The organism is Paenibacillus sp. DS2015 (assembly GCF_050433705.1).
GTDB lineage: Bacteria > Bacillota > Bacilli > Paenibacillales > Paenibacillaceae > Paenibacillus_AQ.
In genome coordinates, this window is the sequence record NZ_JBNPWS010000030.1 from 1 (window position 1) to 57671 (window position 57671).

Consider the following 57671-nt stretch of genomic DNA (forward strand, 5'->3'; position numbering starts at 1 on the left):
CCACACGTACCCATCCCGAACACGACCGTTAAGCCCTCCAGCGCCGATGGTACTTGGACCGCAGGGTCCTGGGAGAGTAGGACGTCGCCAAGCAAAAACCACTGTTGATTTTATCGACAGTGGTTTTTATGTTTTGTAGACTAAACGGAGGTTTTATTTCTGAATCATGCTACGATTTAATTATTTCCTAAGCAACAATATTTGAAATGTATTGTGAAAGCGCATTCAGTTTTATCGTATTTATTATGAGGGTTGGGTTGCTCAGAAGGGATATACGAAAATATGAAATTATCTGTTTTTACAGTGTCTGTACCTGATATGACACCTACTGAATTTGCTAAAGCAGCTTCTTTAGTCGGTATAGAGGGTATAGAGTGGCGTTTTAAGGGTATACCTGAAGACGCGTTGCTTGAGGATCCATCTTTTTGGAGAAATAATCGTTGTTCTATAGATCCATCTAAGTGGGAGGCGGAGCTCCCAATCTTTACAGAGGCAGCTTTAAGCTGTGGTATGCAATCTATTGCGCTTGTCCCTTATCTTACCTGCGGTGATATGAAGTCGGCTGAACAGGCAATGCTGGTTGCTTCTCGTCTTGGGGCTTCTATGGTTAGGGTAGGCGTACCTACATATGATCGTAAGACCTCTTATAACGATCTATATGACTTGGCTACTAGATATCTTGCACAGATACAGGAGTTAGCTGAACAGTATAAGGTCAAGGCGTTAGTAGAGACACACCATAAGACAATTGCACCAAGTGCCAGTCTTGCATATAGGTTAGTTCAATCACTTAACCCTGACCGTGTGGGTGTGTTATATGACCCTGGTAATATGGTGTTCGAGGGATTCGAGAATTATCGTTTGGGTCTACAATTATTGGGTCCCTATTTAGGTCATGTTCATTTTAAGAATGCGATATGGTGTAGGAATCATCAGAGTGACACTGCAACATGGAAAGAGCAAACGTGGAAGGCTCAGTGGGCATCGATTGACAAGGGTATAGTGCCTTGGATTGAAGTGATGAGGGATTTGAAGGCTGTTGGCTATGATGGTTATGTAGGCATTGAGGACTTCAGTCAGACATATGATTCTATGGATATGTTAAAGAATAGTGCAGACCTATTTAGGCTAATACAATCAGAAATTTAGTCATAAGCAAGAAGGAAAATAATCTGGGTAACAGATGGATGAACACGATAAAACAGCAAATATAGAAGTATGTGATATGTGATATTGGAAACAGGTGTAACAATAAGAAGATAATAAGTTATCCACAATCCATAAGAGTGTTGATTAATCGTGAATATAAAGTCTAAAATGAACCTGTGGATATCTTTTATTGATAAGAGAGATACAATACAAGCCATAAGGCATAATTTAGGAGTACTATTAATTAGTGCGTTATGTATTTCAATTGATGTGAGAATATAAAACAAAGAATAAGAAAAGAATGGTAATGGGGATTTTTTTTATTCTGCCGGTTGGTAAAGATTTCATGTTTCTTATGCGTCGAAGAATCAAAGATCTAAGTTTGTTCTCAAATTGAGTTTGGATATACTTCTAAAACAAGGCATGATTTTATATAGAGCGGATCATCATGTTGGACAAGTACCTTATGTTTGAACTATCCTTCATTTTGGCTATGTATTGTCCTGAGTATATAAGTAGTAAATGAGTTCCTATTAGGGTCTTTACTTTGTGGACTTGAATAATAATGTTATTAGCGTATCTTTTTATCGCCCGATTACAAATATGGAATTCACTTGTTTCTAAGTCCTTTGTATGATTTGATTAAGTGATAAGGTCTATAGGTTAGAACGCTTTATTGACGGATATATGACCTGTCACATGCTTGGTGCCGTCTTGTATTAGGTCGAAATGGGAGAACGAGAATATCGTTCTAATAAAAAGGCCTATGTGTCATAGTTCTCACTAATCTTGAAGATCACTATATTAATGAGGTGGGGATATAGGAAATAGGATGAATGAATCCACCGGTGTACTTAATGAAACTATTTAGGCACCTATAATTAAGGGATGAAAGGAAAGAGGCTTCTTAAAAACTTAGCTGGTGACTGATTAATTAAGCGAAGCTTTATATTCGTGTGAGATTCAGACGTTCTGTACCGGAGGTTAGGTAAGTAGACTGGATTCAAGTGATTGTTTTATAGTAGTATATTTTTAAACTGGGGGTAGGTCTTACGATAGACGAAGATTGAGGTAAAACGATGATATAATCGCATCACTCATCTATAGAAATTATACGATAATTATGCAAGTAATAGAGAGTTACCGTTGAAGAATGTAACATTTTTGTTACCGATGGTCATAGGGGAGCAAGTATAATAATAAAGTATAAAAAGGGGACACCCATCTCCTAACGAAGACAGATGGTGCTAACAAGGCAGAATGAAAACTTTCGCAGGTGTTGCGAAATGGTTAAGGAGGACATACATGCGTGGAAAAACATGGCTACGTGCTCTCGTTCTGTTGTGTATGATAATGATGGTTCTTACCGGATGCAATAGTTCTGAAATTTCTTGGGATTCCTATGAGGGTGCAGCTAACGAAAAAACGTTCCCCGTACCTAACGTAGCAAGCAAGACAGATCGGCCTACTGGAAATTCGGAGTTGAATTACGTTCGTTACTCGCTGCCAGGACTAAAGGAAAAGGAAGGTATTCCTGATGTCTATTTGCAAACCATTAATGAATGGGGTTGGCAGGAGAATGAAGATGAGCAGAGCGATGCATCACGAGTTTTTATTAAGGACAATCGTGTGGTTCAAATAACGATTCATGATGATTTCTTTATGATTATGGTGCCTAAAAATGCTGATAAGTCCGTCATACGTAGTCTGGAAAATAAATAGTTCGGAACAAAAAGAAGATTCTCTTTCTATACTGGTACCCATACACTGGACACTTTTAAAAAAGGTGTTTAGTGTATGGGTACTTTTTTGTATACTGGAATGAATAGTGGGGGCGAGTGTATGAGTAAAAAATACTTTAATAAATATGAACAAGAACAGTTATCTAACAACCCGTACGTCTTACGTGCCAGTGAAAAATCAATTACGTATGCAGATGAATTCAAGAGGCTGTTCATCGAACAATACATGTTAAGGAGAACGCCAAGAGAGATCTTCGAATCAAGTGGGTTTCCTGTTGAGGTTCTCGGGATGAAGCGCATCGAACAGTGCGCAGATCGCTGGAAGAAAGGTTATGAGAAAGATGGAATTATTGGGCTTGCAGACTCACGTAAAGAAGCCGTGCTGCGCCCTTCAAAACAGAATTTATCCTCTGACGAGATCATTGCCAGACAAGAAGCGAAGATTAGGCTTCTGGAGGCTCAGCTTGAATACGTAAAAAAGTCAGACAGGAACGAAAGGAGGCTGTTAGCAAACAGAAAAAATCTAAACCAGAGTGAGTGTTTTAAATTGATTCAAGAGGCTGTTCAACAAGGCTTAGGACGAATGACACGCTACCTCTGCCAGCTACTAAACGGGGTATTACAACTACTTAAGCTCTGCTAACAAACGCCACAAGCATGCACAGGCGGATGAGCAAGCAGGCGCACTCATTAAGAAGGCATTCAAGCGAAGAGGTTACAAAAAGGGCGCCAGATCAATTAAGATGACGTTGGAAAACGAATATGATACGTGTTACAACCTGAAGCGTATTCGAAGGCTCATGAAAAAGTTTAACCTCGTATGTCCTCATCGGAAATCTAATCCGTATCGGCTTATGGCCAAAGCCACACAAGAACATCGTACGCTTCCTAATAAGCTGAAGAGGGACTTCAAGCAAGGCATCCCTGGTCTTGTCTTGCTCACCGACATTACCTATCTTCCGTATGGGAAATCACAGACGGCTTATTTATCGACCATTCTGGATGCCTCCACAGGTGAACTGCTAGCTCATAACCTCTCCGAGTCTCTCCAACTGCCTTTAGCTACAGAAACCATTCAAATACTAATGAGACAAAAGCGCTTGAAGCTCCATAAGGAGGCCTTCGTCCATTCCGATCAAGGGTGCCACTATACGAGTCCAGTCTACCAAGGATTATTGAAGCAAAAGGGCCTTGGACAGTCGATGTCACGGAGAGGAAACTGCTGGGACAATGCTCCGCAGGAGTCCTATTTTGGGCATATGAAGGATCATGTGAAGAGTCGAACTTGTATGACTTTTGCCGAAGTGAAACAAGAAATTAATCGTTATATCCGTTATTATAATCATCATCGATATCAATGGGGACTAAAAAAGATGACTCCTGTACAGTACAGGAATCATCTATTAAATCTAGCCTAACCCTCTTTTTTCAAGTGTCCTTGACAGTGGGTCCAGTTTATTCATTATTAGAAAGGGGATCTTCTTTTTATTCTGAAGCCTCGGGATATACCTTTATTGCTGGTAGTAGGAAATGTCTTTATCGTTAAATTTAATCATGCCATCTTTTCTCTTACGGGATAGTTTTGCATAGATATATAGTTTCGGTAGTATGTACCAGACATGCCAGAATAAAAAGGAAATGATAAAGGATACTGGAGACCAGAAGATAAGGATAATAGGAACAACTAAGCCAATCCATCCCGTATGGAAATAAACTTTACGAAATAAAGAATAGCTAATGTGTTGATTAGGCATGTAGCCAAGCCAAGGTAACTTGAGGGAAAACCCCCATCTTTTATGATAATGAAATCCTGCAATTAATAATACAGAACGAGATATGACATATTGAATCCATAGAACAATGGGTGCAGCTAAAATAAAATAAAAAATACTTGTCCAGTGAAGCAAAGTGACTTCCATAATCAATGCGATACAGGGAAGAAGCATGTAGCACATCAGTAATGTCTTGGATACGGGTACTTTTTTAATAAGTTTGTATTGATAAAAGGTGGCGCTCGCTTCGGTTTCTCCTATCATATAACACTACTCTCCTCCTTGAGGTTTCTTATAATAAATATATCGGTTAATGAGTAGTTTTTGTAAAGATATAAACGGTACAGACACTTCATAAGAGTGGGCTGAATACACATGTTAAGGTAATGGTCGCCCTGATCATGAGAATATGAAAGTTCTATGAAAAGGTTTAAAATAATAGAAACTGTAGCATACTGATAGGAAAAGAGACAAGGTGGGATGGTTGATATGGAAAATCAAACCGAACACGTCTGTATTATTTGCGGGCAAGATAAAGAAGAGGGAATACGTATTCTTTCTCAATTTATTTGCGAGGCTTGCGAATCGGAAATGGTGCATACGAATGCGGAGGAAGTCAGATATCGTTTTTTTATTCATCAAATGAAACAAATTAGTGAGCAGGTTAATGTATAGAAATAGGATAGCAAGAATAGGGAGCAGCCTCGAGCTGCTCTTTTTTTAGAATAATTAGAAAGTATAACGATATGTTGGGTGAACCGATTTTGTTCTATGGATGATGTATTAGCTTACCCTTTGCTTAATGGAGGGGAATGGGTTTGTGATGTAGGTTAAGAGATTATACAATAGAAGAAGGTAATGAATAAATGACCGTTAAGCATAGGCGGAATGTCTGAATTGCGCTAAAATAGCGTATATACCTATGTATGAAGGGAATCAGGCAATTCATGTCTATAAAATGTAGAAAAGCAGTGACTGTCCTAAATGAAGACATAGCTAGTCTTCGTGATATAAAGTGTGACGAACATCAAGTAGGATATGATATTCAAGAGAGTGAACTAGCTAGTAGTGTACCTCTATATGAGGCTTTAATAGAATATACGCAGAGAGATGATGATTCTTTTCATGTCCCTGGTCATAAAAATGGTCAAGCTTATACTTCTTATGGTGGGGCTGGATTATTGTCGGATGTGATGAAGATAGATGTTACAGAAATTACAGGTACGGATGATCTCCATCATCCAGAGGGTATTATTCGTGATGCGCAGTTGCTAGCGGCAAAATGTTTTGGTTCAGAGGAGAGCTATTTTCTCGTAGGTGGTAGTACGGTAGGGAACTTGGCGTTGATCTTAACCGTGTGTGGTCCAGCGGATGTGTTATTGGTCCAGCGGAATGTGCATAAATCCGTGCTTCATGGTCTGATGTTAGCGGGAGCACAAGCGGTGTTCTTGCAACCGGAAGTCGACCCAACGACTAGACTAGCGATTGCGCCCTCTAATGAGACGGTGGAACAAGCTTTACTCGCTTATCCAGAAGCTAAGGGTGTACTTGTTACGATGCCTAATTATTATGGTATGGGTAGCGACCTTGCGACGATGGCAGACATTTGTCATCGCTATCATGTTCCTTTACTTGTGGATGAGGCACATGGTGCTCATTATGGTCAGCATCCAGAGCTACCGCCAAGTGCACTGTCTTGCGGAGCCGATGGTGTCGTGCAGTCAACACACAAGATGCTAGCCGCGCTCACGATGGGCGCGATGCTGCATGTGCAGGGTGAACGGATCGACCGCGCTCTGCTTCGGCAGCGGCTCGCGATGGTCCAGAGCTCCAGCCCATCATACCCCGTGATGGCTTCGCTGGACCTAGCCCGCCGCCAGCTGCACGTGGGGGGCGCAGGCACCTTCACGGCGGGGCTCGCCGCCGTGGAGGCCTTCAAGCGCGGGCTCGCGGAGCTGCCGCGCTTCGGGCTGCTGCAGCCGCCGCAGCCCGGGGAGGCGTCCGCCGGCAACGCCGCGGCGGGCAGTGCAGCGCCGCCGCTAGCTTCGCTTGCGGCGTATGCGACGCAGGACCCCTTTAAGGTCGTCATATATGACGACTCCGGGGTCCTGAGCGGCTACGAGCTTCAACGCCGCTTAGAGTCGCGCGGCTGCATCCCTGAGATGAGCGACGCGTGGCATGTCGTCTTGCTCTTTAGTGTGGGATCCACAATGAAGGATGCTAGGCACCTTTTGGAGGTTGTACAGCATATATCTATAGAAATGGATGATGCCCACGGGCGATATGAACGGGGCATAGTTAATAACACTAATGCTGTCGAATTTTCCACGTGGAACATTTTTTTGGGAAATTACTCACTTCCTGTTCCTTTTGGACTCGCATCAACACCTACAGAAATGATTGAACCTGTATTATTAGAAGAGTGTGCAGGGAGAACTGCAGCAGAGATGATTACTCCGTATCCGCCAGGTATACCCATATTATATGCGGGTGAGGAAATCACAGCTAAGGTTAGTCAGCAATTAATGACAATTGCCAAAGCGGGGGCTAAATGCCAGGGAGCTGCTGATCCGAAACTGCACACCATCAATGTCTATAAAAGGGTTAGAAAGCAGGAAAAATAATGAACGAAAATCGTGTAAGAGGTAAATTTATTACTCTAGAGGGTGGCGAAGGATCGGGTAAGACAACCGTCATTAGTCGATTAAGTGCTTATTTAGACAGACGATCTCTGACTCATCTTCTTACAAGGGAACCTGGTGGGATTGAGATATCCGAGAAAATCCGTGATATTATTCTTGATCCCCATAATACAGCGATGGATGCAAGGACAGAGGCCTTACTCTATGCTGCTGCAAGGCGTCAGCATTTAGTCGAAAAGGTAGAACCGGCACTAAAGGCGGGTAATATTGTTCTGTGTGATCGTTTTGTAGATAGCAGCCTTGTGTATCAGGGATATGCTCGGGGACTTGGAATTGAGGAAGTGTGGAACATGAACCAGTTTGCAATTGACTCTCTTCTACCTGATGTAACATTCTACTTAGATATTGAGCCAGAGCTTGGCTTATCTCGCATTGCTGCTAGTATGGAGCGGGAAGTGAATCGCCTCGATTTAGAAGGGCTAGCGTTTCATCACAAGGTTCGCGAGGGTTATAGAAAGCTAGTGGAACTATATTCAGATCGAATGATTGTGATTGATGCATCGCAAACACCAGAACAGATAGAAAAAGACATTATTCAAGCGATGGAGAAGGGTATTTTAAAGGATTTATAATGATCTCTGTCAAATAGTGTAGTATAGAAGAGGCAATAGTCGTTATTGACCCTATTATAATGAGGAGGGAATGCAAGATGAAGCTAATCGTTGCGATTGTTCAGGATAAGGATAGCAACAGACTATCAGGAGAATTGGTGAAGGCTAATTTTCGTGCTACGAAACTTGCTAGTACAGGAGGGTTCTTGCGTGCAGGTAATACCACATTTATGATCGGGGTAGACGACAATCAGATAGAGTCTGTAATGAGTGTTATTAATAAGAGCTGCAAGGTACGTGAACAGTTGGTTACACCCGTAACACCTATGAGTGGGACAACAGATTCGTACTTGCCACTTCCAGTAGAAGTTCAAGTAGGTGGGGCAACGGTGTTCGTATTGCCTGTAGAGCGTTTTGAGCATTTTTAATCTATTTCTTTCATGGTTATAATGAAGGCAGGTGCTATTCTTTGAAAATAAATCCAGGTTATAGACCTATTAAAAGTGAGCTTCCTATTACGGAGAGCGGATCTAAACCCATTCCTCAACAGTCATTCTCTGATGTTATTCAACAAAAAGGACAGCAAGCTACACAGGAAGAATTAGGACGTCGCTTTAAAGAAATTCAAATGCAGGGTGATCGTCTGGCTCGATCCATGACGATTCGAGAATTGAAAGCCTATCGCTCGATGGTCAAACGATTTCTTGAAGATACTGTTCGCCAGGCTATTACGATGAAGGATACTCGTGGCTGGGACCGACGGGGTCGTGGCAAACGTTATAAATTAATTGATGAGATCGATTCTGCATTACTAGCCATGGCAGAGGAGCTTTTAGAGAGTGAAGAAGGTAAAATCGATTTGCTGCAGCGTATGGGTGAAATTCGTGGTATGCTGATTAACTTAAGCTTCTAACACCCAGCAGGCGAATTGCAGAGTTAATACTAGGAAGTGAGAATGTATGCCTTTTAACGATATTATAGGTCAGGATGCTGTGAAGCAACTGCTTCAGAATGGACTACGCAAGGATCATGTGAGCCACGCTTATTTATTTAGTGGTCCTGGAGGTAGTGGACAGCTGAAGACAGCAATAACCTTTGCACAGGCGATCTTCTGTACCGAATGTAAGGATGATGCCTGTGGGCATTGTCTAGAGTGTCGCAAAGTGGAACATGGTAATCATGCAGATCTACATCTAATTTCTCCCGACGGGGCTTCGATTAAAATTGAGCAGATCCGTGGATTACAGCGGGTCTTTTCCTATCGTTCGGAATCTAAAAATCCGAAAGTATATATTATCGATCAAGCGGACAAAATGACAAATCAAGCTGCAAACAGTTTGCTGAAGTTTCTGGAAGAACCTCCAATTCCTGCAGTCGCTATTCTGATTGCCGAGAATGGACAAGCTATGCTGCCGACGATTCAATCAAGGACGCAGAGGGTTCCTTTTAGCCCACTTAGCCCTGCGATGATGTTCCAAGTTTTGAGTGATGAAGGCTATCCTTCGCCACTAATTCGCTGTGCAGTTCATTTATCCTCAGGATTGGAAGGATGTAGGACACTCCTTGAACAGAATACGTTTGCAGAAATTAGAAATGTAGTGTTACAATTAGGTAAGGAGTGTATAGGCAAAGGCAGCTCGCCCTTTATCACTATGGGGACTAAGTTGTTTAAGGCTGGGCTCTCAGATCACTTGGATATTTTGTTTAACTTATTCCATTTGTGGTTCAAAGATATGCTTCATGTTCAATATGAAAGGCACGAAAGTATCGTTTTTATAGATCAGCTAGAGTTCTTGACGTCACATGCTTCAACACGAACGACGGCACAGTGGATCTCCTATATGGATCTAGCCGCCGAAAGTAAAAAGAAGCTACGTTATAATGTGAATGCTCAACTCTGTCTGGAACAGTTTCTAATTGGGCTGGGTGGATAATAATCCAGTAGCTCGAAGTTTACGGTATCACCATGATGTGATGCAAGGGGGTTAGTTTTTTGTACAGTGTAGTGGGTGTGCGCTTCAAAAAAGCTGGTAAAATATATTATTTTGATCCATTGGACTTTCCAATTTTGAAAGACAATAGCGTGATCGTTGAGACAGCGCGCGGGATTGAATATGGCAAAGTTGTGGTTGGGAAAAAAGAGGTGCAAGAATCGGATGTGGTATTACCACTGAAAAAGGTTATCCGAATCGCCAGTGAATCTGACGCTGTTATAGTGGAGGAGAATCAAACGGCGGCCAAGGATGCATTTGCTACCTGTTTAAATAAAATTCGAGACCACGAACTTAAAATGAAGCTCGTTGATGTAGAATTTACGTTTGACCGGAATAAAATTATATTTTATTTCACAGCTGAAGGAAGAGTGGATTTTCGAGAGCTTGTCAAAGACCTTGCGAGTATTTTTCGAACAAGGATTGAACTTAGACAGATCGGTGTACGGGATGAAGCCAAAATGTTGGGTGGTATTGGCCCATGTGGACGAATTCTATGCTGCTCCTCTTGGCTCGGAGATTTCGAACCAGTATCAATCAAGATGGCGAAGGATCAGCGCTTGTCGCTAAATCCAACTAAAATTTCCGGTTTGTGTGGAAGACTCATGTGTTGCCTCAAGTTTGAGCATGATAATTACGAAAGTGTAAGAGAAGAACTGCCGGCAGTCGGGAAATTCGTCGTTACTTCTTTAGGTGACGGTAAGGTAGTTGGTATTAATGCGGGTAGTCGTAGTGTTCATGTTCAAATATTTGAACTTGGCAAAGTTAAAGAACTTCCAATGGATGATGTTGTCATCAAGTAGACCATAGAAGGTTACTTTCGGGGTGGAAACTTGGAGAAGAAAAATGTATTTCTACGCATGCAGGAAATGGAAGCACAAATGGGACAAATGCACAGTAATTTGGGTGAACTGAAGCTGGTCATCAAGGAGCTATTGGAGGATAATAACCGACTAATTCTTGAGAATGAACAACTTCGCAAAATTCTAAAAAGAGAAGTACAGCCTGCTGAAAATGGAGTCGTTAGTTCTTCGCCGACGCATGCCTCAGTAGATCTTATTCTACCAGAGGACGTTGTAGGTGAAGGATATGATAACCTCGCTAGGTTGTATCATGAAGGCTTCCATATTTGTAATGTCTATTATGGACACTTACGAACAGAAGGCGATTGTCTATTTTGTCTTTCCTTTTTGAATAAATAACAAGCCGTAGGGAATTTGCCTACGGTTTTTTTAAATATTAGAAAGATTATACGGTACTAATGTTTCATTAATAAACAAATGTCGTCCTTGTGGGAAGGCAAAGTCGTTTTTACTTGCTTAATAAATATGAATTGTAAGGATTGAGTGTATGAATATAGAGAATATTAATTTACAAGAGTCGGAACGCGTGGATGATTTACTTACACACGATCTCCATATTATCCAAAGTGACGAAGTGTTCAGTTTCTCCATGGATGCTGTTCTGTTAGCACGATTTGCTAGTGTCCCACCTAAAGGTCGTATCCTTGATTTATGTACCGGAAATGGTGTTATTCCACTATTACTAACTTCAAGAACGAAGGCGTATATAGAGGGTATTGAGATTCAACCCAGGCTAGCTGATATGGCACGGAGAAGCGTGCAGCTTAATCATCTAGAAGAGTCAATTCTCATTAGAGAAGGGGATTTACGGGAACTACATACGGAGACAGGACATGGTGTATATGATGCGATTACTGTTAACCCTCCTTATATGCCGCTGAATGGGAGTGACATGAAACTGAATTCACACCATGCGCTAGCTCGTCATGAAATTAATTGTACATTAGATGAAGTATTACAAGCCTGCTCACGTCTTGTTCGTCCAGGTGGCAAAGTCAATATGGTACATAAGCCGCAACGCTTAGGTGAGTTAATGACTTTAATGCGAACCTATAGACTTGAGCCGAAGCGAATTCGCTTCGTTCATCCTCGTGCTCACCTAGAGGCGAATATGGTGCTTATTGAAGCTCTTCGTGATGGTAAACCGGAGGTAAGAATTCTACCACCGCTGATTGTATATAATGATCAGAATGAATACTGCCAAGAGATGTTAGATATCTATTACGGATCAAAAGAGGGAGAACTATGAGTCTAATTAGGCAAAGCAGCTTTCAGGAAAAAGAGGCGGTTGTAAGTGGATCGTTGTATCTTGTAGCGACACCCATTGGTAATTTAGAGGATATGACTTTTCGTGCTGTGCGGATATTAAAGGAGTGCGACATTATTGCAGCGGAAGATACAAGACAGACGCGTAAACTATTAACCCATTTTGATATCTCACCTTCTATGCTGTTCAGTTACCATGAGCATAATAAAGCTGCAAGTGGACCTGAACTCATTAGATATATAATAGAAGGAAAAAATTTAGCGCTGGTCAGCGATGCAGGACTACCGGCTATTTCGGACCCTGGATCAGACCTTGTTAAATTGGCGCTCGAAGCAGGAGTACGGGTCATTCCCATTCCAGGTGCCAACGCTGCGCTTACGGCTCTTATTGCATCAGGAATTTCAACTGAAAGATTTACTTTTGTTGGATTCCTACCTCGAGAGCGAAAGGATATTAAATCGTTGTTATCAACGCTTAAATCCTCTCAAGGGACATTGCTGTTCTATGAATCTCCACATCGTGTCATAAAGACGCTAGGATTCTTACTGGAGTCGCTAGGAAATCGACGAATTGTACTTGCTAGGGAATTAACGAAAAGATATGAAGAATGGGTACGTGGAAGCGTGGAAGAGTGTCTAACATGGTTAGAGAGCCATCCACCCATTGGAGAGTACGTGCTTGTTGTAGATGGTGCAAGCGAAGAAGAGGAGCAAAAGCTTAGAGATGCGTGGTGGCAGGAGTTATCTTTGGAAGATCACGTCGATCGTTACGAGAAGGAGGGTATGTCGCGAAAAGATGCCATGAAGAAAGTGGCTGCGGATCGTGGGGTAACGAAGCGGGATATCTATAATTCGTTACTATAAGGATATACGAATTCGTCGTCCTCATAGGACGACAATCGTTTCCTTTGCCCTTAAGACATAAGGTATGATGACGCGACAATGATAGGAATCAATCATATGTTTACAAAAAAATGTCCCCCTCGGGCTCTGAGTTAAGCCTGCGGAAGACATCAAGGAGATATTTAAAGGTTAGAATTAACAATTTAATTATTGCTAGTATACACTATTCTGTTTAGATTGTCACGGGTACTGGAATTTCTGAGATACATTCATTGCAAACGATTTTACCTTTGAAATATATAACATTTTCTGCATTGCCACAGAAGATGCAAGCTGGCTCGTATTTTTTCAACATAATGCGTTCGCCATCTACGTAAATTTCAAGAGCATCTTTCTCTCCAATACCTAGTGTACGACGCAATTCGATTGGGATAACAACCCGTCCAAGCTCGTCTACTTTTCTTACAATCCCAGTTGATTTCATCATACTAATCATTGCTCCTCTCGCGATTATTTATAATGTCATAATTCGACATACTTCTCGCTTTTATGATATTCATAATACCAACGATTCCCAAAACAGTCAACCTGTAAAATCGTTTTTTTTTAATTTTTTTTAAGAAGTACCGCTAGTCGACTGTTAGAAGCATATAAGATAGGGTTAAAGATAAGAATGCGAGATATGTCGATTTGGAAATTAGACATTCGCCAGCTTTAGACATGATTCGACAAAAGATGTCGAAAAACAGCCGATTTATGATCAAAAAAGGAGTTGATGAAGTATGTTAGGTCGTCTAAATGAGGAAAAAGTATTCAAAGACCCGGTCCATAATTATATCCATGTTGAAGATGCGACCATTTGGCGCTTGATTAATACATCAGAATTTCAACGGTTGCGTAGAATACGCCAATTAGGGACTTCCTATTTAACTTTCCATGGGGCAGAACATAGTCGATTCTCTCATTCACTTGGGGTCTATGAAATCACGCGTCAAATTATTTCATTATTTGAAAGGAACCATTATACGGATTGGCCGAAGGAAGAAAAGTTATTAACTCTTTGTGCTGCGCTTTTGCATGATTTAGGTCATGGACCCTTTTCTCATTCTATAGAAGAAGCCTTTCATATGAATCATGAGGACTGGACTTGCCGCATTATTATGGGGAATACTGAAGTACATGACATTCTGAGTGAGGTAGATCCTGAACTACCAGCAAAAGTAGCCTCGGTCATTGCCAAAACGTATGATAAGCCTATCGTCGTTAACCTGGTATCAAGTCCATTAGATGCCGATCGTATGGATTACTTGCTACGCGACGCGTATTATACGGGTGTAAATTATGGTACGATCGATGTTGATCGTATTATAAGAATGTTAAGGCCTTATCAGGATCGCATCGTTGTAAAAGAATCGGGTATGCATGCGGTGGAGGATTATTTGATGTCCCGCTATCAAATGTACTGGCAGGTATATTTTCATCCAGTAACGCGTAGTTCAGAAATTTTACTTCGCCAAATCTTTCGCCGGGCGAAAGAACTTTACAGAGATCGCTTCAAATTTAAATTTATGCTGAAGCCATTGCAAGGGCTGTTTGAGGATAATGTGACGGTCGAGTTATACCTTCAAATGGATGAAGCACTCCTTCAGACTGCATTTATGCAGTGGATTGGAGAGGAAGATAACATACTAAGTGAGCTTTGCAGTAGATTTATACATCGCAGGCTGTATAAATATGTAGAATTGGAAATGTTGGATGCCAATATGATTAGCGAAATTAGACAAGAGTTTCTAAAGGTAGGTCTAAATCCAGATTACGATCTCGAGAGTGACTTCCCTACGGACCTCCCTTATGATGTTTTCCATCCAGGGGATGAGGCCAGTCAGAAACAAATTTTGCTATTGGATCGACAGGATGGTCTGAGGGAAATTTCTGAAGTATCAGATATTGTGCGTTCCATTAGTGGAATACACCGAGGGAAGAACCACCTCTATTATCCCGAAGAAAAGCTCAAAGATGTATTAACGCTGTTCTCACCTGCTGTTGCCCGTATATTTAAGTTATAGATAGTCTATTTAATACCAACAAGAGATCGACATGAAAGGAGTTTTTAGGATGATGTTATTTGACACACATACGCATCTGGATGCATTACAATTCGACGAGGACCGCGAAGAGGTGATTGCGAATGCTCTAAAGGCAGGAGTAGGTAAAATGATTAACGTTGGCTTTAATCGAGAAACCATTCCTACAACCATGAAGTTGGCTGAGCAATATGATTTCATTTATGCGGCCGTGGGTTGGCACCCTCAAGATGCCATTACCATGAAGGAAGAAGACATGGCGTGGATCGCCTCTTTATGTAAGCATGATAAAGTGGTAGCCATTGGTGAAATAGGGCTTGATTATTATTGGGATACCTCGCCTAAGGATGTACAGCATCGCGTATTTCGTCAGCAGATTGGACTAGCTCGCGAGCTGAATATGCCCATTGTTATTCATAATCGTGATGCTCACGAAGATGTCGTTAGAATTTTGCGTGAGGAGAAGGCGAGTGAAGTTGGAGGGGTTATGCATTCTTATTCAGGTAGCTGGGAAACTGCCAAGTTATGTCTAGATATGGGATTTCATTTATCCTTTGGAGGACCGATCACATTCAAGAATGCGAAGCAGCCAAAAGAGGTTTTACAACAGGTGCCAATGGATCGATTATTGATTGAAACGGATGCTCCATATTTGACACCCCATCCATTTCGTGGAAAGAGAAATGAATCTGCTCATGTAAGACTAGTGGCAGAGGCAGCTGCGCTAATTAAAGGGATTGACATCGAAGAATTAGCCCAAATAACTACTCAAAATGCACTGGATCGTTTTGGCATTTTGTGAAAAAGAGAGTAAAACAGGTGAAAAGACGAGTATAAGCGAATGATTAAGGTTTTTTAACTATATTAAGCGAGAATATTACATTATTTTAACCATTTATTCAGATTTTTGTGGTTGATTACTCCTTTACAACATGCATAGAAACAGGATATCATCTTTTCAGTGGTATGAGCGGCTCTATATTAGAGCGGCAATATTTTCCTGAACCAGTCTCGCTGAGTCTCTTGTATAAGAGAACGGGGAAACCAATATGACAGGACACTTCACAAACTTGTGATGATGATGGCATATATGATTTCTTTACTAGGGTCTAGGGGTGAATTTGAAGGCATGCGCCATGAGCGTGTGACCTAAGATAGGGCGGCTCTCTTTCGTCCAAACCCGACAGCTAACCTCGTAAGCGTTATGAAGAGAGGCAACCTCGTGCATACATTCCAATTGTTCTAACAATTACGGAAGCCACGAAAGAGTTCCTCTAACTCTTTCTTTTGGCTTCTTTTGTTTTAGAATAAAGGCAATGATGTCATCATACTGTTGTTTAACAGGAGGTGACAACCATGTCGAGCAGACGGGTACATGATGCAGGACAATCTCACGTTACGCGTCCTGTAAAAATTTAAAAATAGTCACGTCAATTACAATCATGCATTATCTTAGACGGCGAGGCTATGAAGGAGGATCGGAAAGTGGGCGGTTTTCAACAAGAAGAAACCCATGATTCACCATCATCCAGCATGACTTACGCATTGCGATGGAAGCATGAGTATTTAACTAAGATCTCACTTGCAGCTATTATTTCAATCGCAATTACTCTTTTGGTTTTGCTGCTTGTTAGTTTTCAAGCACGCAAACAAGTGTATCTGGTGGTAGATGGTCAAGTTAAAGCAGTGGAAACAAGTCGGGTAATACTTCAGGAAATGCTGGATGAAGAGGCTATTATACTGAAGCCAGAAGATCAAGTTTCTATGCCGTTGAATGGTTCACTTGTAGACGGGGACAAAATAGTTATTCGCCGTGCAATCGAGATTCAAGTGACATCAGATGGTCAAACGAAGACTAGATTTACAACTAAGAACACAGTGAAAGGCGCTATGGAAGAATTAGGACTTTCACTAGAGAGCGATGATAAAGTATTTCCTTCTCTGACCACATCGGTCACGGATAATATGAATATTAAGATCGTTCGGATTAATAAACAAACTGTACAACGCACAGAGAAAGTACCTTTTCGGATTATCAAGACAGCAGATGCAACGGTCCTGAAGGGCAAAGTCAAAGTGGTACAGCAGGGACAGACCGGAACGGTCATTCAAAATATTGAAAAAATATACCAAGATGGTAAGCTGGTATCTATGCGTATGGTAGGCAAAGAAGTGCAGGCCGTGGCGCAGCATAAAGTAATCGCAGTAGGAACAAAGGTAGAAGCACCGAAGGTGGTTGTGGCTAAAGCTGAGGTTAAGCCTAAGAGCACTATTACCAAAGTAAGCTCCAACAATCAGGTGAGTAAGGCAGGTGTCGATTTCACTTACAAGAAAGTGCTGAATAATGTATCGATGACTGCCTATTCATCAGAGGAACCTGGGATAGGTACTCGCACTGCTTCGGGTACTCGTGTAACAGAAGGACGTACGATTGCTGTTGATCCTAATGTGATTCCATTAGGGTGGTGGGTTTACATTGAAGGCATGGGCTTCCGCCGAGCAGAAGATACGGGTGGTGCGATCAAGGGGAATAAGATCGATATGTACTTCGACTCTCTACAAAATGCACGCGACTTCGGTCGTAAATCGGGCAGAACAGTCTATGTAATAGGACCTGTAAAGCCAGAGCTTAACTAATGTTGCTCGGGTTTTACAACAGCTTTCTAATGTTATAATATTAAGATCATTGTTATGTCATGCTAAGAAGAGGTGTATTCCTCTTCTTTTTGTTGTTGTCTTGTCCAGGGAGGAATATTCGTATGATTAAAGAAATTATCGTTGTGGAAGGTCGCGATGATACCACAGCCATTAAAAGAGCGGTAGATGCAGATACTATTGAGACGGGTGGTTCAGCTATAAATGCCCGTATTCTACAACGGATTGCTCTAGCGCAAGAGCGTAGGGGTGTGATCGTGCTAACGGATCCTGATCACGCGGGGGAGCGTATTCGCAAAATTATTACGGCGAAGGTGCCTGGATGCAAACATGCATTCATCCCTGAAGCGGAGGCGACGCGAAAGGGCGATATTGGGGTTGAGAATGCTTCGCCTGCAGCTATTCAGCATGCATTAGCCCGAGTACATACCTCTTATGAGGGCGCAGAGAGCCTGATTGATATGGAAGATCTGGTACAAGCAGGTCTGCTTGTTCACCCGGAAGCAGCTGCACGTAGGATGGCTATGGGTAACATTCTTGGGATTGGGTATTGTAACGGCAAGCAATTTCTTAAGCGCTTAGCTATGTTTCAGATTACGCGCGATGAGTTTGTTCGCGCCCTCGCCCAAATAGAAGAGGGAGGCTAAATCATATGAATGAAATAGATGATATCGCTACACCAAGGCGAACGAAGGAGATCATTCGGCGCCATGGTTTTTCTTTTAAGAAAAGCTTGGGGCAGAATTTCCTAATTGATCAAAATATATTAACTAAAATTGTAAATGCGGCAGAATTGGATTCCACGAAAGGGGCGTTAGAGATTGGCCCTGGTATTGGAGCACTTACGGAGAAATTGGCACAGGTAGCTGGTGCCGTTACCGCAGTGGAAATCGATCGCCGTCTTATTCCCATATTGCAGGAAGTACTTGAACCCTATCCACATGTTCAGATTGAACATGCCGATGTGCTGGAAGTGGACTTACAGCAATTGTTTAAGGCTAATTTCAGTGAGGTGTCCAAGGTGAGCGTAGTTGCCAACTTACCTTATTATGTTACTACCCCGATTCTGATGAAGTTACTCGAGGAGAAGCTACCTCTAGAACATATCGTTGTCATGATCCAGAAGGAAGTAGCTGAGCGTATGGCTGCTTCTCCTGGGGGCAAGGAGTATGGAACTCTTAGCATTGCGGTTCAATATTACAGTGAGCCTGAGCTCGTCTGTATCGTTCCAAACACGGTGTTTATTCCTCAGCCTAATGTTGATTCAGCGGTTATTCGCCTTACAGTACGAGATCGACCTGCGGTTGATGTCAAGGATGAGAGACATTATTTCGATGTAGTGCACTCTTCCTTTGCACAGCGGCGCAAAACCATTTCTAATAACCTAAAGAGTCGTTTCGCGCCCGAAGGAGGACGTGAACGGATTGATGCTTTACTGGAGCAAGCTGGAATTACGCCATCCCGCCGTGGGGAGACGCTTAGTCTACAGGAGTTTGCTACACTCAGTAACACGTTACTTGAAGCGGGTATTCAATAGGCCACCGCAAACTTAGAAGAACCAATAAGGCCATTCGCCCATACCATGGGGTAGGGGTGATGTTCTGATGAATTTAGGTGACCTAGTCGTACGGCAATCGTATGGTGGAGATATTGCGTTCCGTATCGAAGATTTACGGCAGAACTTCGCTGTACTTAAGGGGACGGAATTTCGACTACTAGCGGATTCGCCTCTAGAGGATCTGGTGAGAGTTCCGTATCCACCCGCTAACGAGAAGACACAGAGGGCACAAGTGAAGGCTACAGAGTCATTGTCGCTTCTTCAGCTTGATCAGGAGAAGCAGACGGCACGTAACCAAGCTCAAATGATTGGAGAATGGGATAAATCCATAGAACCAACGTATTTTGAAGTTCCAGGTAAAGTCCTACATTTGGACGGTGATCCTAATTATCTCAAAAAAAGCCTGCATGTGTATGAACAACTTCGTGTCCCAGCAGAGGGCCACTATGTGAGGGAAGCGGGAATGGCTGAGGCTCTCTATAGGCTGTTACCTAAGGTGCAGCCTAACATTGTCGTTATTACTGGGCATGATGGTGTGTTGAGGCATCCGCAACCTAGAGACCTTTATAGCTTGAATAGCTACAAAAATTCCCAACATTTCGTAGCGGCCATTCAAGTTGCCCGTCAATATGAGCGACATTTAGATGCATTGACGATTGTTGCGGGAGCCTGCCAGTCTCATTTTGAAGCACTCCTGCAAGCAGGAGCTAATTTTGCAAGCTCACCTGGGCGAATCCTCATTCATGCGCTGGATCCGGTCTATGTGGCATCTAAGGCCTCTTTTACCTCCGTAAGGGAGACCATTAACATGAATGATATCCTCAACAATACAATTAGTGGCAGTCAAGGTGTGGGTGGTATTGAGTCCAGAGGATGTTATCGAATGGGTCAACCAGGCCTTCTTGATTTATCAACACTCAAGGTGATACCATCCATCTAGTTTGCTCTGGCTTCGTTAACATGAATTGTAATTCTTTAGGATATGATGTTTTATTGTCAGGAGTATGATAAAACCGTTAAATCAACCATGGATTTAACGGTTTTTTTGTTGGAATAGTCAGCATTTTCCTTATAAATTTAGGTCCCAAAAAAAATCGTTGACAACTTATTTTTACTGCTGATATAATTAATGTTTTATTTGACAACCTTTGAAAAGTTCGCTATAATGGACAAGGAAAGAGGTGGTCGTTAGAAATGGCTAATAATTCGCTGTTAGAAATTAAACACAGTCTAGATGCTCACGTAGGCCAGAAAATCATGCTACGTGCAAACGGCGGTCGAAGAAAGACTGTCGAGAGAACTGGTGTGTTGGAAGAAACGTACCCTTCTGTTTTTATTGTAAAGCTTGACCAGGAACAGCAGACTTTTAAACGAGTATCTTATAGTTATGCAGATATCCTTACCGCTTCGGTGGAAGTCACTATCTGTGGAAATAATTCTGAGATCGTTATTGAACATATCAAAGTATAATATAACTAAAATAAAGACAGAACGGTTCTCTCTATTGAGGGGGCTGTTTTTTTATTGCCTTAAATATGGTGAAAATAAGAAAGTATGAGATGCGGTGTAGGGCGTCATAATAAGAGGGATCATCCGTGCTATCATTCAGAGGAGGACTGCTTATGAGCCGCAAGAGACGTAGTGTTATGTCTGAGGAACTTAAGAATGAGCTTGCGAAGGACCTAGGATTCTACGATACTGTTCAGCAAGAGGGCTGGGGTGGGATTAGGGCTAAAGATGCAGGGAATATGGTGAAACGAGCCATTCAGCTTGCAGAGAAAGCGGCAGCACGCAATCCTGATTAAGTGAGATATTGATTCGGGGACCAGCCCAACAGGGTGGGTCTCCTTTTTTTTTTATTTCTCCAAGAATCGGGTATCATCCCTTTAAGGACGGCAATACCATTTATTCTTATATACAGATAAGAGCACTTTAGTCAGGTGAGGTGTTATATTCGGAATGACTTGACAGTGACAGTTTGGTATAATGTTTGAAGTTATCATGAGGGAAAAGTTGAGGGTGGGTGAAACGCCTTGAAGATTTATGAAAAAGCACCGGCCAAAATTAATTTAATGCTAGATGTTTTACATAAGCGTTCTGATGGTTATCACGAGGTAGAAATGGTGATGACGATGGTCGATTTGTCAGATCGGTTAGAGATGGTGGAATTGCCGAGAGACACCATTATTATATCGAGTCAGGCTGGATATATTCCGCTTGATGAGAAAAACTTGGCTTTTCAGGCAGCCAGACTTATTAAGGATCGCTATGATGTCAAAGATGGTGTACATATTCATCTCGACAAAAAGATACCTGTTGCGGCTGGTTTAGCCGGGGGGAGTAGCGATGCTGCTGCAACGCTAAGAGGTCTTAATCGACTCTGGGGCCTTGGGATACCGATGCATGAATTACAACTACTTGGTGCAGAGCTCGGCTCTGATGTGCCTTTCTGTGTCACTGGAGGGACTGCTCTAGCTACAGGCAGGGGGGAAAAGTTAACTCCAATACCTAATCCACCGCAGATGTGGGTGATTCTGGCCAAACCTCCTATCAATGTATCTACAGCAGAAGTATATACTCGGTTCAAGGCTAACCAGATAAAGAAACATCCGTCTGCTGCAGACATGATTACGGCTATTCAATCGGGAAGTTTCCAGGATGTATGCGCCCAGCTCGGCAATGTGCTAGAAGATGTTACGCTTAAGTTACATCCACAGGTGCAACAATTGAAAGAAGCTATGATGAATCTAGGGGCGGATGGCACGCTGATGTCTGGAAGTGGACCGACAGTATTCGGACTTGTCTCTAAGGAATCGAAGGTTCCTCGGATTTATAATGGCCTACGTGGTTTTTGCCGCGAGGTGTATGCGGTACGTTTATTGACTTAAAGGTTTCTGCTCTTGTATAAACACGTATAAAAATGATATATTTATTATATAACATTCGGATTTAGCGAGGGGTATTTCGTGAAAAAAATAAAGCGAAGCGCACGTTTGGTGGAAATGACCCAGTACTTGTTGTCTAGACCGCATACATTAATCCCGCTTACAACGTTTGCTGATCGCTATGGTGCAGCTAAATCTTCAATCAGTGAAGATCTTGCTATCATCAAAGAGGTATTCGAGGATGAAGGCATGGGCCAGCTTCAGACATTTGCTGGAGCGGTGGGTGGGGTAAGGTTTATTCCCCAAATTCCTAAAAAGCAGGCCCTAGCTTTTGCTATGGATTTGTGTAGTCAGTTAGAACAGAAGGATCGTATTTTACCCGGAGGATATTTATATATGTCCGATTTACTGGGTGAACCAGCACTTATGAATGAAGCTGGGAAAATTTTTGCAACGGCTTTTTCAGGGAAAGAGATTGACGTGGTGATGACGGTGGAAACTAAAGGGATTCCTTTGGCTTACGCTACAGGAGCACAGCTCAACCTGCCCGTTGTATTGGTACGTAGAGATCATCAGGTAACAGAAGGGTCTGCCGTAAGTATCAATTATGTCTCTGGTTCACACAAGAGCATTCATACCATGTCATTATCTCGCCGTGCTTTAAAGGAAAAATCCAAAGTATTAATTGTGGATGATTTCATGAAAGCGGGAGGTACCATTCAAGGCATGGTAGATCTGTTGGCGGAGTTTAATGCAGAAGTTGCAGGCGTAGGTGTATTAGTGGAATCAGGAGCTGTTGAAACTGAGGAACGTCTATTACATGATTATGTTTCCTTGGCTAAATTGACGGCAGTTGATTCTAAAAGTAAAGAAATATCCGTAAGCCCAGGGAATTATTTCGAAGATTAGCTCTCTCGCTAGAGAGCAATATTTGTCGATTAAATGGTATTTTATGGGCGGTTTACCTTGGAATAAACAAGAAGTCTGTCGAAACTTATTTTTCGAAAAAAAATTCCTGATTTTAGGATATTTTATTATTAGAAAAAAAAGGATTTTGGTTTGCTGTGTGGAATTATACACCAAGTCTCTGAATGGAAAAAGGTGGTGAACACACACATGCAAATTACGGATGTCAGACTCCGCCGCGTTAACTCTGAGGGGAGAATGAAAGCAATCGCATCCATTACCATTGATAACGAATTTGTTGTTCATGACATTCGGGTTATTGATGGAAACAACGGAATGTTTGTTGCAATGCCTAGTAAGCGTACTCCTGATGGAGAATTCCGCGACATCGCCCACCCAATCTCTTCTGGTACTCGGGAGAAGATTCAATCTGCTGTATTGGCAGAATACGAAAGTGCGGCTAATGAAGAAGAAGTCATCGAAGAAGGCGCTTAAGATGTACTATTGGGGTCCAAAGAAAGAGAGCCATAAACACGGGCTCTCTTTTCTTTTTTCGTAGAATAAGATATATTCAGTAGTGAGTTCTAGAGTGGGAGGTCAAGACCCTTGAAAAGAATGGCTATAGTTCTGGCCGCAGGTCAAGGCAAACGGATGAAATCCAAATTATATAAAGTACTTCATCCCGTCTGTGGGAAACCTATGGTGGGACATGTGCTTAACACTGTCAAACAAGTCAACAGCGAGCGAGTCGTCGTGGTCGTTGGACACGGGGCAGAAGCTGTACAATCTTATCTAGGAAGTTCCGCAGAATACGTGTTACAAGAACAGCAACTGGGAACAGGACATGCCGTTAAAGAGGTTAAATCTTTATTAGGTAATGAGACTGGATCGACCATTGTGATCTGTGGAGATACACCGCTAGTTACGCCAGAGACGCTTGAAGAGCTCGTGCAGCTGCATGAGAGTCATAAGGCGGCAGCAACGATACTAGTGGCCCAAATGGATAATCCTAAGGGCTATGGACGTGTTATTCGCGGTGAAGAGGGTAGAGTTCTTCGGATTGTCGAACAGAAAGACTGCTCGCCTGAAGAAGATGCTGTTCAAGAGATCAATACAGGCACTTATTGTTTTGATAATGCTAAATTGTTCGCGGCGCTAGAGAAAGTGGATAACAATAATGTTCAGCAAGAATACTATTTGACTGATGTTATTGGTATTTTGGTGCAACAATTAGAAACAGTTCTTGGTTATAATACGGATGATTTGGCTGAATCCATCGGTGTTAATGATCGTTTGGCGCTATCAGAGGCAGAACGATTTATGCGCGAACGAATCGCCAAAAGACATTTGTTAAATGGCGTAACACTTATTGATCCAGCATCTACTGTCATCGGCGCTGATGTTATCATTGGTTCAGATACCATCATTTACCCAGGAACAATACTTAAAGGAAATACCGTCATTGGTGAGGATTGTATCATAGGTCCTAATAGTGACATTGATTCTTCTACCCTTGCTAACGGTGTAACCGTTAAGCATTCTGTACTGGATCATGCTGAAGTAGGTTCAGGCACATCGGTGGGACCCTTTGCATATCTACGTCCGAAGACAAAGCTTGGAGATCACGTTAAGATCGGAGATTTCGTAGAAATTAAGAATGCTACGATTGATAATGGATCTAAGGTGTCTCATTTAAGTTATATCGGAGATGCTTTCGTAGGGAAAAATGTAAATGTTGGCTGTGGAGCGATAACGGTTAACTACGATGGGTATAATAAATTTGTCACTAAGATTGAAGACGATGCGTTCATCGGTAGTAATGTAAATCTTGTCGCTCCAGTGACCATTGGTAAAGGTGCTTTTATCGTAGCTGGTTCTACGATTACACAATCTGTTGCTGAGAATGATATGGCTATTGCCAGACAACGACAAGAGAACAAGCCGGGTTATGCGGACAAGTTCCGTGCTCAGGCGCGTGCTAAGAAGAACAAAGGCTAGTGTGCTCGCAGGTTATCAAAAATTAGTTTAATTCATAGATCAGGTGGTAATAAGTAGGTATGAATTCCAATGAATCGGCACGGAGGGTTCTTATTTTATGACTTATTGTGATTCCAAACTCAAGATATTTACATGTAACTCTAATCCGAAGCTGGCTAATCAAATAGCAGATTATATCGGTATCCCAATGGGTGATTCCCATACGACAAGCTTTAGTGATGGTGAAATTCAGGTTAAGTTGAACGAGAGTGTAAGAGGTTGTCACGTGTATATTGTGCAATCTACTTGTGGCCCCGTGAATGACAACTTGATGGAACTACTCGTTATGGTTGATGCATTGAAGCGCGCTTCAGCGAAGAGCATTAACGTTGTAATTCCATATTACGGGTATGCACGTCAAGACCGTAAAGCTCGTTCACGTGATCCTATTACCGCTAAGTTGGTAGCCAATCTAATTGAGAAGGCTGGAGCACATCGTGTTATTACGATGGACTTACATGCGATGCAGATTCAAGGGTTTTTTGATATTCCAGTGGATCATATGTTGGGCGTTCCCATTATTGCTCAATATTTTCGCTCGATGCAGATCGAGAATCCAGTTGTGGTCTCTCCAGACCATGGCGGTGTAGTTCGTGCAAGAAAATTGGCTGATTTCCTGAATGCTCCGCTTGCAATTATTGATAAGCGTCGTCCAGAGCCAAATGTGAGTGAAGTCATGAATATTATCGGTCATATCGAAGGGAAAACTGCGATTCTAATCGATGATATTATTGACACAGCCGGAACTATCGTTCTGGGTGCCAATGCGCTGATGGAAGGTGGAGCCAAGGAAGTCTTCGCTTGCTGTACACATGCAGTGTTATCCGGTCCAGCAATGGAGCGACTTGAAAACTCACCACTTAAAGAAGTCATCGTGACAGATACCATACCGATTTCGCATCCAAATCTAAGCAGTAAGATTAAAGTGTTATCGGTTGCTCCACTTATGGGCGAAGCAATTATTCGTGTCCATGAAGAGCTGTCTATTAGTAAACTATTCGAGATCGAGTAGGGTTATGAATAATACACAAGGGTTATGTTTCCTCAAGCGTTTGAGGAAATATAACCCTTAAAGTGCATTCTGTAAGCATCCTGCTCTTAGAATTAAGAATGCAAACACGAACAATATAAGCTTAATGTCATTGTTCAAATATAGTTCGATGGAGGATATATATACCCATGAAATGGATTGTAGGACTGGGGAACCCAGGTTCTTCTTATGACAAAACGCGCCATAACATAGGTTTTATGGCACTTGACACTTTAGCAGCACGACACAATATTTCATTTGGACCTAGTAAATGTAAGGCATTGATAGGTGAAGGCAATATAGGTGGGACGAAGGTGGTATTAATTAAGCCGATGACCTATATGAATTTATCAGGTGAATCGGTTCGCGCCTACATGGATTACTATAAAGCTCCGCTGGAAGATCTAGTTGTTGTATATGATGATCTAGATACACTTGTGGGTAAGATTCGTTTGCGTTATCAGGGTAGTGCTGGCGGACATAACGGGATTAAGTCCATTATTCAGCACACAGGCACACAAACATTTAACAGAATTCGGATGGGGATCTCTAGACCTGAGCCAGGATTTGCTATCGTCGATTATGTGCTTTCTTCTTTTGCGAAGAAAGAGAAGGCGTATGTGCAAGAAATGATAGATCAGAGTTGTAATGCGGTAGAGTTTAGTTTGGATCATAACTTTGAACAGACGATGGCGAAATTCAACGGATTGTAGTTATGGTATGGCAAAAAGGGCTGAAATAGGTCAACTTGGGCATACTGAGGGTATAAATCACTTTCAGGAGGCATAAGATGGCTATAAATTACATTTGTCGGCATTGTCATACCGTATTAGGAACAATTGAATCTGCTTCTGTTACTGAGATGCAGCTTGGTTTCCATTCCTTGACCCCCGCAGAACGTAGAGATATAATAGCGTATGATTTAAGCGGAGAAGTGACGGTTAGAGTGACTTGCGATTACTGTAATGAAGCATTAGAGAGTAATCCTGAGCTTAGCCTATTATCTAGCCCACTTCAATAAATTGAAGCGAAGCTGAAGACAAGGGTCTTCTGGGTAGATATCGTCATTCTAGAGTCTTGGCAGTTTGCTGAGGCTTCTTTTGAATTATAAAGGGCTAAGATATGTAAGTTAGTTGGGTATAATTCATAGTGATATTGTTCTTCTAAAATTTTACAAGTAAGTATAAGAGAGGTGCCACTTTTGCTACAAGCACTTATAGAAGCTTTTTCGAAGGATCCAGATTTGAAATCGATTGCGTCGGGAATTTCGGTTGGTATGAAGGAACAGCTTATCTCAGGACTGTCTGGTTCGGCTAGGCAGATCATGATGGCTGCTCTGTATGAAGAGGTTAAACGTCCGATGTTGATCGTGACACATAATATGTTCTCTGCACAGAAAATGGCGGAAGATTTACAGGAAGCGCTATCACCTGAGCAAGTGCTACTCTATTCTGCAAACGAGTTAGTAGCTGCTGAATCAGCGATATCAAGTCCTGAGACACTTGCACAGCGTATTGACGTGCTAACGAAATGTGCACAAGGATTTAGAGGTATTGTTGTGGCTCCTTTCTCGGGGGTGCGCAGATTACTACCTGCTCCTGAAGTAATGGCGAATGCACAAATTATTATCCAGTATGGTGGTACGTTACAGCTGGATTCTTTTCTCATGCGTATGGTCGAGATGGGATATGAACGTGTGGAACGGGTGGAAGGCAAGGGAGAGATGAGTATCCGTGGTGGAATTATTGATTTCTATCCTATGACCTCACTTCTTGCTTATCGTGTGGAATTGTTCGATGAAGAGGTTGATTCGATTCGTACATTCGACCCTATAGACCAACGTTCGATTGATAAAGTAAATAAAGTAGTCATTACACCTTGCAAGGAGGTTATTGCTGACCATCGTCGTCTGGAGCATGCTGCAGATGCGGTGGGAGTACTTCTTGAACAACAACTGGATAAAATGACAGATCGTCAGGCTAAGTTACGACTGAAGGAAGAAATGCAACGAGAAGTAGAATTGTTACGAGAACATGTATACTTCCCGGAGATTTACAAATACATTTCTTTACTTTATCCAGAACAGTGCCATTTGTTCGACTACCTTCCGGATGATACCATCCTAATTCTCGATGAACCTACTAGGTTGCTTGAAACAGGAAAACAGTTAGAACGAGATGAATCTGAGTGGAATATGCATCTGCTTCAGAATGGTAATATGCTTCCGCAAATGCCATTATCCGTTGATAACGATGACATTATGTATGAACGACGTTTTCAGACACTGCTTATTTCGATTTTTTTGCGTCAGGTTCCACACACTCAGCCTCAAAACATATTAAATATTGTAAGCAGGGGAATGCAAGATTTCCATGGTCAAATGAATGTGCTCAAATCCGAGATGGATCGTTGGCATAAATCAGGTACACGGGTGATCATGTTAGCCAGTGGCGAAGATCGCTTGGAGCGAATGCGTCGTGTTCTTCAAGATTATAGTATTGATGAGCCCATCATGTTACAGGGAAATTTGCAGACTGGATTTGAGTTGCCTTCTATCCAACTAGCTGTCATTACAGAGGGCGAGATGTTCTCTCAGAAACAGCGTAAAGTTCGTAAACTAAGCAAAAATATTGATAATGCCGAGCGTATCAAAAGCTATACAGAGCTTAAAGTTGGCGATTATGTCGTTCATCAGAATCACGGGATCGGAAAGTATATAGGTATCGGGACGTTGGACATCAACGGTATTCATAAAGATTATTTACATATTCTTTATGCCGGAGGAGACAAACTGTCTGTTCCTATTGAGCAGATAGATCTGATTCAGAAATATGTTGGTTCAGAAGACAAAGAGCCCAAAATTTATAAGCTGGGCGGAAATGACTGGATACGTGTTAAGAATAAAGTCCGTTCAACGGTACAAGACATTGCCGATGACCTTATTAAGTTATATGCCGAACGTCAATCGACGACAGGTTATGGATTTGAGAAGGATACTCCTGAACAGCAAGAATTCGAAGAGATGTTCCCTTATGACGAGACTCGCGATCAACTGAGAGCGATCGAAGAGATCAAGAAGGATATGGAACAGAATCGTCCGATGGATCGTTTATTATGTGGAGATGTGGGCTACGGTAAAACGGAAGTTGCCATTCGTGCAGCATTTAAGTCGGCTATGGAGGGGAAACAGGTAGCGGTCTTAGTTCCTACGACGATTTTGGCTCAGCAGCATTATGAGACATTCCGAGAACGCTTTTCTGGATACCCAATCAACATTCAGGTATTAAGTCGGTTTCGCTCCCGCAAGGAGCAGAATGAGTCGATCAAGGGCATCAAACAGGGGACTGTAGATGTCATTATCGGAACCCACCGTTTGTTATCTCAGGATCTAATCTTTAAAGACCTTGGATTACTAATTGTGGATGAGGAACAACGCTTCGGGGTTACTCACAAGGAGAAGCTGAAGAAGTTGAAGACCAATGTTGACGTACTCACACTAACGGCAACACCGATTCCGCGTACATTGCATATGTCGATGCTGGGTGTTCGTGATTTATCCGTCATTGAGACCCCACCCGAGAATCGTTTTCCTGTGCAGACTTATGTGGTAGAGCATAATTATAATCTTGTGCGTGAAGCTGTGGAGCGAGAGCTTGCACGAGGCGGGCAAGTGTATTATCTATACAATCGGGTTCAAGGAATTCAAGAGATGGCGAGTCAAATTTCTGAACTAGTCCCCAATGCCAGAGTGGGTGTAGGGCATGGACAAATGAATGAGTCTGAGCTAGAGAAGACTATTCTGGACTTCTTAGATGGTGAATATGACGTACTAGTGAGTACGAGTATAATCGAGACGGGTGTAGATATTCCCAACGTCAATACACTAATCGTGCATGACGCCGATAAGATGGGGCTTTCCCAGCTTTATCAGTTGCGTGGACGCGTGGGTCGTTCCAATCGGATTGCGTATGCCTATTTCACATATCAACGGGATAAGGTACTGACTGAAGTGGCTGAGAAACGTCTGCAGTCTATCAAAGAATTTACAGAGCTTGGTTCAGGTTTCAAAATAGCTATGCGCGACCTATCCATTCGGGGTGCTGGTAATTTGCTAGGAGCGGAGCAACATGGATTTATTGCATCTGTAGGGTTCGATCTGTATTCACAGATGCTAGCTGAAGAAATTCAAAAACGTAAAGTGACGGTGTTAGGTGAGGCAGAGAAGCCACAGACGGTATGGAATACGTTGATTGATACAGGCATTGATGCTTATTTACCTGCTGACTATATTTATGACAGTATTCAGAAAATTGAAATTTATAAAAAGGTAGCTGCGACTTCTTCTTTTGAAGATATTTCAGAGTTAGAGGATGAACTGATGGACCGCTTCGGAGAGCTTCCAGAAGCTGTCTTGAATTTACTCGCTGTTGCTAGGCAAAAAGTATACGGTAAAATGTATGGCATTGAATCCATTGTTAAGCGTGGAGATGACATTATATTGAAGTTCCACGAAGGACAGGAAAAGGTTGTCGACAACGCTAAACTTGCCCAGATTGGAAATTCGTTTGAAAGACGTGTACAATTTGAACAAGAAGCAACAATGACCATTCGTATCAAAGGTAAGGGACTTGTTGAAAAGCAGCTGCTCGATCTTCTGGAACAATTTCTTGAAGCCATCCGAGAGCCGTTCAAACCGAAGGGAGAACTTCAAGATGTTAGCAAATAAGAAATCATGGAAAGTAATGATCATCACACTAGTAGCAGTATTGACGATATCCGTTCTATCTGCGTGTGGTGACAAGAAAGACGTTGTGGCGACTTACAAAGGAGGAGAGATTACTCTAGAGCAATATAATTTAGAGAAAAGTATTCTCACATTCTTATCACCTCAAATGGCACAACTCACTGAAATGGATGAATTCAAAACATATCTTTTGAATCAACAAGTGGCTTTTGGATATTTGAGTGACAACGCAACTGCAGAATCCAAAACAACGGGTAAGAAACTTGCTGAGGAGCAGTTGGCAGGGATGAAGGCGCAAGTTGGTGATGATAAGTTCAAATTATTGATTGAAGAGAGTAAATTAACTGAGGCAGATATCGCTGGATATTTGGAGAAAGTCATGATTTCAATGGAAGATATGAACCGTAAGGTGACGGATGCAGATATTAAAGCAGATTACGATGCTAATAAGCAAGACTACACATTAGTTTCACTTCGTCATATCTTAATCTCTTTGGAGGATGCTGATGGCAAAGCGATACGGACAGCAGAAGAGGCACTAAAGGTTGCCAAGGATGTTAAATCGCAGTTGGATAAAGGTGGGGATTTCGCCACCCTTGCGAAGAAATATTCCGAAGATCCGGGTTCTAAGGAAGAGGGCGGGTTGTATAAGGATACACCTGCAGGTACGTGGGTTGACGCTTTCAAAGAGAGTTCATTAACCTTACCACTGAACCAAATCAGTGATCCCATTGAGACGGAATATGGATATCACGTTATGACAGTGGAATCTCGTACTGAGACAGCCTTCGATAAGATTACACAAGAGCAAAAAGACGCGATTAAGAACAAACTGGGTTCAGTAAAAATTGATGAGTTTATGTCTAACGATTTACCGGGGATCATCAAGAAGGTAAACCTCCCTGAAAGTCCTGCTGCGACAACAGAGGAACCAACCACTACGCCAGAAAGTGGACAAGACCCTACAGGAACAAACGGAACCACAACCGAAGGTACGGATGCTCCAAAAACTGACGGTACGAAAACCGAAGATACGGATGCTCCAAAAACTGACGATACAACAACTGACGGAGCAACGACAGACGCTCCTACAGATACTACAGGAAAGTAAGATAAAGTCATAAAAGTAGCGCGAAATGGCGCTATTTTTATTTATTTGAGAACAATCAGGGGCTTAACCGCAACTTATATATAAATAACCATGTATAAGGAATTGGTAATGGTCAAATACTAGGGTCAGATATAACACTTATATTCTATGGGAAACTTATCCCCCTTTGGAACAGTAGTTGAAAAATCTTCTTATGAAAGCGGGGCAACATGTGAAATGAAAGCTACTGGAATTGTTCGACGTATAGATGACTTGGGTAGAGTGGTCATTCCTAAAGAAATTAGACGTACTTTGCGAATTCGTGAAGGGGATCCACTTGAAATTTTTGTTGACCGTGATGGTGAAGTCATATTAAAGAAATACTCACCCATCGGAGAACTTGGGGATTTTGCTAAAGAGTATGCGGAATCATTATACGAGGGGACTGGACATATCACCATTATTTCTGATCGTGACACGTTCATTACTGTCGCAGGAGGTTCTAAGAAAGAATATTTAGAGAAACAAGTTGGATTGATTGTTGAGAATTGTATGGACAACCGTAAAACCCTGCAAGAGACGAATAGCGGAAGCTATGAGATCAGCAAGGACCATGGGGAGACCCTTTCATCTTTCATTATAGCTCCAATCATTTCAGGTGGAGATCCTATAGGATCTGTCATTCTGATGAATAAGGATGAATCTGTGAAGATGGGAATTATGGAAATTAAAATGGCTGAGACAGCCGCATCTTTTCTAGGCAAGCAAATGGAGCAGTAATAGATAATCACAACCGACTCCCATTGTTCTTATGTTCCTTCACTTGGAACCTGAGCAGCGGGAGTTTTTTTATACTTATATTCATGGTTATAATAGAGGTTGTTCACGTACTTATTCATCTCATTCGAATATCGAAGGTAAAGTGGGGAAGCTAGATCATGAAGGAAACAAATGCAGCCAACAAAATTATGCATGGGGCGTTTATTCTTAGCATGGCCGCCATCCTTTCAAAGCTCATTGGAACACTACAGAAAATCCCCTTACAAAACATGGGTGGAGATGCGGCATTTGGTATCTATAACACGGTATATCCTTTCTATTCACTGATTATTACTCTTGCTATTGCTGGATTTCCATTAGCTATCTCTAAGTTCGTAGCAGAGGATGTAGCTAAAGGAAATGAAGACGGGGGTAGGCGTATTATTTCGTTATCCTCATTTGTGCTCGGTATATTGGGGATTGTTCTTGGTATTAGTACGTATGTGGGGGCACCCTTAATCGGGCAGTGGATTGATAATTCCCAGGTGGTTCCTGCCGTTAGATATGTTTCCTGGGCTCTTTTATTCGTGCCGATTATGTCTGCATTGAGAGGTTATTTCCAAGGGCTTCAGAACATGTTGCCCACGGCTGTGTCGCAAATTGTGGAGCAGAGTGTTCGAGTAGCTGTCATGATTCTGTTCCTGTTCTATTTAATTTCCAGAGATGCTAGTTCAGAGCAGATCGCAGCGGGAGCCCTGTTCGGCTCTGTTGCCGGAGGAGCGGCGGGGCTGTTAGTGATGTTGCTGTACTGGCAACGCCATAGTAAAGCTATGTCCGCTAGCAATATATCGAGAAAGAGTAGCTCCTCCGTAAGCTTAGAAAGCACGTGGAGCCTACTGAAGCGACTATTAATGTATGCCATTCCCGTTTGTTTAGGGTCGCTAGCTGTTCCGCTGATTAGCCTAGTAGATACCTTTACGGTTCCGCGATTGCTTAAAGCAAGTGGAGCCGGAGAAGCGGGGGCAATGATTCAGTTTGGGATTTATAATCGGGGTATACCGCTGGTTCAGCTTGCATCCATGATGGCAACCTCACTGACGGTCTTATTCATTCCTGCTCTCGCTGAGGCTCGTGTTCGAGGTGACCAGAGCTTGGTGCAGAGTCAATGCCGCTTGTCTTTGCGTTGGTTCTGGATGCTCGGTCTAGCAGCATCGGTGGGCCTTGCGGTATTGGCTGAGCCCATTAATATAATGTTGTATCAAGATGCTGCGGGTACAGACACAATGCGCTTCATTGCCTTTACCGCGGCGGGGAGCACGGTGAGCTTGATCTCTGCTGCGCTGCTGCAAGGCATAGGCAGCGTTAAGGCACCAGCGATGCACCTCCTTGCAGCGGCAGTAGCGAAGCTGCTGCTTAACCTGCTGCTGGTGCCGCGCTTTGGCATTACGGGCGCCGCGATTGCTGGCGTCGCTGCGCACTTCCTGGCTGCAGCGCTGAATGTAGCGCTGCTTGCTCGCAGTACCGGCTTGCGCCCTAGCGCCGGTACCACCGTGCTGAAGCCGGCAGTGATCATCGCCGGCTTGGCACTGGCCGCAGGCAGCGCCCAGTGGGCCACAGGAGCCGCGCTTCAGGCGCTGGGGCTCCTTCAGGGTGCGCGGCTGGCTGCCGCGGTAGGTAGCCTTTCCGGCGTAGCGGCAGGGGCGGCTGTGTTTCTCATCTTGGCTGTACTCACCAAGCTTCTTAGTGAACAGGAGCTACGGATGATTCCTAAGATGGGTAACTTGTTGGCCAATCTACTCAAGAAATGCCGTGTGCTGCACTAATAGACGAATAGAAGACTAACCATTGTCCGTGTTATAGTATATTTAAGATTTGAATTGCACTTTAGAGGCAGATAAAGAGCGGAGGAACAACGTATGAGCTCAGCAATAATAGTCGTTGGACTGGGATCAGGAAATCCTGACAGACTGACAGTAGGCATAGTTAGAACGTTACAGCAAGCATCCAAGGTATTCGTAAGAACGAAGGAACATCCCGTGATGTCTGTGCTTGAAGAATGGGACTTAGCGTATGAGTCTTTTGACTCTATATATGAATCACACGATTCTTTCCCGGAAGTATACGATACGATAGCCAGTACCCTTGTAGAACAGGCAAGCGAGGGGGAGAGTCACTCCAACATTGTGTATGCTGTTCCAGGCCATCCTATGGTGGCTGAATCTACGGTACAACTTTTAAGAGAGCGTTGTCCGAAGGAAGGTATTACTTTACACGTCATGGGCGGGGAAAGTTTTCTTGATGAGGCATTCACGCGACTCGGTTTTGATCCCATTGAGGGATTTCAGTTACTGGACGCTGCAGGCCTCAGCAGTGCGTTGGTACAGCCACAGTTGCATACGGTTATTGGACAAGTATATGACGTATTCACGGCTTCTGATGTGAAGCTTTGCCTTATGGAGCTATATCCCGATGATTATCCCATCATTGTAGGTCATGCGCTGGGGGTAGAGGGCTTAGAATCTATTCTGCGTGTCCCATTGTATGAAATAGATCGTGTGGAGGGTTATGGTAATCTGTCACTTATCTATGTGCCACGAAGCGACGAGGATCATCTACGTCAGCGTACATTTGCTCGTCTGCATGAAATTGTTAATATCCTTCGTAGCCCAGGTGGATGTCCTTGGGATCGTGAGCAGACTCATGACTCACTGCGCAAAAATCTGATCGAAGAGACCTATGAAGTGTTAGAAACGATCGATGAGGATGATCCAGAGCATATGCAAGAAGAGTTAGGCGACTTGCTATTACAGGTCATGCTCCATGCTCAGATTGAGGAAGAGACCGGAACATTTAATGTGATGGATGTGATCCAAGGACTGAATGATAAATTAATTTTTCGCCATCCTCATGTATTTGGAGAGCATACAGCGAAGGACTCTGAGGCCGCATTACAGCATTGGGAGCAGATGAAAGCCGAAGAGAAACGGATGAAGGGAATAGATGATACGAAGCTTGTATCTGCATTAGATGGTATTCCCCGTGATTTACCTGCTCTGATGAAAGCTTATAAGATCCAGAAGAAAGCCGCAAAGGTAGGATTTGACTGGGAGAATATCCAAGGCGTCTTTGACAAGATTGAGGAGGAACTGGCTGAGTTACGCGAAGCGGTTGAGCAGGAACATGATCCAGCGGACCAGATCCTTGAGCTAGGTGATTTATTGTTTGCAGTATCGAATGCGGCTCGGTTTATCGGTACAGATCCAGAAGAAGCTCTGTCGAAGACCAACCGTAAATTTGTGACGCGCTTTCACTTTATTGAAGAAGAATTACGGAAGCAGGGGCGGACAGTATTAGACAGCAATGTAGAGGAAATGGAGCAGATATGGCAGCTCTCCAAAATAAAATCTGTCGAAAAATCGCATAATTTAAATGATTATTTAAAAAAATGATGAGTAATGCAGGAATTTGGAGATTGATCCAGAATATCCTTTAGATGCAATAAACGATATGGAGTTGTCTTAAGAAGATAAGTTCTATACCGTATTTTTTCTACTTTTCTGTAAATATAGGAGGAAAATAATTTATGAACAAGACAGACTTAGTCAACAATATTTCTAGTAAAAGCGGGTTGACCAAAAAAGATGTTGAGTCCGTATTAAACGGTTTTCTTGGAGAAATTACGGATGCATTAGTAGCTGGCGATAAAGTGCAATTGATCGGTTTCGGTACCTTCGAGACTCGTAAACGTGCGGCACGTGCAGGTCGCAATCCACAAACAGGAAACACCATTGAGATTCCTGAATCTACTGTGCCAGCGTTTAAGGCGGGCAACAAGCTTAAAGAAGCCGTAAAATAACATGCGTATTGATAAATTTCTTAAAGTATCAAGATTAATTAAGCGGCGTACAGTGGCTAAGGATATTTCAGATCAAGGTCGTGTCCTGATCAATGGTCGGGAGTCGAAGCCTAGTAGCGCGGTTAAAGTGGGCGATGAAATAACTGTCCAGTTTGGCCAGAAGCTAGTGACGGTTCGTGTAGAACGTCTTGCTGAGAGCACACGCAAAGAAGAGGCTACAAGCCTTTATAGCTTAGTTAAAGAAGAACCCATTGTGAGGGAAACCGGTCTTGACTGGTAATCATATGGTTCACGAAGAGGCAGTTCTGAAGTCTATGTAGACTTCGGGCTGTCTTTTTTTTATGTACAGGTTCTGTTAAAGTTCTAAACCTCGCCGGGACTCCATAAGCTATTGGTAGAAGGAGGGGTACATGCTATGATCGAGCAAGGAAAAAGCAAGGTGCATGATCTTCATATGCAGAACCGTAGACAACTTCATATGACTGGAGTCCAGAATGTTGAGAGTTTCGACAGTGAGGAGTTTCTACTGCAGACAGAGCTAGGCCATCTAACGATTAAAGGTCAGAATTTACATATTAACAATCTCAGTTTAGAGGAAGGCGTTCTGTCTATAGATGGACTGGTTCACTCCCTCGTGTATTTAGATCCCGGAGCACATGGTAAGAATAAGGGAAGGTTCGGCAAGCTATTTAAATGAATCCCTATGTACAGTGGATAACGCTGTTCTGGATGTTATTCTCGGGGGCAACAATGGGACTAGCCTATGATAGCTACCGGGTGCTGTCAGGGCAGCTCCATTTTCCCAAATGGTCGCTTCATATCATAGATTTTCTGTATTGGTGTGGGGCCTCGATATTTGTTTTTAGAATGCTCTATATTAGTAATCAGGGTCAACTGCGTTTCTATGCATTTGTGGGATTATTTCTAGGTGTATGGTTATATTTTTTAATCTTAAGTGTTACAACTCAGCGTTTTGTGGTAATGTTAATAAAGATCGTACAATATGTGTTATATTTGCTGAAGCGTCTTTTTATGATTTTTATATGGATACCGCTCAGAACGATGTATCGTATACTTATCTGGATACTGAGTGCAACAGGAACATTGTTGATGTTTATTGTGCACATAATACTACGTTGTTTGTTACCTTTCTGGAGGTTATCGAAGTGGATGGTTAGTCCGTTAACTTCAAGGTTTAAGATCCCTTCATGGTTACAGAAACTAGTGAACTCGTGTATTGAATTATGGAAACGCCGGTTTTAAGGAGGCTTCATCATGGCAAAATACGCTGTACAGTCGCAAACTAAGCAACAATCAACTAAATATGCAGGTGCGCGTAGACGGCTGACTTTATGGATGACCTTTATGGTGTTTTTTATGGGTTGGGCAGCTTATACACTGTTAACTCAGAACTCGCAGATTGCAGACAAGAGCGACCAACTAAGTGAGCAACAAGCAAAGACTGCAGCTGTAGAGAAATCCCTTACAGACTTGCAATATGAAGTTAATCGTCTACAGGATCCTGAATATATTGGGCAACTGGCACGTAAGGAGTTCGGTTTATATAAACCGGAAGAAACCCCAATTCGGCCGGATATTTCAAGCCCGTAATATAGGTGCCAAGAGGTCATTACTCAGTTGACCTTGGTTTGCGCATTATGTATAATCAAATCACCACAGCCAAGATTTTAAATTTTGCTGTATATTTTTAAGGGAGGATCATTTTATTCTATGGCAATCGAAGTAGGCACCAAGTTAGAAGGAAAAGTGACAGGCATAACGCATTTTGGAGCATTTGTTGATCTGTCAGGAGGTGTCACGGGTCTCGTTCACATCTCAGAAATCGCTGATAATTACGTCAAGGATGTCAACGATCACTTGAAGATCAATGATGTTGTGACCGTTAAGGTGATCAATGTTGACAAGGACGGTAAGATCGGACTTTCCATCAAACAGACTGTTGACAAACCCGCAACAGAATCCCGGCCTCCAAGAACTTCAAGACCGGAACGTAGTAGCGGTAGTGGCGGAGGAGAGCGGTTTAGCGGCGGCGGAGGCAGTAGTAGTAGTGGTGGCAGTGCCGGCGGTAGTTATAATCGTGAACGGGGTGGGCGTTCGTTTAAGCCTGCTGCCAATAAGGCAACATTCGAGGATAAAGTGTCCCGCTTCCTAAAAGATAGTGAAGAGCGGATATCATCCATCAAGAAAAATACGGAATCCAAACGCGGAGGCCGTGGCGCTAAGCGCATGTAATTATGAATGTACTAAGATAACCGTAGCAGGCATTATGCCGCTACGGTTTTTTTGTCGCCTATAAAAAAATACCGACAACTTCCAACTGATTTCCAGCTATCTCATGTACAAACGCTAATTGAAAAGGTCGTTATTTCGAAAGGATGCAATCAGAGAAGAAGATAAGAAGTCGTTCACAATCGTTCACAATCGTTACAGATAAGGGTGTCGCACCTATTCCCCGACCTTTCGCAGTAGGGGCTTTTTTGTCGGAAATTTCTTCAGTGCTTAACAGGCGTTCTGACAAACTTTCATGAAGGACAGGATCTATAATGGGTACCAATAACTTTAATGATGGGTGGTGCCAAAATCATGGACAAAAAGAATGTAGTGCAATTTCCCGGCGTAAATATGGCAGAAAGACGAGGAGCAACATCGGAAGGTGTTAACTTCATTTCGAGAATGACGCAAGGGCGCGTTATTCAACGTACGATTTGTTTTTTCGAGACCAAGAAGTGGATGCTTCTGTTAGTGTTCATGGGATTCTTACTTGGGAAGGCAATGATTTTGGACGAGCTGTCTCCCTTTGCATTAGCGTTTTTCGCTGTCATTACTTTTATGCGTAGAGACTATCTTCCTGTTGTCTTTGTTGCCGTTATTGCCGGTAGTTTATTTGCTCCATATCCGGTACCGCTGATCGTTACTGCTGAACTTCTCATTTTCTATTTCATTCATAAAGGATTGGAGTCTTTCGAGCATGCTGAAATCTCCTACGCTCCTCTAATGGTGTTTGTATCTACGTTTTGTGTTAATTTATTTCATGTTATGATTGGCCCCTCCTTTACCTGGTATGCATTTCTCATGTTGACGTTAGATGCGGTCCTCAGTTTCGTCCTCACGTTAGTCTTTATTCAAGCTATTCCCGTATTCACATATCGCAAGAAGAACTATCAGCTTAAAAATGAAGAAATTCTGTGTTTGATTATTTTGCTTGCATCGGTGATGACGGGGTTAGTGGGTTGGAGTGTCTATTCTTTATCGATCGAGCATGTATTATCACGTTATCTTATTCTCATATTCGCGTTAGTCGGAGGTGCGTCACTGGGGGCGTCTGTCGGGGTGGTTACCGGTCTGATCTTAAGTCTTGCAGACATTTCGGCCATCTACCAGATGAGTCTTCTGGCTTTCTCCGGTATGCTGGCGGGCATGTTACGTGAAGGGCGGCGAGCTACGGTAGCTTTGGGAATGTTATTGGGGTCATCGCTTCTCTCGATCTATTTCATTGGACCAGGGGACGTCATGACCTCGACATGGGAAACCTGTGCAGCCATTATTCTTTTTATGATAACCCCTAAGACGATCATTGCTATGATTTCTAGATATGTACCGGGTACGCAGGATCATACGAAGTCGCAGCATGAATATGCCAAGCGGGTACGAGACCTAACGGCAGAAAGGGTTACCCAATTCTCACAAGTGTTTAAACAGTTGTCTCATAGCTTCGGACAAGTATCAGGCGCGGCTGAGGTGAGTACACGCACTGAAGAGAAGGATCACTTCATGAACGCTGTTACGGAAGGAGCATGTTCTAACTGCTTCAAACAGCAACATTGCTGGGATGCGAAATTCTACCAGACGTATAAATATATGTCGGAGATGATGGGTGCAGTAGAAGATAATCCAGATATTGCTGCTAGCAAGCTGCCTTCGGAGTGGAACAAGGTATGTCATAAGACAAGTGATGTGCTGGAGGTCATGAAGAAACAATATCATCTCTATCAACATGATATGCAATGGAAGCGCCAAATATACGATAGTCGGCACTTAGTGGCAGATCAATTATCTGGTGTGTCACAAGTGATGGAGGATTTAGCACGCGAGATCAAACGAGAGGGGCAAGCGATGTACCAGCAGGAAGAGCAGATTAGAGAAGCTCTGGAGAAAATGGGCCTGTCTATTCAATCGATTGACATTATTAGTCTTGATTCTGGACAGGTGGAAATAGAGATTGTTCATGCATATACAAAGGGGTATGACGAATGTCGTAAAATTATTGCGCCACTTCTCTCAGACATCCTCGGTGAGCATATTGCAGTAACGCAGGAACTAGCGAGCAACACGCGTAATGGGCTAGCAACGGTAGTGTTTGGCTCTGCCAAAACATTTGAAATAACGACGGGAGTAGCAGGTGCAGCCAAGGGAGGGGATATATTCTCAGGGGATAGCTTTAGTACAGTGGAGTTAGGGAATGGGACGTTCGCAGTTGCGCTAAGTGATGGGATGGGAAATGGTGAACGAGCACGACAGGAGAGCAGTACGGCACTTGATATATTGGAACAGTTACTTCAGTCAGGAATGGATGAGAAATTAGCGATTAAATCGGTTAATTCGATCCTATTGCTACGTTCTCCTGATGAAATATATGCCACGATAGATGTTGCTTTGATCGATCAATATACAGCTCAGACAACGTTCATGAAGATCGGATCGACACCTAGTTTTATTAAAAGAGGGAATGAGGTTATTCTGGTCTCTGCGAGTAATCTTCCGGTTGGTATTATTCAAGACATTGATGTTGATCTTGTTACACTCCAGCTTCATGCTGGCGACATCGTCATTATGATGACTGACGGTTTATATGACGCACCGGGTTATGCGGTTAATAAAGAGTTGTGGATGAAACGAATCATTCAGGAAATTGAGAGTGATGACCCTCAGTATATTGCAGATTGTTTGCTCGAAAAAGTGATCCGGTATCAGCAGAATCAAATTCAAGATGACATGACGGTCGTTGTGGGGAAGGTTGAACGATTCCATCCTGCGTGGGCTACCTTGCATGTTCCGGGTCTTGAACGAATGGAGCGTCCACGTACAGTGAGCTAGTGTGTGACTGGGATTACATTACTCGGAAAAGGGTTAGTTTGTAACATGTTAATCTTTGATAATCTACTCTATGTGGTTTGGATTCTCTCATTCTTGGAAATGATAGAGAGAGGATGCAAACATAGGAGGATGATCAATTATGAAACAGATATTACTGATTACCGACGGATGTTCAAATATAGGAGTAAGCCCTATTCTTGCTGCGGCGCATGCACTACAAGAAGGGATTACGGTGAATGTAGCGGGTGTAGTGGACTATGGGACGATTGGAGAGCTTGGGAGTTTGGAGATTGCTGAAATTGCCAAGTCAGGAGGGGGGATTAGCCGAATTGTTGGAACCAGACAGTTAGCGCAGACCATGCAAATGATGACACGCAAAACAGTGGTACAAACCATACAGCAGGCGGTTAATAAAGAATTAAAACATATTTTGGGAGAGGGGTCATTGGAAGATTTGTCACCTCAGCGTCGTGCACAGGTGGTTGAAGTGGTAGATGAGCTTACAGAAACGACACCCTTACAAGTAGCTTTGCTTATTGATGCAAGTGGAAGTATGAAGCCCAAGTTGTCAGCAGTGGAAGAAGCGATTCGAGATTTAATGCTTAGTCTACAAGCAAGGGAGGGACAAAGTGAGCTTGCCATATTTCATTATCCTGGCAATCATGGCAGTGAAGAGACCGTGATGAATGTTGGCTGGACAGCGGATATAGGCAGTCTGAAATCGCTCTTTGGGAAAATTCAGATGAAAGGCGCGACACCTACTGGACCGGCAATCATGAAGGTGATTGATTTCTTCCATTATGGTACACTAGATGCACATCAAGCATGGCGGGGGAATTCCGATGAAGGAGAAAAGGCACTCGGTGACTACGTCGTCTAATCGTGAATGTATACCTGGAACGGTAATCACGGGCAAATGGCGGAATAATCGCTTTATCATCCAGCGTATATTAGGTAGCGGAGCTAATGGTACCGTTTATTTGGTCCAGAAGGCGGGATATCGGGAATACTATGCCTTGAAGATGGGGTATGACACACTCGATCTGCAGTCAGAGATTAATGTGCTTACTTCTGTGCAGTCCCAACGTAAGCAGCAGGATGAGCAGGAGGGAAGAAGCCATCGTCCTTATTTGCTAGAGGTGGATGATTATTCGACACCCAGTGGCGAAATTCCCTTCTACGTCATGCGTTATGTGAAGGGAAGTCCACTTCATCGGTTTATTAAGCATCGGGGACGAGATTGGCTAGGGTTGGTAGGTCTAAGGCTGTTAGAAAAGCTTCTTGAGCTTCATCGCTCTGGATTTATATTCGGAGATCTAAAGCCAGAGAATGTTATGGTCACGGACTATGGGGAAGTTGAGCTTATTGACTATGGTGGTGTAAGCTCAGTTGGCCGTAGTGTGAAGCAGTTCACTGAATGGTATGACCGTGGATACTGGAATGCGGGAAGTCGAGTTAGTGATGAAGGGTATGATTTGTTTTCCTTTGCGGTACTTTGCATTCATATTCTTCATGCTAATGGTCTGAATGGCGTTAATGCTTCCCATCTTCCTCAGACACGAAGTACTACCGATTTACTGAATTTAGTCAATCGAAGTAAGGAATTGAAACCTTATGCAAGCTGGTTAACCCAAGCTATTCGTGGTGAGTTTACAGGGTCACACCAAGCGCTTAGATTGTGGAAAGATCAGATCTATAAACCAGTTAGTCAACACAAACGTAATAGTAAGACAACACGCAAACTTAAGAATGCTTTTGCAATATCCTTTTTGATTTTGTGTGGGGCCATATTTTTGGCATTGCGAATGTGAGGATACATACACAAATGATTTACAACAGATATTAAGGGAGCATATAGTAAACATGAGAATGAACCACTTGGTGGAGCATGTGCTTCGCACTGCGGAAGAAAAGGACTTATGGTCTGCTCACGATACGATTATAGTCGCAGTGTCCGGAGGGCCGGATTCTGTGGCTCTTTTGCACGTTATGCACGACATATCTTTGCACCATACCCCATTAAATCTAATTTGCGCTCATGCTCATCATGGCTTTCGAGCTGAATCTGATGCAGAAGTGGAATTGGTACGTTTAGTAGCGAAGGAACTTCATATTCCTTTTGAAACGGAAAAGCTAGATATACCTGCATATATGAGGCAAAGTGGTAAAGGGCCAGAGGAAGCCGCGCGGGACAAAAGGTATGAATTTCTATTCAAACAAGCCGAAGCGTATGGGGCACAATCGATTGCAGTGGGGCATCATGCAGATGATCAGGCTGAGACAGTGCTCCTTCATTTATTAAGGGGAAGTGGCCCTTCTGGGCTTTCAGGCATGAAGTTTAAAAGAAGCTTAAAAAATGTGGAACTTATTAGGCCGCTATTACGTATATACAAAACGGACTTGGTAGAAGTCTGTGGTAACGGCGGATATGCATACGCTACGGATAATAGTAATTTGCAAACCGAGTATAGAAGAAATGCAATTCGGTTGAATGTACTGCCTTATTTGGGGCAATATAATGGACAGATTACACAATCTTTGAATCAATTAGCCATCCTGATGTCTGGAGAAGACGATTATGTTGAGCTTGCTGCTGAAGAAGCATACCAAGACTTAGTTCAGCAGAAAGATGGAAGGTTCACCATTTCGGTGCCTTCCTTTTTGGGCTTACATGTCGCTTTACAACGGAGGTTGATTAAACTAATATTAAACTACATGTCAGTAAACTCTGAGATTACTGACTATAGTAAGGTCGAGACTGTTCGCCAAGGGTTTGTTCAGATCCATGCTACGACATGGAGCCGTGATTTAGGGGGGGGCATAACCTGTATACGCGAATATGATATCGTGACATTTATGCCTCAGCCACTTGAGAAGGGGTTGAGCTATACATATCGCCTTGACTCTGTGGTTCCTGAACTGACGGTAAATGAAATTGGAAAGGTCCTTAGAATGACTTTACGTCCTAGGGGTGATAACGTCATCCTTAAGGGGGAAATACAGGGGAACGAAGCGTTATTCGACGCTGACCAGCTGGTATTTCCCTTGACATTACGGTCAAGACAGGATGGAGATACTATGAAAGTTATGGGTCTCGGTGGTAGCAAAAAAGTAAAAGACCTTTTTATCGATGAGAAGATCCCACCTTCTATGCGCCAATCTATCCCTATGATTGTGGATGGTCGCAACAACATGTTATGGATTCCGGGAATACGGCGATCTATTCATGCACCTGTCGATCCACATACTACTTCGGTTCTTCATATGTGCATTGAAGAAATCGTTGTAGAGCCATCGCTCTAGTTATTTCATAAGATTTCACAGCTTACTTAGGAGGTTCAATCAGTTGCAGAATGATATTCAAGAAGTACTCATCAGTGAAGAAGATATTCGTAAGAGAGTCCAAGAACTCGGAGCTATTCTAAGTACCGAGTACGAAGGCCGTAACCCTTTGGTGATTTGCGTATTAAAGGGCGCGTTTATTTTCATGGCAGATTTGGTTAAAAGTATGACAGTACCAATGGAGCTTGATTTTATGGCTGTATCTAGTTATGGTGCATCCACTAAATCTTCAGGTGTTGTCAAAATCATCAAAGATTTAGATGTTTCTGTAGAAGGTCGAGATGTCTTAATCGTTGAAGATATTATTGATAGTGGGCTTACACTCAGCTACTTAATCGAGCTATTACAGAATCGTAAAGCTAAATCTACTTGTGTGGTTACCTTATTTGATAAACCGGCAGGTCGCACTGTAGCCTTGGAGGCTGATTTTACAGGGTTTGTTCTACCCGATGCTTTCGTTGTTGGTTATGGTCTTGATTATGCTGAGCATTACCGGAATCTACCCTACATTGGGATTTTGAAGCCGGAAATATACAGTAACTAGTGTTAGAAATCCTGACCCATAGTTTTTTATGTTAACACATAAGGGTCTCTATTGAGATAGCCCAATAGGCTATGGTAAAATAACTTAAGTGTTTCGAGAGGAGGTAGGGGATGAATCGGTTCATCCGGAATTCTGGTTTTTATTTAATACTTTTTTTAGTCGTGGTGGGCATTGTACAATTCATCGGTGGTAGCGGTGAAACTGCTGATAATCCTAGATATGACCAACTACGTCAACAGCTTAAGGCTAATAACATTGAGACTATAGAGGCTCAATTTGACGGGTATGCCTATCTTGTGACGGGTCAATATAGGACTGAACCAGCTGATGTGAAATCGAAGGATTTCTCAACTTATATTCCTGCTACTGATATTGCCTTAGATGAAATTGTACAGTCGAGTGAGGTAAACAAGTTTAATTTAGATATTGTACCGATGAAAGGACAGAGCATTTGGTTAACATTGCTGTCTTCTTTCATTCCCTTGATTCTTATGTTCGTGATCTTCTTCTTCTTGTTTAATCAATCTCAGGGTGGCGGCGGCAAAGTTATGAACTTTGGTAAGAGCCGAGCTAGAGTATATAGCGAAGAGAAGAAAAAGGTTACCTTTGAGGATGTAGCAGGAGCAGATGAAGAGAAACAGGAACTTGTAGAAATTGTTGAGTTCTTGAAAGATCCTCGTAAGTTTGCAGCTGTAGGTGCACGTATTCCTAAGGGTGTCCTTCTTGTAGGTCCTCCAGGAACAGGTAAGACTCTCTTAGCTAAAGCAGTTGCGGGGGAAGCGGGAGTTCCTTTCTTCAGCATTTCCGGTTCTGACTTCGTGGAAATGTTTGTCGGTGTTGGTGCTTCCCGCGTACGTGATTTGTTTGAGAATGCTAAGAAGAGTGCTCCATGTATCATTTTCATTGATGAAATTGATGCCGTAGGACGTCAACGTGGCGCTGGGCTTGGTGGCGGACATGACGAACGTGAACAAACACTTAATCAGCTACTTGTTGAGATGGATGGATTTGGAGGTAACGAAGGAATTATCATCGTTGCCGCAACCAACCGTGCAGATATTTTGGATCCAGCATTATTACGTCCAGGTCGCTTTGACCGCCAAATTACAGTGGATCGCCCAGATGTTAAGGGCCGCGAAGCGGTACTGAAGGTTCATGCTCGTAACAAACCATTAACCAAAGATGTACGATTGGATGTTATAGCGAAGCGTACTATTGGATTTACGGGTGCAGATCTTGAGAACCTATTGAATGAATCTGCCTTGATTGCTGCGCGTCGTAATCGTCGTGATATTTCCATGAGTGAAGTGGATGAAGCGATTGATCGGGTCATGGTAGGTACTGAGAAGCGTAGTCGTGTTATTAGTGATCGCGAGAAACGCATTGTGGCTTATCATGAAGCGGGTCATACGATTGCGGGTTACTTCTTGGAGCATGCAGATGTCGTTCATAAAGTTACTATTGTTCCTCGTGGCCGTGCGGGTGGTTATGTTATTATGCTTCCTAAGGAAGACCGCATGTTAGTGACTAAGAATGAACTGTTAGATAAAGTAACCGGTCTACTTGGCGGACGTGTGGCTGAGGAAGTATTTATCGGAGAAATTGGAACAGGCGCATATAGTGACTTCCAACAGGCAACAGGGATTGTACGCAGTATGATCATGGAATACGGAATGAGCGATAAGCTCGGACCGATGCAATTCGGATCCACTCAAGGTCAAGTATTCTTGGGTCGTGATATCGGACATGAGCAAAATTACAGTGATTCTATTGCATATGAGATTGATCAGGAAATGCAGAACTTCACCAACTATTGTTATGAACGCTGTAAAGATCTATTGATCAAGCATTCTAAGGAAATGCATCTTATTGCGAATACACTGTTAGAAGTGGAAACACTGGAAATGGATCAGATTAAACAATTGATCGAACAGGGTTATCTAGATGAAGAGAGCAAATCTGAGGGATCAACGGATGATATTGCTGAGGTGAATGGTGCACCGATCATCGATACTATCGGTGATGTAACTGTACGTATTCAATCTCAGAATGATGGAACAGAACCTACCCCAGTAGGAGATATTCCGAATACCACTCCGGGTTCATCTGATGATGATGACAATAGTAACTCAGGCAATGAAGGTGGAATTCCTCCAGAGTCCAAATAAATAATGATGCTGTAGCGTAATAATAAATCCGAAAACACATTTGTGTTTTCGGATTTATTTATTTTTCGGTAAACGATGGCTATTTGATGATTGACGTTAAAGTCATAAATCCTTATCTGGAGGTGCAATATTTCACATTACTTATCGGTAAAGAGGGATATAAGTGGTTCTAAAGGTTTATTCCCCTAGTGTATATTTATAATAACAATCGTGCGATGTTCTTTTTAAGCTGTTTAAGGACTTGTCAATTGATTGACAGACTGGTGAACGTTGTGTAAATTAGTTGATAAACGATTATGGGATACTTAGTGCATTTTATTGCATAGTACAGGAAGTAGAATAACTGACTTAGTGACTTAGCTGGACCGTAATTATAAAATCTACGGACATAAATAAATAAAGGGGTTGAGGGGTAGTGGAAGCACTCGCACTAGAGCGCAAGGCAGAACAGAATAGGGAACTGCGTGAACGACTTATGCAACTCAAGAAGGAACGTAATGCTATTATTCTGGCTCATTATTATCAACGAGATGAGATTCAAGAAGTGGCTGATTTCAGAGGAGATTCATTCTTGTTAGCACAGAAAGCAGCGCAGACAGATGCAGATGTCATCGTATTCTGTGGCGTTCATTTCATGGGTGAGAGTGCTAAGATACTAGCCCCAAATAAAACCGTACTTATACCGGATGAACGTGCAGGCTGTCCCATGGCAGATATGGTCAATGTAGAGGGTCTTCGTAAGCTTAAAGCAGAGCATCCGAATGCTAAAGTCGTAACTTATATTAACTCATCTGCAGAGATCAAAGCAGAGACGGATATTTGTTGTACCTCAGCTAATGCTGTGAGAGTTATTCAATCTGTTGATTCAGATGAGATTATATGGGTTCCCGATAAGAATTTAGGACATTATGTACAACAACATACAGACAAGAAAATGATTATTTGGGAAGGGTATTGCAATACTCACGATATGTTAACCGTAAAAGATGTATATGAAATGAGAGCTAAATATCCAAACGCCCCATTTGTAGTTCATCCGGAATGTCGCCCAGAAGTCGTTGAATTGGGTGATTTCGTAGGAAGTACTACGGCTATTCTTGAGTATTGTAAGAAATCTGACGCTAAAGAATTTATCGTAGGCACTGAGGACGGTACCGGCTTTCAACTTAGACTAGATAGTCCAGATACAACATTCCACTTCGCGACTAAGTTTCTAGTATGTCCTAATATGAAAGTAAATAATCTTAAAAAACTGGTAAAATGCTTGGAGACAATGAAGCCACAAATCTATGTACCTCCTGCTGTTGCCGATAAAGCTAGAATTTCCCTAGAGCGCATGTTACAAGTCCAGTAGCATGCGCTACTCTTTCTCATAAGACAGGTGAAGAATGGTCATGACTCCACAATATTTAGTAGATTTTGATCTCGCGTCTCTGCCAATAGTGAAGACAGATGTAATCGTAGTTGGATCAGGTATCGCAGGATTGTTCACGGCGATCAAGGCAGGTAAAGATAGAAATGTCATTATGATTACGAAGAAATCCCTTATGGAGAGTAATACTCGCTATGCGCAAGGGGGCATTGCCGCTGTTACCTCTGAGGAGGATTCACCGGTCTACCATCGGCAAGATACACTGCTGGCGGGGGCCGGTCTTTGTTCTTCTACCTCAGTCGATATACTGGTTAATGAAGGGCCTCATGGCGTCAGAGAATTGATTCGATTAGGAACCGCATTTGATGAGGAGAACGGGGAACTCGCGCTAACCCAAGAGGGGGCGCATAGTCATAGGCGTATATTGCATGCTAACGGAGATGCAACGGGTTTTGAGATCGTTCGTGCATTGTCCGAGAAAGTTATAGCACAAGATAACATTGAAGTCTGGGATAATCATTTTGTTATCGATGTAATTACAGATCAAGGGGTATGTGTTGGTGTGCTTGTACAGGGTCCAGAAGGCCAGCGGGTATTCGTTCAAGGAAGTGCTACGATTATATGCTCGGGCGGGGCGGGACAATTGTATCGTTACACGACTAATCCTGAGGTCGCTACCGCAGATGGTATCGCTATTGGTTACCGGGCAGGAGCTCATATTCGGGATATGGAGTTTATTCAATTCCATCCAACAGCGCTATGTTACCCGGGTGCGCCAAGGTTCTTAATATCTGAGGCTGTACGCGGAGAAGGTGCTACATTACGCAATATTAAAGGTGAGCGGTTCATGGAGAAATATCACGAGCTATTAGAGCTTGCCCCAAGAGATATTGTGGCCCGTGCCATTGTAAGTGAGATGGAAGCTACGAAGTCTACATTTGTTTACTTGGATATTACGCATGAACCCGCGGATATGGTCAAACATCGGTTTCCGAATATCCATGAGACTTGCATGGTCTATGGTTTAGATATAACGACAGACTGGATTCCAGTGGCTCCAGCTGCACATTATATGATGGGTGGGATTCAGACCGACTATAATGGAGAGAGTAGTGTATCGAGGCTGTTCGCATGTGGAGAAGTATCTTCTACGGGAGTGCATGGTGCTAATCGTTTGGCCAGTAATTCCTTATCTGAAGCGATTGTGTTCGGACGCCGGATTGTGAAAAGAATTCAGGAATTGCCCCCACTCGATTGGTCAACAAGCGCACTCGTGGTAGACTATAAACGTAATGACATTCCTACGCAAGCCATCGTTGAGCGGAGATTGAAACTGCAGAAGGTCATGGTTCGTTATGCTGGACTCCGTCGAGATCATATCCAATTAACGAAGGGATTGGAAGAACTTAATCGGCAACTGCCTATTTTTCAATCAGCATTGTTTAGAAAAGAAGAATTTGAATTCGCGAACATGCTGACCTGTTCATTGCTTATTACAACTGCAGCTTTAGCACGTAAGGAAAGTCGTGGTGCTCATTACCGAGAAGATTACCCTAAGCGTGATGATATCGCTTGGCGCAAACATCTATTACAGTTGCGCGGGCATGAAATAGTGGAGGAAGTCAGTGATGATGTTTAGTGGATATAATGAGAATTTAGTGGAATCAATACAATTTTGGCTAAAGGAAGATGTGGGTTCAGGGGATGTAACAACGCTCTCTACCATACCAGAAGGTCATCAATCTAAAGGGATTATTCATGCCAAAGAGGCGGGTATTATAGCAGGGATTCCAGTAGCGAAACGGGTCTTTGAAGTGGTCGACCCTTCTCTGGTTTTTATTGCTTACGTAGAAGAGGGGCAAGAGGTTCAGAAAGGTACAGTGTTAGCTGAGATCGAAGGAAGTACGCACCAAATTCTAACAGGTGAGAGATTAGCACTTAATTTGCTGCAACGTCTGTCTGGGATAGCTACGAAGACACGTAGCTACGTTGATGCATTACAGGGTCTTCCAGTTCGACTTGTAGATACACGTAAGACAACACCAGGACATCGCATGCTTGAGAAGTATGCTGTACGTGTTGGTGGCGGGGCTAATCACCGTTTTGGACTATATGATGCGGTTATGATTAAGGATAACCATATTAAAGGTGCTGGTGGCATATCTCAGGCGGTTAGTCGTGCGCGTGACCATATTCCACATACTATGACCATTGAAGTGGAGACAGAGAACCTGGATCAGGTGAATGAAGCCTTAGAAGCAGGCGTCGACATCATTATGTTAGATAATATGAGTTATAGTATGATGTCACAGGCTGTTAAGCTTATCAAGACCGAAGCGCCTAATGTTAAGGTAGAGGCCTCTGGTAATGTCTCGTTGGACACGGTACGCGCCATTGCTGAGACTGGCGTGGATATTATATCGGTAGGTCGGTTAACTTATTCATTTGACAGTCTAGATATTAGCTTAGACCTCAATGCAAAGAAGGAGGACCAGCTTTTATGATTCTTGTAGTTGACATAGGGAATACGAACATTGTGCTAGGAGTCTACAGAAATCGCGAATTGATTCATCATTTTCGACTGAGTACCGCACGGCAGTCTACGTTAGATGAATTCGGAGTGATGTTCTTTAATTTATTTAGGATGTCAGACATTGCGATTAGTGAGATTGAAGGTGTTATTATATCTTCGGTTGTACCCCCTCTTGTGAATGTCTTTGAAGAGATGTGTGTTAAATATATCCGTAAGGTGCCGCTTGTAGTAGGTCCGGGAATCAAGACTGGGTTAAATCTACGTTACGAGAACCCGCGTGAGGTTGGAGCCGATCGGATCGTGAATGCGGTAGCTGCGGTAGATCAATATAAAGGGCCACTTGTGGTCGTTGATTTCGGTACAGCGACGACATTCGATTGTATTGATGAGAAAAGTAATTATCTAGGCGGTGCTATCGTGCCAGGGATTGGCATTGCAACAGAAGCTCTTTACCAAAGAGCCTCGAAATTGCCTCGTATTGAATTAGAGAAGCCCAAGAAGGTCATTGGACGAAATACCGTACATGCCATGCAGGCGGGTATAATATTTGGATATGCGGGACAAGTTGAGGGCATCGTAGAGCGCATTAAAGTTGAAATGGAAGCCCCCCTCCTCAAGGTAATCGCTACAGGAGGATTGGCAGAATTGATTGCAAGTGAAGCTAAGTGTATTCAGGAAGTGAATCCATTGCTCACACTTGAAGGATTACGTTTAATTTATGAACGGAATCAATAATAAGTCACATAAGGTAGAGGAGGCATTAACATAAGCTATGAACAATAAAAAAGATCGATTAATAAGAGGCACAGCCATGAATGGCCGTGTTCGTGCCTTTGTGATACGGACAACAGCCTTAGTAGAAGAGCTTCGTCAAAGACATGATACATGGCCTACAGCAACAGCTGCTATGGGGCGTACTTTAACCGCTGCAGCTATGATGGGTGCAATGCTTAAGGGTAATGAAAAGATGAACATTCAAGTTAGAGGTGACGGACCTATTGGTCACATCATAGCGGATGCCAATGCTCTAGGGGAAGTTCGGGGTTACGTTACTAACCCGCACGTCCATTTGCCGAGCAATAGTTCGGGGAAGCTAGATGTAGCTGGCGCAGTAGGGACATCGGGGTTTATCTATGTCGCTAAGGATTTAGGGATGAAGGAACCTTATACGGGGAGCTCTCCTATTATTTCTGGTGAATTGGGTGAAGATTTCACATATTATTTTGCTATATCGGAACAGACTCCATCTGCCGTAGGCGTGGGTGTATTAGTCGGCACTGATAATGCCGTCATGGAAGCTGGAGGATTCATTATTCAATTAATGCCAGGACTTAATGATGATGAAATTACAGAAATTGAGCATGCTGTAGGTTCTCTTCCCCCGATCACCTCGTTAATGGATCAGGGGTTGGAGTTAGAGGAAATGCTCAAATGGATGTTACCCGATGCAGTGGTACATGATGAGATGGACATTCATTTCCAATGCCAGTGCTCGAAAGAACGTATTGAGCAGACGCTCATTAGTCTTGGACAAAGTGAGATTGAAGAACTAATCGCAGAAGATGAGAAAGCTGAAGTGGTCTGTCACTTCTGTAATGAGGCCTATATGTTCGGTAAAGAAGAGTTAGAGCAAATATTGGAACAAATCGCGAATTAGTGGGTAGGTCATGATGAGGACTATTCGAGAAGGGAAGACACTGTGGGCAGTCAATGTGATCTTGGTGTTAAGCGTCTTATTAATGGGGGGACTCATCTTGTTTCGTGGTCTTGGACCTGTGCCTGCAGATCAGACCTCCTCTGAGGAAGAGGAACCTGTTGCATCCGTTAATGGAGAGTTCATTACTGAGGAAGAGTGGTCTCAGGAGCTCAAGCGGCGCTACGGGCAGGATTTGCTCCTTCATATGTTGAATCGTATGGTTGTGTTTGAGGAAGCTAAGGCACGTCATATCAGTACCACACCTGAAGAAGTTGCACAGGAATTACTAAGGAATATTCAGGGATATGATTCAGAAGAAGCGTATTATCAACAGATGATGACTGAGCTTGGGCTAACACGTCAAGATATTGAATTAGAGACAGCCTACAGATTAGTACTGGAGAAAATAGCTACATCAGGCATTGACATCAGTGATCAGGATATTGATCAATATTTAGCGCAGAATAGTGATCAATATGCAGTAATGAAACAAATGAAGCTATCCCTAATCAAAGTAAACAGTTCAGAAGAAGCAGAGAAGATCATGGATGAGCTGGAGAAGGGATCAGACTTCTCACAGATGGCGAGAGAGCGTTCACTTGATATGGAAAGTCGAAGCCAAGGTGGGAAGTTGGGTGTAGTGGAGGAAGGTGATCCGTTCTTACCTAAAGAGTTGATGGATACAGCATCGACGTTAGAAATAGGTGATATTGCCGGACCTTTTCTATGGGAAGGTGGATATGCCGTGATTCAACTAACAGATATTATGATGGAAGAGAAAGAGGACCCACGATACGTTCGCGAATCCATTCGCAAACAGCTCGCTCTTAATGAGGCCACGCCACTTTCTCAACTAGAACAAGAACTTCGGCATAAATATCAAGCGCACATCATGAGTAGCATCCCTTCATCATAATTATATAATCTGTGATACTTTGCCCTATGATGAAGAACCATGAATCTTAGCAAAGTATCTTTTTTAATAGACGGATATTGACAACATGCATGAAGATTTGTTAATATGAAGGTGATCAAAACCAACTGGATTACTCGGATATAATATAGGCAAGAGTACAGCTTTTTTCCTTATCAGGAATCATGGATGACTTGTCCTTTATCGATAGGATGATCTCCTCAACATACAACTAGATAATACCAAAGTATAGCTACGTATTAGAACAATATTATAACCAATATCCTAGGGAGGGCTTTACTCATGGCAAAGGTCGTCAACAATGTAACTGAATTGATCGGAGAAACACCACTAGTACGTTTAAACCGTCTAGTGTCGGAAGATAGTGCAGAAATTTATCTTAAATTAGAATATCAGAACCCCGGTTCTAGTGTAAAAGATCGCATCGCGATCAGTATCGTAGAAGAAGCTGAGAAGGATGGTAGTCTAAAGCCTGGTGGAACGATTGTTGAGGCTACAAGTGGTAACACAGGAATTGGTCTAGCTATGGTAGCTGCAGCTAAAGGATATAAGGCCGTTATCGTTATGCCTGAAACAATGAGCTTAGAGCGTCGTAACCTGCTTCGTGCTTATGGAGCTGAGCTTGTTCTTACACCAGGGTCTGAAGGTATGAACGGTGCTGTTACTAAAGCAGAAGCTATTGTTAACGAGAACCCTAGCTATTTCATGGCAGAACAATTCAAGAACCAAGCCAATGTGAAAATTCACCGCGAAACAACAGGTCCAGAGATCGTTGAAGCGATTGATTCTATCGGGGGTACCTTGGATGCTTTTATAGCTGGTATTGGTACAGGGGGTACGATCTCAGGCGCGGGTGAAGTACTTAAGAAGAAATATCCTAATGTTAAAATTATTGCTGTTGAGCCTGCCGCTTCGCCGATCTTGGCTGGTGGTAAACCAGGACCTCACAAAATTCAAGGACTAGGGGCTAACTTTATCCCTGAAATTCTGAATCGTGATATCTATGATGAAATTATTCATGTTGAGAATGACGAAGCATTCGAAACAGCACGTCGTGTTGCTACAGAAGAGGGAATTCTTTCCGGTATTTCTTCAGGAGCAGCTATATTTGCCGCACTTAAAGTGGCTAAAGAGCTAGGAAAAGGCAAACGTATTGTCGTTATTATTCCAAGTAATGGTGAGCGTTACCTTAGTACACCACTTTATAATTTCGAAGCTTAATTACTTATTTACCAGTCACACCCCTATTGCGCGCTTATCGGCAAGAGGGGTTTTTTTATGAAGAAGCAGAGCTGATCGCTTTACTATTCGGTAATAAAACGCGGCCAGCCTCGAATCCTTCCTCTTTGTTGCTGCCCATGCCGCCTGACAAAGAACGGATTTCAAACCCTTATTGCCTTTACCGATTCGTGTACTTTTTTTTACCGGCACTCTCATTATTACCTGGACTTAGACCTGCCCACGAGGCTAAATGCCATGGGAGTTTTGAACAACCTCTTATAGGTACTTTTCAAAAGGGTAGCTGCTAAAGTATAATGACAACCAAGTTTATGCTTTAGGAGGAGATAAGGTGACAGATGAAGTGTTAACTCCATTTGATAATTGGAAAAGCTGGGCTGCTGATGGGTGGAGTGTGCTGCCTTATCTTGTACGGATGAAGGAAAAGGGGAGTTTACCGGCTTCATGGTCAGGGGCATGGGAATCCAGCGCTTCACCATACGCTGTAGTACTAGAGAGTGCCAAGGGTGGCCGTTATACTTATCTGGGTGTCGATCCCGTATCTGTTCTTTCAGGGAAGGATCATGTTGCAACGCTGACCAATCTACAATCTGGAAGAACCGAGGTGTTGGAAGGGTTGCCACTAGAAATATTAGAAAGTTGGATGGCGCCCTATTGTTCACCGAAGTTGGGTATTGATGGAGTACCGCCTTTTATAGGTGGGTGCATTGGATTTCTAGGATATGATATTGTTCGTTCTTTAGAGAGAATTCCATCCATTGCCCAAGACGATCCAGGATTTCCTGATTACTTGTGGATGAGGATGGAAGAAGTCTGGATATATGATCACGTTGATCAGGTTACCTATTGTGCAATACATTGCCCTTTAATTGCAGATGCACATGACATAAGAGAGTTATATACTGAAGCTGAAAAGCGCGCAATCGAAATGAAGAGACTATGGAACTCGTATACCGAGTCAGGCTCAAGTAAGAATGATACTCTTCAAAGTGAACGAAATCGCCGTATGCAGAAGCTTGCACAGGTTGATGAGCTAGAACTTGTGCCATCAATAAATGCTAATACTCGCGGTTCCTGGCCCGGAATGACAGCTGATTTCTCCCAGGAGGATTTTGAGGAGGCTGTGGTGCGGATTCAAGAATATATTCGTCAAGGGGATGTATTCCAGGTAAATTTATCACTTCGTCAGGAGAAGGAGCTGCAATCTTCACCTGAGCAAATCTATGAATGGCTTCGTTTATTGAATCCTTCTCCGTATATGGGGTTGCTTAGATCCCCTACGTTTTCACTCGTTAGTGGTTCACCTGAGCTATTGGTGAAGCTGGATGATGATCAGGTTAGTGCGAGACCCATCGCGGGAACCAGACGTAGAGGGACCACAGAGACAGAGGATGCGTTGATGGCGGAAGAGCTAAGCATGAACGAAAAAGAACGTGCCGAGCACATTATGTTAGTTGATCTTGAACGTAACGATATTGGTCGGATTGCAGCTTATGGTTCGGTACATGTACCAGAGCTGATGACAATAGAATATTACTCACACGTGATGCATCTCGTATCCCAAGTGGAGGGCAAATTAGCCGAAGGGAAACAGCTATATGATGTGATTGCAGCTCTTTTTCCGGGAGGTACGATCACAGGTGCTCCCAAGATTCGAACTATGGAAATTATTGAAGAACTAGAACCTGTTCGCCGCGGTCCTTACACTGGTTCAATGGGCTGGATTGAGTACAATGGTAATATGGAATTAAACATTATTATACGTACAATAGCGGTTATGAATGGTAAGGGATATATTCAAGCTGGAGCGGGTATTGTCGTGGATTCTGATCCATACCGGGAATATCGAGAATGTCACAACAAAGCTAAGGCAATGGTGAGAGCGGTACTATGTAGTGAAGAAGAAAGTAAAGAAGAAGCGAGGGAGATGTTTCTATGATATTAGTACTCGATAATTATGACTCTTTTACGTACAATCTGGTTCAGTATTTAGGCGAATTAGGAGAAGAGGTAAAAGTCTATCGCAACGATGAGATTGATATTGCAGGTATAACGGCTCTGGCACCAGATCATATTCTAATCTCACCAGGCCCGTGTACACCTAATGAAGCAGGCATTAGTCTGGATACGATTCAGCATTTCAAAGGGATTATCCCTATTTTTGGTGTCTGTTTGGGTCATCAGGCTATAGGACAAGCTTTTGGGGGGAATGTTATTCGTGCAGAACGTCTAATGCATGGCAAAA

55 protein-coding genes, 1 rRNA gene, 2 pseudogenes and 1 riboswitch (1 of these 59 running past the window's edge) are annotated in these 57671 nt (G+C 42.8%); of the genes and pseudogenes, 55 read left to right on the plus strand and 3 right to left on the minus strand.

The genetic code is table 11. The annotated features are described in order from the left end of the window. From rrf to J2T13_RS20475, 4 genes and pseudogenes are all read left to right on the plus strand, one after another. Positions 1-93: ribosomal RNA gene (rrf, locus tag J2T13_RS20460) — 5S ribosomal RNA — on the plus strand; the annotation flags it as partial. A 189-nt stretch (positions 94-282) separates the two neighbouring features. Next, positions 283-1149 (plus strand): sugar phosphate isomerase/epimerase family protein, encoded by an 867-nt coding sequence (locus J2T13_RS20465; RefSeq protein WP_429374220.1) that lies wholly within the window; start codon positions 283-285, stop codon positions 1147-1149. Between the two features lie 1305 nt (positions 1150-2454). Next, positions 2455-2871, plus strand: a complete 417-nt coding sequence (locus J2T13_RS20470) for a hypothetical protein (protein ID WP_429374221.1) — start codon at positions 2455-2457, stop codon at positions 2869-2871. A gap of 120 nt (positions 2872-2991) precedes the next feature. After that, positions 2992-4309 (plus strand): annotated as a pseudogene (locus J2T13_RS20475) (IS3 family transposase). Between the two features lie 93 nt (positions 4310-4402). On the opposite strand, the gene J2T13_RS20480 reads toward J2T13_RS20475, so the two are convergent. After that, complete coding sequence (locus J2T13_RS20480; RefSeq protein WP_429374222.1) at positions 4403-4927, minus strand: hypothetical protein; 525 nt, start codon at positions 4925-4927, stop codon at positions 4403-4405. A gap of 225 nt (positions 4928-5152) precedes the next feature. Here J2T13_RS20480 and J2T13_RS20485 point away from each other — a divergent pair, with 225 nt between their 5' ends. The 10 genes from J2T13_RS20485 to rsmI all read left to right on the plus strand — a co-directional run bounded on the left by J2T13_RS20485 (position 5153) and on the right by rsmI (position 12900). Beyond that, positions 5153-5338: a sigma factor G inhibitor Gin gene (locus J2T13_RS20485; RefSeq protein WP_429374223.1), complete on the plus strand. Its 186-nt coding sequence runs from the start codon at positions 5153-5155 to the stop codon at positions 5336-5338. A 272-nt stretch (positions 5339-5610) separates the two neighbouring features. Next, positions 5611-7287 carry an aminotransferase class I/II-fold pyridoxal phosphate-dependent enzyme gene (locus J2T13_RS20490; RefSeq protein ID WP_429374224.1) on the plus strand — a complete coding sequence of 559 codons (1677 nt, stop codon included), beginning with the start codon at positions 5611-5613 and terminating at the stop codon, positions 7285-7287. Then, positions 7287-7937, plus strand: a complete 651-nt coding sequence (gene tmk, locus J2T13_RS20495) for a dTMP kinase (RefSeq protein ID WP_429374225.1) — start codon at positions 7287-7289, stop codon at positions 7935-7937. The genes J2T13_RS20490 and tmk overlap by 1 nt, the downstream gene beginning before the upstream one ends. A 77-nt stretch (positions 7938-8014) precedes the next feature. Beyond that, complete coding sequence (locus tag J2T13_RS20500) at positions 8015-8344, plus strand: cyclic-di-AMP receptor (protein WP_044879173.1); 330 nt, start codon at positions 8015-8017, stop codon at positions 8342-8344. A gap of 41 nt (positions 8345-8385) precedes the next feature. Further along, on the plus strand, positions 8386-8829 hold the full coding sequence (locus J2T13_RS20505; protein WP_429374226.1) for a YaaR family protein: 444 nt from the start codon (positions 8386-8388) through the stop codon (positions 8827-8829). Between the two features lie 46 nt (positions 8830-8875). After that, entirely contained in the window at positions 8876-9850 is a 975-nt protein-coding gene (gene holB, locus J2T13_RS20510) for a DNA polymerase III subunit delta' (RefSeq protein WP_429374227.1), read from the plus strand. A gap of 59 nt (positions 9851-9909) precedes the next feature. Next, on the plus strand, positions 9910-10710 hold the full coding sequence (locus J2T13_RS20515; RefSeq protein WP_429374228.1) for a PSP1 domain-containing protein: 801 nt from the start codon (positions 9910-9912) through the stop codon (positions 10708-10710). Between the two features lie 30 nt (positions 10711-10740). After that, positions 10741-11109 carry a DNA replication initiation control protein YabA gene (yabA, locus tag J2T13_RS20520; protein ID WP_429374229.1) on the plus strand — a complete coding sequence of 123 codons (369 nt, stop codon included), beginning with the start codon at positions 10741-10743 and terminating at the stop codon, positions 11107-11109. Positions 11110-11257: 148 nt separating this feature from the next. After that, positions 11258-12019, plus strand: a complete 762-nt coding sequence (locus tag J2T13_RS20525) for a tRNA1(Val) (adenine(37)-N6)-methyltransferase (protein WP_429374230.1) — start codon at positions 11258-11260, stop codon at positions 12017-12019. After that, on the plus strand, positions 12016-12900 hold the full coding sequence (gene rsmI / locus J2T13_RS20530; RefSeq protein ID WP_429374231.1) for a 16S rRNA (cytidine(1402)-2'-O)-methyltransferase: 885 nt from the start codon (positions 12016-12018) through the stop codon (positions 12898-12900). Before J2T13_RS20525 ends, rsmI begins: the two co-directional genes overlap by 4 nt. A gap of 211 nt (positions 12901-13111) precedes the next feature. Here the strand turns inward: rsmI and J2T13_RS20535 are convergent, their stop codons facing one another. Beyond that, positions 13112-13366: an AbrB/MazE/SpoVT family DNA-binding domain-containing protein gene (locus tag J2T13_RS20535; RefSeq protein ID WP_429374232.1), complete on the minus strand. Its 255-nt coding sequence runs from the start codon at positions 13364-13366 to the stop codon at positions 13112-13114. Positions 13367-13661: 295 nt separating this feature from the next. Between J2T13_RS20535 and J2T13_RS20540 the strand changes: the two genes are divergently transcribed. The 39 genes from J2T13_RS20540 to cysK all read left to right on the plus strand — a co-directional run bounded on the left by J2T13_RS20540 (position 13662) and on the right by cysK (position 55408). Further along, positions 13662-14945, plus strand: a complete 1284-nt coding sequence (locus J2T13_RS20540; protein WP_429374233.1) for an HD domain-containing protein — start codon at positions 13662-13664, stop codon at positions 14943-14945. 49 nt (positions 14946-14994) lie between these two features. Next, positions 14995-15765, plus strand: a complete 771-nt coding sequence (locus tag J2T13_RS20545; RefSeq protein WP_429374234.1) for a TatD family hydrolase — start codon at positions 14995-14997, stop codon at positions 15763-15765. 200 nt (positions 15766-15965) lie between these two features. Next, positions 15966-16180, plus strand: a riboswitch (cyclic di-AMP (ydaO/yuaA leader). A gap of 268 nt (positions 16181-16448) precedes the next feature. Next, the gene (locus J2T13_RS20550) at positions 16449-17600 is read left to right on the plus strand and encodes a 3D domain-containing protein (RefSeq protein ID WP_429374235.1); all 1152 of its coding nucleotides are present in this window, start codon (positions 16449-16451) and stop codon (positions 17598-17600) included. 122 nt (positions 17601-17722) lie between these two features. Beyond that, positions 17723-18265 (plus strand): ribonuclease M5, encoded by a 543-nt coding sequence (gene rnmV, locus J2T13_RS20555; protein WP_429374236.1) that lies wholly within the window; start codon positions 17723-17725, stop codon positions 18263-18265. A 5-nt stretch (positions 18266-18270) separates the two neighbouring features. Then, complete coding sequence (gene rsmA, locus J2T13_RS20560) at positions 18271-19155, plus strand: 16S rRNA (adenine(1518)-N(6)/adenine(1519)-N(6))-dimethyltransferase RsmA (RefSeq protein ID WP_429374237.1); 885 nt, start codon at positions 18271-18273, stop codon at positions 19153-19155. Between the two features lie 67 nt (positions 19156-19222). Then, entirely contained in the window at positions 19223-20116 is an 894-nt protein-coding gene (yabG, locus tag J2T13_RS20565) for a sporulation peptidase YabG (RefSeq protein ID WP_429374238.1), read from the plus strand. A gap of 254 nt (positions 20117-20370) precedes the next feature. Next, complete coding sequence (gene veg / locus J2T13_RS20570) at positions 20371-20646, plus strand: biofilm formation stimulator Veg (protein ID WP_429374239.1); 276 nt, start codon at positions 20371-20373, stop codon at positions 20644-20646. 152 nt (positions 20647-20798) lie between these two features. Beyond that, entirely contained in the window at positions 20799-20981 is a 183-nt protein-coding gene (locus tag J2T13_RS20575; RefSeq protein WP_429374240.1) for a small, acid-soluble spore protein, alpha/beta type, read from the plus strand. A 228-nt stretch (positions 20982-21209) separates the two neighbouring features. Next, positions 21210-22064: a 4-(cytidine 5'-diphospho)-2-C-methyl-D-erythritol kinase gene (gene ispE, locus J2T13_RS20580; RefSeq protein WP_429374241.1), complete on the plus strand. Its 855-nt coding sequence runs from the start codon at positions 21210-21212 to the stop codon at positions 22062-22064. Between the two features lie 78 nt (positions 22065-22142). Further along, complete coding sequence (purR, locus tag J2T13_RS20585) at positions 22143-22970, plus strand: pur operon repressor (RefSeq protein ID WP_429374242.1); 828 nt, start codon at positions 22143-22145, stop codon at positions 22968-22970. Positions 22971-23177: 207 nt separating this feature from the next. Continuing rightward, positions 23178-23462 (plus strand): septation regulator SpoVG, encoded by a 285-nt coding sequence (gene spoVG, locus J2T13_RS20590; RefSeq protein WP_068532683.1) that lies wholly within the window; start codon positions 23178-23180, stop codon positions 23460-23462. Between the two features lie 120 nt (positions 23463-23582). Further along, positions 23583-24965: a bifunctional UDP-N-acetylglucosamine diphosphorylase/glucosamine-1-phosphate N-acetyltransferase GlmU gene (glmU, locus tag J2T13_RS20595; protein WP_429374274.1), complete on the plus strand. Its 1383-nt coding sequence runs from the start codon at positions 23583-23585 to the stop codon at positions 24963-24965. Positions 24966-25062: 97 nt separating this feature from the next. Further along, positions 25063-26016 carry a ribose-phosphate diphosphokinase gene (locus tag J2T13_RS20600; RefSeq protein ID WP_429374243.1) on the plus strand — a complete coding sequence of 318 codons (954 nt, stop codon included), beginning with the start codon at positions 25063-25065 and terminating at the stop codon, positions 26014-26016. Positions 26017-26183: 167 nt separating this feature from the next. Further along, a complete protein-coding gene (gene pth, locus J2T13_RS20605) occupies positions 26184-26747 on the plus strand; it encodes an aminoacyl-tRNA hydrolase (RefSeq protein ID WP_429374244.1) in 564 nt (187 codons plus the stop codon). A gap of 77 nt (positions 26748-26824) precedes the next feature. Further along, a complete protein-coding gene (locus J2T13_RS20610; RefSeq protein WP_429374245.1) occupies positions 26825-27055 on the plus strand; it encodes an anti-sigma-F factor Fin in 231 nt (76 codons plus the stop codon). A 180-nt stretch (positions 27056-27235) separates the two neighbouring features. After that, positions 27236-30760, plus strand: a complete 3525-nt coding sequence (gene mfd / locus J2T13_RS20615) for a transcription-repair coupling factor (protein ID WP_429374246.1) — start codon at positions 27236-27238, stop codon at positions 30758-30760. Then, positions 30747-31889 carry a foldase protein PrsA gene (locus J2T13_RS20620; protein WP_429374247.1) on the plus strand — a complete coding sequence of 381 codons (1143 nt, stop codon included), beginning with the start codon at positions 30747-30749 and terminating at the stop codon, positions 31887-31889. Before mfd ends, J2T13_RS20620 begins: the two co-directional genes overlap by 14 nt. 216 nt (positions 31890-32105) lie before the next feature. Then, on the plus strand, positions 32106-32648 hold the full coding sequence (gene spoVT / locus J2T13_RS20625) for a stage V sporulation protein T (protein ID WP_429374275.1): 543 nt from the start codon (positions 32106-32108) through the stop codon (positions 32646-32648). Between the two features lie 158 nt (positions 32649-32806). Further along, a complete protein-coding gene (locus tag J2T13_RS20630; protein ID WP_429374248.1) occupies positions 32807-34450 on the plus strand; it encodes a putative polysaccharide biosynthesis protein in 1644 nt (547 codons plus the stop codon). Positions 34451-34543: 93 nt separating this feature from the next. Beyond that, positions 34544-36076, plus strand: coding sequence for a nucleoside triphosphate pyrophosphohydrolase (mazG, locus tag J2T13_RS20635; protein WP_429374249.1), 1533 nt, complete (start codon positions 34544-34546; stop codon positions 36074-36076). Between the two features lie 134 nt (positions 36077-36210). Further along, complete coding sequence (locus J2T13_RS20640; RefSeq protein ID WP_429374250.1) at positions 36211-36483, plus strand: HU family DNA-binding protein; 273 nt, start codon at positions 36211-36213, stop codon at positions 36481-36483. Position 36484: 1 nt separating this feature from the next. After that, positions 36485-36763, plus strand: coding sequence for an RNA-binding S4 domain-containing protein (locus J2T13_RS20645; RefSeq protein WP_429374251.1), 279 nt, complete (start codon positions 36485-36487; stop codon positions 36761-36763). A gap of 135 nt (positions 36764-36898) precedes the next feature. Next, positions 36899-37180, plus strand: coding sequence for a sporulation protein YabP (yabP, locus tag J2T13_RS20650; RefSeq protein ID WP_429374252.1), 282 nt, complete (start codon positions 36899-36901; stop codon positions 37178-37180). A 53-nt stretch (positions 37181-37233) separates the two neighbouring features. After that, positions 37234-37746 (plus strand): spore cortex biosynthesis protein YabQ, encoded by a 513-nt coding sequence (gene yabQ, locus J2T13_RS20655; RefSeq protein ID WP_429374276.1) that lies wholly within the window; start codon positions 37234-37236, stop codon positions 37744-37746. Between the two features lie 12 nt (positions 37747-37758). Next, entirely contained in the window at positions 37759-38094 is a 336-nt protein-coding gene (locus tag J2T13_RS20660; RefSeq protein WP_429374253.1) for an FtsB family cell division protein, read from the plus strand. A gap of 120 nt (positions 38095-38214) precedes the next feature. After that, the gene (locus tag J2T13_RS20665; RefSeq protein WP_429374254.1) at positions 38215-38736 is read left to right on the plus strand and encodes a S1 domain-containing RNA-binding protein; all 522 of its coding nucleotides are present in this window, start codon (positions 38215-38217) and stop codon (positions 38734-38736) included. Between the two features lie 351 nt (positions 38737-39087). After that, positions 39088-41598 carry a stage II sporulation protein E gene (gene spoIIE, locus J2T13_RS20670; protein ID WP_429374255.1) on the plus strand — a complete coding sequence of 837 codons (2511 nt, stop codon included), beginning with the start codon at positions 39088-39090 and terminating at the stop codon, positions 41596-41598. 139 nt (positions 41599-41737) lie between these two features. Continuing rightward, entirely contained in the window at positions 41738-42478 is a 741-nt protein-coding gene (locus tag J2T13_RS20675) for a vWA domain-containing protein (RefSeq protein ID WP_429374256.1), read from the plus strand. Further along, a complete protein-coding gene (locus tag J2T13_RS20680; protein WP_429374277.1) occupies positions 42462-43409 on the plus strand; it encodes a protein kinase domain-containing protein in 948 nt (315 codons plus the stop codon). Before J2T13_RS20675 ends, J2T13_RS20680 begins: the two co-directional genes overlap by 17 nt. A gap of 52 nt (positions 43410-43461) precedes the next feature. Next, the gene (tilS, locus tag J2T13_RS20685; protein WP_429374257.1) at positions 43462-44901 is read left to right on the plus strand and encodes a tRNA lysidine(34) synthetase TilS; all 1440 of its coding nucleotides are present in this window, start codon (positions 43462-43464) and stop codon (positions 44899-44901) included. Positions 44902-44944: 43 nt separating this feature from the next. Beyond that, a complete protein-coding gene (gene hpt / locus J2T13_RS20690; protein WP_429374258.1) occupies positions 44945-45484 on the plus strand; it encodes a hypoxanthine phosphoribosyltransferase in 540 nt (179 codons plus the stop codon). Positions 45485-45594: 110 nt separating this feature from the next. Beyond that, entirely contained in the window at positions 45595-47652 is a 2058-nt protein-coding gene (ftsH, locus tag J2T13_RS20695; protein ID WP_429374259.1) for an ATP-dependent zinc metalloprotease FtsH, read from the plus strand. A gap of 415 nt (positions 47653-48067) precedes the next feature. After that, positions 48068-49006: a quinolinate synthase NadA gene (nadA, locus tag J2T13_RS20700; protein WP_429374260.1), complete on the plus strand. Its 939-nt coding sequence runs from the start codon at positions 48068-48070 to the stop codon at positions 49004-49006. A gap of 40 nt (positions 49007-49046) precedes the next feature. Then, positions 49047-50663, plus strand: coding sequence for an L-aspartate oxidase (gene nadB / locus J2T13_RS20705; protein ID WP_429374261.1), 1617 nt, complete (start codon positions 49047-49049; stop codon positions 50661-50663). Next, positions 50653-51528, plus strand: coding sequence for a carboxylating nicotinate-nucleotide diphosphorylase (gene nadC, locus J2T13_RS20710; protein WP_429374278.1), 876 nt, complete (start codon positions 50653-50655; stop codon positions 51526-51528). The genes nadB and nadC overlap by 11 nt, the downstream gene beginning before the upstream one ends. Further along, entirely contained in the window at positions 51525-52292 is a 768-nt protein-coding gene (locus J2T13_RS20715; protein ID WP_429374262.1) for a type III pantothenate kinase, read from the plus strand. The genes nadC and J2T13_RS20715 overlap by 4 nt, the downstream gene beginning before the upstream one ends. 37 nt (positions 52293-52329) lie before the next feature. Further along, positions 52330-53214, plus strand: a complete 885-nt coding sequence (gene hslO, locus J2T13_RS20720; RefSeq protein WP_429374263.1) for an Hsp33 family molecular chaperone HslO — start codon at positions 52330-52332, stop codon at positions 53212-53214. 10 nt (positions 53215-53224) lie between these two features. Then, positions 53225-54169, plus strand: a complete 945-nt coding sequence (locus tag J2T13_RS20725; RefSeq protein WP_429374264.1) for a peptidylprolyl isomerase — start codon at positions 53225-53227, stop codon at positions 54167-54169. 300 nt (positions 54170-54469) lie between these two features. Then, positions 54470-55408: a cysteine synthase A gene (cysK, locus tag J2T13_RS20730; protein WP_429374265.1), complete on the plus strand. Its 939-nt coding sequence runs from the start codon at positions 54470-54472 to the stop codon at positions 55406-55408. 15 nt (positions 55409-55423) lie between these two features. Here the strand turns inward: cysK and J2T13_RS20735 are convergent. Continuing rightward, positions 55424-55688, minus strand: a pseudogene (locus J2T13_RS20735) (transposase). A gap of 69 nt (positions 55689-55757) precedes the next feature. Between J2T13_RS20735 and J2T13_RS20740 the strand changes: the two are divergent. Together J2T13_RS20740 and pabA are read left to right on the plus strand one after the other, a co-directional pair. Then, positions 55758-57365 (plus strand): anthranilate synthase component I family protein, encoded by a 1608-nt coding sequence (locus tag J2T13_RS20740; protein WP_429374266.1) that lies wholly within the window; start codon positions 55758-55760, stop codon positions 57363-57365. Further along, positions 57362-57671 carry the 5' portion of an aminodeoxychorismate/anthranilate synthase component II gene (gene pabA, locus J2T13_RS20745; RefSeq protein WP_429374267.1) on the plus strand. Its footprint extends 272 nt past the window's final position, so 310 of the gene's 582 nt are visible here — the first part of the coding sequence; its start codon is at positions 57362-57364; its stop codon lies off the right edge, out of view. Before J2T13_RS20740 ends, pabA begins: the two co-directional genes overlap by 4 nt.

Bases quoted from the DNA above. Each gene is read 5' to 3' on its own strand.
- J2T13_RS20465 (WP_429374220.1), top strand. From the start codon at position 283: ATGAAATTATCTGTTTTTACAGTGTCTGTACCTGATATGACACCTACT.
- J2T13_RS20470 (WP_429374221.1), top strand. From the start codon at position 2,455: ATGCGTGGAAAAACATGGCTACGTGCTCTCGTTCTGTTGTGTATGATA.
- J2T13_RS20480 (WP_429374222.1), bottom strand. From the start codon at position 4,927: ATGATAGGAGAAACCGAAGCGAGCGCCACCTTTTATCAATACAAACTT.
- J2T13_RS20485 (WP_429374223.1), top strand. From the start codon at position 5,153: ATGGAAAATCAAACCGAACACGTCTGTATTATTTGCGGGCAAGATAAA.
- J2T13_RS20490 (WP_429374224.1), top strand. From the start codon at position 5,611: ATGTCTATAAAATGTAGAAAAGCAGTGACTGTCCTAAATGAAGACATA.
- tmk (WP_429374225.1), top strand. From the start codon at position 7,287: ATGAACGAAAATCGTGTAAGAGGTAAATTTATTACTCTAGAGGGTGGC.
- J2T13_RS20500 (WP_044879173.1), top strand. From the start codon at position 8,015: ATGAAGCTAATCGTTGCGATTGTTCAGGATAAGGATAGCAACAGACTA.
- holB (WP_429374227.1), top strand. From the start codon at position 8,876: ATGCCTTTTAACGATATTATAGGTCAGGATGCTGTGAAGCAACTGCTT.
- J2T13_RS20525 (WP_429374230.1), top strand. From the start codon at position 11,258: ATGAATATAGAGAATATTAATTTACAAGAGTCGGAACGCGTGGATGAT.
- rsmI (WP_429374231.1), top strand. From the start codon at position 12,016: ATGAGTCTAATTAGGCAAAGCAGCTTTCAGGAAAAAGAGGCGGTTGTA.
- J2T13_RS20535 (WP_429374232.1), bottom strand. From the start codon at position 13,366: ATGATGAAATCAACTGGGATTGTAAGAAAAGTAGACGAGCTTGGACGG.
- J2T13_RS20540 (WP_429374233.1), top strand. From the start codon at position 13,662: ATGTTAGGTCGTCTAAATGAGGAAAAAGTATTCAAAGACCCGGTCCAT.
- J2T13_RS20545 (WP_429374234.1), top strand. From the start codon at position 14,995: ATGATGTTATTTGACACACATACGCATCTGGATGCATTACAATTCGAC.
- rnmV (WP_429374236.1), top strand. From the start codon at position 17,723: ATGATTAAAGAAATTATCGTTGTGGAAGGTCGCGATGATACCACAGCC.
- rsmA (WP_429374237.1), top strand. From the start codon at position 18,271: ATGAATGAAATAGATGATATCGCTACACCAAGGCGAACGAAGGAGATC.
- yabG (WP_429374238.1), top strand. From the start codon at position 19,223: ATGAATTTAGGTGACCTAGTCGTACGGCAATCGTATGGTGGAGATATT.
- veg (WP_429374239.1), top strand. From the start codon at position 20,371: ATGGCTAATAATTCGCTGTTAGAAATTAAACACAGTCTAGATGCTCAC.
- J2T13_RS20575 (WP_429374240.1), top strand. From the start codon at position 20,799: ATGAGCCGCAAGAGACGTAGTGTTATGTCTGAGGAACTTAAGAATGAG.
- spoVG (WP_068532683.1), top strand. From the start codon at position 23,178: ATGCAAATTACGGATGTCAGACTCCGCCGCGTTAACTCTGAGGGGAGA.
- glmU (WP_429374274.1), top strand. From the start codon at position 23,583: ATGGCTATAGTTCTGGCCGCAGGTCAAGGCAAACGGATGAAATCCAAA.
- J2T13_RS20600 (WP_429374243.1), top strand. From the start codon at position 25,063: ATGACTTATTGTGATTCCAAACTCAAGATATTTACATGTAACTCTAAT.
- pth (WP_429374244.1), top strand. From the start codon at position 26,184: ATGAAATGGATTGTAGGACTGGGGAACCCAGGTTCTTCTTATGACAAA.
- J2T13_RS20610 (WP_429374245.1), top strand. From the start codon at position 26,825: ATGGCTATAAATTACATTTGTCGGCATTGTCATACCGTATTAGGAACA.
- J2T13_RS20620 (WP_429374247.1), top strand. From the start codon at position 30,747: ATGTTAGCAAATAAGAAATCATGGAAAGTAATGATCATCACACTAGTA.
- spoVT (WP_429374275.1), top strand. From the start codon at position 32,106: ATGAAAGCTACTGGAATTGTTCGACGTATAGATGACTTGGGTAGAGTG.
- J2T13_RS20630 (WP_429374248.1), top strand. From the start codon at position 32,807: ATGAAGGAAACAAATGCAGCCAACAAAATTATGCATGGGGCGTTTATT.
- mazG (WP_429374249.1), top strand. From the start codon at position 34,544: ATGAGCTCAGCAATAATAGTCGTTGGACTGGGATCAGGAAATCCTGAC.
- J2T13_RS20640 (WP_429374250.1), top strand. From the start codon at position 36,211: ATGAACAAGACAGACTTAGTCAACAATATTTCTAGTAAAAGCGGGTTG.
- J2T13_RS20645 (WP_429374251.1), top strand. From the start codon at position 36,485: ATGCGTATTGATAAATTTCTTAAAGTATCAAGATTAATTAAGCGGCGT.
- yabP (WP_429374252.1), top strand. From the start codon at position 36,899: ATGATCGAGCAAGGAAAAAGCAAGGTGCATGATCTTCATATGCAGAAC.
- yabQ (WP_429374276.1), top strand. From the start codon at position 37,234: ATGGGACTAGCCTATGATAGCTACCGGGTGCTGTCAGGGCAGCTCCAT.
- J2T13_RS20660 (WP_429374253.1), top strand. From the start codon at position 37,759: ATGGCAAAATACGCTGTACAGTCGCAAACTAAGCAACAATCAACTAAA.
- J2T13_RS20665 (WP_429374254.1), top strand. From the start codon at position 38,215: ATGGCAATCGAAGTAGGCACCAAGTTAGAAGGAAAAGTGACAGGCATA.
- spoIIE (WP_429374255.1), top strand. From the start codon at position 39,088: ATGGACAAAAAGAATGTAGTGCAATTTCCCGGCGTAAATATGGCAGAA.
- J2T13_RS20675 (WP_429374256.1), top strand. From the start codon at position 41,738: ATGAAACAGATATTACTGATTACCGACGGATGTTCAAATATAGGAGTA.
- tilS (WP_429374257.1), top strand. From the start codon at position 43,462: ATGAGAATGAACCACTTGGTGGAGCATGTGCTTCGCACTGCGGAAGAA.
- ftsH (WP_429374259.1), top strand. From the start codon at position 45,595: ATGAATCGGTTCATCCGGAATTCTGGTTTTTATTTAATACTTTTTTTA.
- nadB (WP_429374261.1), top strand. From the start codon at position 49,047: ATGACTCCACAATATTTAGTAGATTTTGATCTCGCGTCTCTGCCAATA.
- nadC (WP_429374278.1), top strand. From the start codon at position 50,653: ATGATGTTTAGTGGATATAATGAGAATTTAGTGGAATCAATACAATTT.
- J2T13_RS20715 (WP_429374262.1), top strand. From the start codon at position 51,525: ATGATTCTTGTAGTTGACATAGGGAATACGAACATTGTGCTAGGAGTC.
- hslO (WP_429374263.1), top strand. From the start codon at position 52,330: ATGAACAATAAAAAAGATCGATTAATAAGAGGCACAGCCATGAATGGC.
- J2T13_RS20725 (WP_429374264.1), top strand. From the start codon at position 53,225: ATGATGAGGACTATTCGAGAAGGGAAGACACTGTGGGCAGTCAATGTG.
- cysK (WP_429374265.1), top strand. From the start codon at position 54,470: ATGGCAAAGGTCGTCAACAATGTAACTGAATTGATCGGAGAAACACCA.